Origin of the sequence: Micromonospora sp. NPDC049900 (assembly GCF_044461025.1) — a bacterium.
In the GTDB taxonomy this organism is placed as follows: domain Bacteria; phylum Actinomycetota; class Actinomycetes; order Mycobacteriales; family Micromonosporaceae; genus Micromonospora.
Genome location: NZ_JBITKM010000004.1, coordinates 463,223 through 510,994, shown reverse-complemented (window position 1 = coordinate 510,994; position 47,772 = coordinate 463,223). Strand labels below are relative to the sequence as shown.

36 protein-coding genes and 1 pseudogene are annotated in these 47,772 nt (G+C 72.3%); 27 read left to right on the top strand and 10 right to left on the bottom strand.

Going from position 1 to position 47,772, the window contains the following annotated elements; translation table 11 throughout:
- Together ACIBMZ_RS13935 and ACIBMZ_RS13930 are read right to left on the bottom strand one after the other, a co-directional pair.
- Nucleotides 1-218: pseudogene (locus ACIBMZ_RS13935) on the bottom strand (phytochelatin synthase); the annotation flags it as partial.
- Nucleotides 219-676: 458 nt separating this feature from the next.
- Nucleotides 677-2,551, bottom strand: a complete 1,875-nt coding sequence (locus tag ACIBMZ_RS13930) for a beta-N-acetylhexosaminidase (RefSeq protein WP_396693492.1) — start codon at nt 2,549-2,551, stop codon at nt 677-679.
- Between the two features lie 307 nt (nt 2,552-2,858).
- Here ACIBMZ_RS13930 and ppdK point away from each other — a divergent pair, with 307 nt between their 5' ends.
- A complete protein-coding gene (ppdK, locus tag ACIBMZ_RS13925) occupies nt 2,859-5,663 on the top strand; it encodes a pyruvate, phosphate dikinase (RefSeq protein ID WP_396693490.1) in 2,805 nt (934 codons plus the stop codon).
- Nucleotides 5,664-5,724: 61 nt separating this feature from the next.
- Here the strand turns inward: ppdK and ACIBMZ_RS13920 are convergent, their stop codons facing one another.
- The gene (locus tag ACIBMZ_RS13920) at nt 5,725-6,225 is read right to left on the bottom strand and encodes a roadblock/LC7 domain-containing protein (protein WP_396693489.1); all 501 of its coding nucleotides are present in this window, start codon (nt 6,223-6,225) and stop codon (nt 5,725-5,727) included.
- Between the two features lie 290 nt (nt 6,226-6,515).
- Between ACIBMZ_RS13920 and ACIBMZ_RS13915 the strand changes: the two genes are divergently transcribed.
- The 6 genes from ACIBMZ_RS13915 to ACIBMZ_RS13890 all read left to right on the top strand — a co-directional run bounded on the left by ACIBMZ_RS13915 (nt 6,516) and on the right by ACIBMZ_RS13890 (nt 13,466).
- On the top strand, nt 6,516-6,869 hold the full coding sequence (locus ACIBMZ_RS13915) for a VOC family protein (protein ID WP_396693487.1): 354 nt from the start codon (nt 6,516-6,518) through the stop codon (nt 6,867-6,869).
- Nucleotides 6,866-8,098, top strand: coding sequence for a deoxyguanosinetriphosphate triphosphohydrolase (locus ACIBMZ_RS13910; RefSeq protein ID WP_396693485.1), 1,233 nt, complete (start codon nt 6,866-6,868; stop codon nt 8,096-8,098). Before ACIBMZ_RS13915 ends, ACIBMZ_RS13910 begins: the two co-directional genes overlap by 4 nt.
- Nucleotides 8,099-8,273: 175 nt before the next feature.
- On the top strand, nt 8,274-9,119 hold the full coding sequence (locus tag ACIBMZ_RS13905; protein ID WP_396693483.1) for a siderophore-interacting protein: 846 nt from the start codon (nt 8,274-8,276) through the stop codon (nt 9,117-9,119).
- Nucleotides 9,120-9,320: 201 nt separating this feature from the next.
- Nucleotides 9,321-10,961, top strand: a complete 1,641-nt coding sequence (locus ACIBMZ_RS13900) for a BCCT family transporter (RefSeq protein ID WP_396693481.1) — start codon at nt 9,321-9,323, stop codon at nt 10,959-10,961.
- A gap of 106 nt (nt 10,962-11,067) precedes the next feature.
- Nucleotides 11,068-12,927, top strand: coding sequence for a DNA primase (dnaG, locus tag ACIBMZ_RS13895; RefSeq protein WP_396693479.1), 1,860 nt, complete (start codon nt 11,068-11,070; stop codon nt 12,925-12,927).
- A 2-nt stretch (nt 12,928-12,929) separates the two neighbouring features.
- Nucleotides 12,930-13,466 carry a hypothetical protein gene (locus tag ACIBMZ_RS13890; RefSeq protein ID WP_396693477.1) on the top strand — a complete coding sequence of 179 codons (537 nt, stop codon included), beginning with the start codon at nt 12,930-12,932 and terminating at the stop codon, nt 13,464-13,466.
- A 239-nt stretch (nt 13,467-13,705) separates the two neighbouring features.
- On the opposite strand, the gene ACIBMZ_RS13885 is transcribed toward ACIBMZ_RS13890, so the two are convergent.
- Nucleotides 13,706-13,993 carry a flavin reductase gene (locus tag ACIBMZ_RS13885; protein WP_396693476.1) on the bottom strand — a complete coding sequence of 96 codons (288 nt, stop codon included), beginning with the start codon at nt 13,991-13,993 and terminating at the stop codon, nt 13,706-13,708.
- Between the two features lie 229 nt (nt 13,994-14,222).
- Between ACIBMZ_RS13885 and ACIBMZ_RS13880 the strand changes: the two genes are divergently transcribed.
- The 3 genes from ACIBMZ_RS13880 to ACIBMZ_RS13870 all read left to right on the top strand — a co-directional run bounded on the left by ACIBMZ_RS13880 (nt 14,223) and on the right by ACIBMZ_RS13870 (nt 15,526).
- Complete coding sequence (locus tag ACIBMZ_RS13880; RefSeq protein WP_396693474.1) at nt 14,223-15,026, top strand: Scr1 family TA system antitoxin-like transcriptional regulator; 804 nt, start codon at nt 14,223-14,225, stop codon at nt 15,024-15,026.
- Entirely contained in the window at nt 15,017-15,208 is a 192-nt protein-coding gene (locus ACIBMZ_RS13875; RefSeq protein ID WP_396693472.1) for a DUF397 domain-containing protein, read from the top strand. Before ACIBMZ_RS13880 ends, ACIBMZ_RS13875 begins: the two co-directional genes overlap by 10 nt.
- A gap of 126 nt (nt 15,209-15,334) precedes the next feature.
- Entirely contained in the window at nt 15,335-15,526 is a 192-nt protein-coding gene (locus ACIBMZ_RS13870) for a DUF397 domain-containing protein (protein WP_396693470.1), read from the top strand.
- A gap of 52 nt (nt 15,527-15,578) precedes the next feature.
- Here ACIBMZ_RS13870 and ACIBMZ_RS13865 read toward each other — a convergent pair whose 3' ends face one another.
- The 5 genes from ACIBMZ_RS13865 to ACIBMZ_RS13845 all read right to left on the bottom strand — a co-directional run bounded on the left by ACIBMZ_RS13865 (nt 15,579) and on the right by ACIBMZ_RS13845 (nt 22,813).
- Entirely contained in the window at nt 15,579-16,529 is a 951-nt protein-coding gene (locus ACIBMZ_RS13865) for a TAXI family TRAP transporter solute-binding subunit (RefSeq protein WP_396693468.1), read from the bottom strand.
- A gap of 77 nt (nt 16,530-16,606) precedes the next feature.
- Complete coding sequence (locus ACIBMZ_RS13860; protein WP_396693466.1) at nt 16,607-17,026, bottom strand: roadblock/LC7 domain-containing protein; 420 nt, start codon at nt 17,024-17,026, stop codon at nt 16,607-16,609.
- Complete coding sequence (locus ACIBMZ_RS13855) at nt 17,023-19,416, bottom strand: nitrate- and nitrite sensing domain-containing protein (RefSeq protein ID WP_396693464.1); 2,394 nt, start codon at nt 19,414-19,416, stop codon at nt 17,023-17,025. The genes ACIBMZ_RS13860 and ACIBMZ_RS13855 overlap by 4 nt, the downstream gene beginning before the upstream one ends.
- A 140-nt stretch (nt 19,417-19,556) precedes the next feature.
- Complete coding sequence (locus ACIBMZ_RS13850) at nt 19,557-20,576, bottom strand: TAXI family TRAP transporter solute-binding subunit (protein ID WP_396693462.1); 1,020 nt, start codon at nt 20,574-20,576, stop codon at nt 19,557-19,559.
- Nucleotides 20,577-20,593: 17 nt separating this feature from the next.
- A complete protein-coding gene (locus tag ACIBMZ_RS13845; protein WP_396693460.1) occupies nt 20,594-22,813 on the bottom strand; it encodes a TRAP transporter permease in 2,220 nt (739 codons plus the stop codon).
- A 659-nt stretch (nt 22,814-23,472) separates the two neighbouring features.
- Here ACIBMZ_RS13845 and ACIBMZ_RS13840 point away from each other — a divergent pair.
- The 17 genes from ACIBMZ_RS13840 (at nt 23,473) to ACIBMZ_RS13760 (ending at nt 46,179) form a co-directional block, all read left to right on the top strand.
- On the top strand, nt 23,473-24,519 hold the full coding sequence (locus tag ACIBMZ_RS13840) for a YihY/virulence factor BrkB family protein (RefSeq protein WP_396693458.1): 1,047 nt from the start codon (nt 23,473-23,475) through the stop codon (nt 24,517-24,519).
- Between the two features lie 319 nt (nt 24,520-24,838).
- On the top strand, nt 24,839-26,017 hold the full coding sequence (locus ACIBMZ_RS13835; protein WP_396693456.1) for an ROK family protein: 1,179 nt from the start codon (nt 24,839-24,841) through the stop codon (nt 26,015-26,017).
- Nucleotides 26,014-27,576, top strand: coding sequence for a sugar ABC transporter ATP-binding protein (locus ACIBMZ_RS13830; RefSeq protein WP_396693454.1), 1,563 nt, complete (start codon nt 26,014-26,016; stop codon nt 27,574-27,576). Before ACIBMZ_RS13835 ends, ACIBMZ_RS13830 begins: the two co-directional genes overlap by 4 nt.
- Nucleotides 27,577-27,652: 76 nt before the next feature.
- Nucleotides 27,653-28,774, top strand: coding sequence for an ABC transporter permease (locus tag ACIBMZ_RS13825; protein WP_396693452.1), 1,122 nt, complete (start codon nt 27,653-27,655; stop codon nt 28,772-28,774).
- Between the two features lie 104 nt (nt 28,775-28,878).
- A complete protein-coding gene (locus tag ACIBMZ_RS13820) occupies nt 28,879-29,934 on the top strand; it encodes a substrate-binding domain-containing protein (protein ID WP_396693450.1) in 1,056 nt (351 codons plus the stop codon).
- A gap of 54 nt (nt 29,935-29,988) precedes the next feature.
- Complete coding sequence (locus tag ACIBMZ_RS13815; protein ID WP_396693547.1) at nt 29,989-31,161, top strand: Gfo/Idh/MocA family protein; 1,173 nt, start codon at nt 29,989-29,991, stop codon at nt 31,159-31,161.
- A 469-nt stretch (nt 31,162-31,630) separates the two neighbouring features.
- The gene (locus ACIBMZ_RS13810; RefSeq protein WP_396693449.1) at nt 31,631-32,791 is read left to right on the top strand and encodes an inositol-3-phosphate synthase; all 1,161 of its coding nucleotides are present in this window, start codon (nt 31,631-31,633) and stop codon (nt 32,789-32,791) included.
- Nucleotides 32,775-33,653: an SCO3242 family prenyltransferase gene (locus tag ACIBMZ_RS13805; RefSeq protein ID WP_396693448.1), complete on the top strand. Its 879-nt coding sequence runs from the start codon at nt 32,775-32,777 to the stop codon at nt 33,651-33,653. Before ACIBMZ_RS13810 ends, ACIBMZ_RS13805 begins: the two co-directional genes overlap by 17 nt.
- Complete coding sequence (locus ACIBMZ_RS13800) at nt 33,650-34,549, top strand: sugar phosphate isomerase/epimerase family protein (RefSeq protein ID WP_396693447.1); 900 nt, start codon at nt 33,650-33,652, stop codon at nt 34,547-34,549. The genes ACIBMZ_RS13805 and ACIBMZ_RS13800 overlap by 4 nt, the downstream gene beginning before the upstream one ends.
- 68 nt (nt 34,550-34,617) lie before the next feature.
- Nucleotides 34,618-35,223 (top strand): EboA domain-containing protein, encoded by a 606-nt coding sequence (locus ACIBMZ_RS13795; protein ID WP_396693445.1) that lies wholly within the window; start codon nt 34,618-34,620, stop codon nt 35,221-35,223.
- The gene (locus tag ACIBMZ_RS13790; protein ID WP_396693443.1) at nt 35,223-36,071 is read left to right on the top strand and encodes a TatD family hydrolase; all 849 of its coding nucleotides are present in this window, start codon (nt 35,223-35,225) and stop codon (nt 36,069-36,071) included. The genes ACIBMZ_RS13795 and ACIBMZ_RS13790 overlap by 1 nt, the downstream gene beginning before the upstream one ends.
- Entirely contained in the window at nt 36,071-37,291 is a 1,221-nt protein-coding gene (gene eboE, locus ACIBMZ_RS13785) for a metabolite traffic protein EboE (protein WP_396693441.1), read from the top strand. Before ACIBMZ_RS13790 ends, eboE begins: the two co-directional genes overlap by 1 nt.
- A 19-nt stretch (nt 37,292-37,310) precedes the next feature.
- Complete coding sequence (locus ACIBMZ_RS13780) at nt 37,311-38,699, top strand: alkaline phosphatase family protein (protein ID WP_396693439.1); 1,389 nt, start codon at nt 37,311-37,313, stop codon at nt 38,697-38,699.
- Nucleotides 38,696-39,763, top strand: a complete 1,068-nt coding sequence (locus tag ACIBMZ_RS13775) for a polyprenyl synthetase family protein (RefSeq protein ID WP_396693437.1) — start codon at nt 38,696-38,698, stop codon at nt 39,761-39,763. The genes ACIBMZ_RS13780 and ACIBMZ_RS13775 overlap by 4 nt, the downstream gene beginning before the upstream one ends.
- A 241-nt stretch (nt 39,764-40,004) precedes the next feature.
- The gene (locus ACIBMZ_RS13770) at nt 40,005-42,872 is read left to right on the top strand and encodes a PQQ-dependent sugar dehydrogenase (RefSeq protein ID WP_396693435.1); all 2,868 of its coding nucleotides are present in this window, start codon (nt 40,005-40,007) and stop codon (nt 42,870-42,872) included.
- 79 nt (nt 42,873-42,951) lie between these two features.
- On the top strand, nt 42,952-44,667 hold the full coding sequence (locus ACIBMZ_RS13765; protein ID WP_396693433.1) for a lectin: 1,716 nt from the start codon (nt 42,952-42,954) through the stop codon (nt 44,665-44,667).
- 504 nt (nt 44,668-45,171) lie between these two features.
- Nucleotides 45,172-46,179 (top strand): sugar phosphate isomerase/epimerase family protein, encoded by a 1,008-nt coding sequence (locus ACIBMZ_RS13760; RefSeq protein WP_396693431.1) that lies wholly within the window; start codon nt 45,172-45,174, stop codon nt 46,177-46,179.
- A gap of 72 nt (nt 46,180-46,251) precedes the next feature.
- Here the strand turns inward: ACIBMZ_RS13760 and ACIBMZ_RS13755 are convergent, their stop codons facing one another.
- Nucleotides 46,252-47,430, bottom strand: a complete 1,179-nt coding sequence (locus ACIBMZ_RS13755; RefSeq protein ID WP_396693429.1) for an ROK family transcriptional regulator — start codon at nt 47,428-47,430, stop codon at nt 46,252-46,254.
- Between the last annotated feature and the right edge of the window lie 342 nt (nt 47,431-47,772).

Sequence of the window (47,772 nt, the reverse complement as noted above, 5' to 3'; positions counted from 1 at the left end):
CGGGCGGCGGCGGGGCCGCAGTAGTAGAAGTTGGGCTGGGCTTCGTAGCGGACGTCGAGTTGACGCTCGCCGTGGCCCTTACGGTCGGCCTGCACCGTGGCGGCGGGCGGACCAGCCGGGGCGGCGTACGCGGTGGTGATCGGGCCGGCGATGGCGCCGCCGGTGAAGGCGAGGCCGGCAGCGGTCAGGGCAGCCTTGCGGAAGATTGCGGTACGCATGATGATCTGAACCTTTCGTCGGGGGTGCGCGCGGCCCACGTGGGGGTGTGCCGGGGCCGTGCGAAAGGGGGAAGGTGCGATCGGAACCGTCGGGGGCCGGGGGCCGCTCACGACGTCCGAGTCAGGTGTAACGCCGGGGGGTGCGGGGTCATTCCGACCCGGTCCCCGGGGTGCGGCGCCGGGGGAGGCGTCGCGGTCATGCCATGTACAACCCCCGGCCCCGGCCGGTGATTCCGCGATCGGGGCGGCCACGACGACCTCGCATTCCGGCGCGAAACCGGACGCCATGGCGCAGGTTTCACCAGCCAACCCGGATGCTGAGTGCCACAACGGGCATGCCGCGCGTCCCGGATGCCTGGTCGCGGAGGGCCCGATCCGGCCCCTCCCTCGCGCCACGAAGCGCCGTGGTCGCAGTGACGGCCGGTCGGTCGACCGGGGCGCGCGGGCTGCTCCGGTCGTCAGCCGGTGGGGCTGGTGGGGCGGTCTGGGGAGTTCGGGGATCGGGGAGCGGGCACGGCGCGCTCGCCCGGAGGCAAGGAAGGGTCCCCTACTAACGCCTCGTGTATAGAAAGGGTCCCTTCCTTACCTCCGGAGGTCGGGGTGGCGGGCCAGGGGATCTCGGGTGCGTGGTGGAAGGTGATACCGGCCCGGGTCCAGCGCGGGCCGTGCCCGGCCAGTCGTCGACGGAAGGCGTCCCAGTCGTGGGTGCGGCGGGGGGACCAGCCCAGTTCGGCGATGGCGGGCAGACGGGGCAGCAGCATGAACTCGATCTCGGCGAGGTTCGTCACCGATTCGGTCCAGAGCGGTGCCTCCACCCCCAGCACCGCCTCGGCCGGTACGCCGGTCAGGTGCGTGCCCGGGTCCCACTCGTACGCCCGGCGTACGTCGACGAGACCGGCCCAGTCGTGCCCGATCGGCGTGTCCGGGGCGTACTTCATGTCCAGGTATGCGTGGTTGCCGGGGGAGAGGACCAGGCGGGCGCCCCGACGGACCGCGTCGGCGGTCTGCGGGTCGTCGCCGTTCGTGCCCCACCACTGCAGGATCCGCCCGTCGACGTGCCCGGCCGGGGCGATCTGGTGCCAGCCGACGACCGTCTTGCCGAGCCCGGCGACGATCCGCTGCACCCGTTCGACGAACGCGGCGTAGACGTCGGCGGGCACCTTGAACGCCTCGTCGCCGCCGATGTGCAGCCACCGGCCGGGGGTGAGCGCGGCGAGTTCGCCGAGGACGTCGGCGACGAAGTCGTACGTCCGCTCGTGTGCCGGGTCGACGTAGCTGAACCCGACCTCGGTGCCGGTGTACGGCGGCGGCGCGGCCCGGTCCGGGGCGAGTTCCGGGTACGCGGCCAACGCGGCGTTGGTGTGCCCGGGCAGGTCGATCTCGGGGACGACGGTGATGTGCCGCGCCGCGGCGTACGTCACGATCCGGCGGTAGTCGGCCTGCGTGTAGTACCCGCCCGGCCCGCCGCCCACCTGGGTCGTCCCGCCGACGGTGCTCAGGTCGGGCCAGGAGTCGACGGCGATCCGCCAACCCTGGTCGTCGGTGAGGTGCAGGTGCAGCCGGTTGAGTTTGTACCGGGCCAGGTGGTCGATCACCCGCAGCACGTCGGGTACGCCGAAGAAGTGCCGGGCCACGTCGAGCATGGCGCCCCGGTGCGGGTAGCGGGGCCGGTCGAGGATCGACCCGCCGGGCAGCACCCAGCGCCCGGCGACCGGGGTGTGGCTCTCGATGTCGGCGGGCAGCAGTTGGCGCAGCGTCTGGACCCCGTGGTGCAGGCCGGCGGCGGTGTCGGCGGTGAGCCGTACTCCGTCGCGGGCGACGTCGAGCCGGTAGCCCTCGGGGCCGAGGTCGGGGCCGCCGGTCAGGTCGAGGGCGATGCCGCCGGCCGGGGCGGGCGCGATGGTGTCGGTCACCGGCAGCGGGTACCCGGTGGCGGGACGCAGCAGCGCGGCGAGCTGCTCGGCGACGGCCAGGGCGGCGGGTTCGGCGCTGACCCGGATCACCGCGTCGGCGGTGAGCAGGTGGTCGGCGGTGGCGTCCGGGGTGACCCGTTCCGGGGCCGGCACCACGTCGTCGAGCCGGACCGGCGCGGGCCGGGCGAGCTGTGCCGCCGCCTCCCGCGCGGCCGTCTGCGCCAGCTCACCGGTGCTGCGTACCGCCCCGCCGACCGCGCCGACGACGGCGGCCTCTCCAGCGGCGACCGCGCCGACGGCGGTGGCCTCCGGGGCGGCGGGTGGCGTGCGGTCCGCCGTGGTGCCGGTCCGCGCGGCGGGTACGCCGGCCGGGGCGGTGTTCTCGGGCGGTACGGGGGCGGCGGTGGAGGGCGTGGACACGACGACGGCTCCGAGGGGTGTAGTCGCGGAGGTTCTGGCAATGGTGCGAGGGTGACGCTGCGTGCCGTCAAGAGTACGGGGAGGTCGGCCATTGCGTATTCGTGCACGTGGAAACGTTCCCAGAGACCGTGACGAACGCACCCGGTCGTGATTGCTGTGCCCATTGTCACCGAATGGTCCCGGGGCTCGCGAAGTTCGCTTAGCCTTCGCCCACCGATCGGAATAGTCCCCGGATTACCAGTGGCCGACCCCGGGGCATTCGGAAACTGAACCTTCGTTAAGTGTCAATCCGGGCGCGTGGGAGGCTTTGGTGACGCAGGAAACGGTCGAACGCAAGTACGTCTACGATTTCGCCGAGGGCAACAAGGATCTCAAGGACCTGCTCGGCGGCAAGGGTGCCAATCTGGCCGAGATGACCAACCTCGGCCTGCCGGTTCCGCCCGGCTTCACCATCACCACCGAGGCATGCCAGGCGTACCTCGCCACCGGGGCGGAGCCCGACGGGTTGGCCGACCAGATCGCACGTCACCTGGACTCCCTGGAGCGGGGGATGGGTCGACGGCTCGGCGACCCGGACGACCCGCTGCTGGTCTCGGTGCGGTCCGGGGCGAAGTTCTCGATGCCCGGGATGATGGAGACCGTCCTCAACGTCGGGCTCAACGACCGCTCGGTGCGGGGCCTGGCCCGGCAGGCCGGCGTCTCCACCGATCCGGCCGGCCCCGACTCGACCGCCTCCGGCGGCAGCGCAGATCCGACCGCCTCCGGCGGCAGTCCCGCTCGGGCCGCCTCCGGCGGTAGCGACAGGTTCGCCTGGGACTCCTACCGGCGGCTGATCCAGATGTTCGGCAAGACCGTCTGCGAGGTGCCGGGAGAGGCGTTCGAACAGGCGCTCGACGAGGCCAAGCGGGCCCGGAACACCACCGACGACCTCGACCTGGACGCGGACGACCTGCGGGGACTTGTCGACACGTACAAGAAGATCTTCCGGGAGCACACCGGGCGGGACTTTCCGCAGGAGCCGCGCGAGCAGCTCGACCTGGCCATCCGGGCGGTCTTCGACTCGTGGAACGCGGAGCGGGCGGTGGTCTACCGGCGGCAGGAGCGCATCCCGGCCGACCTCGGCACCGCCGTCAACGTGGTGGCGATGGTCTTCGGCAACCTCGGGCCGGACTCCGGCACCGGGGTCGCCTTCACCCGTGACCCGGCCAGCGGCGCGCAGGGCATCTACGGCGACTACCTGGCCAACGCCCAGGGTGAGGACGTGGTCGCCGGCATCCGCAACACCGTGCCGTTGCAGGAGTTGGAGCGGATCGACCGCACCTCCTACGACGAGTTGCTCGACTACATGGCCCGGCTGGAACGGCACTACCGGGACCTGTGCGACATCGAGTTCACCATCGAGCACGGCAAGCTCTGGATGTTGCAGACCCGGGTCGGGAAGCGGACCGCCGCCGCCGCGTTCGTCATCGCCGGTCAGCTCGTCGACGAGGGCCTGATCGACCTCGACGAGGCACTGCACCGGGTCAACGGCGCCCAACTGGCCCAGCTCATGTTCCCCCGCTTCCAGCTCGACCACGAGTTCCAGCCGGTCGCCACCGGCATCGGCGCCTCGCCGGGTGCCGCCGTCGGCCGGGTCGTCTTCACCTCGGCCCGCGCGGTGGAACTGGCCGGTGAGGGCCAGGACGTGATCCTGGTCCGCCGGGAGACCAACCCGGACGACCTCAACGGCATGATCGCCGCACGCGGCATCCTCACCTCCCGCGGCGGCAAGACCAGCCACGCCGCCGTGGTGGCCCGGGGGATGGGCAAGACCTGCGTCTCCGGCGCCGACGAGCTGGACATCGACGTGCCCGGCCGGCGGTTCACCGTGGCCGGGCGGACGGTCACCGAGGGCGACGTGGTCTCCATCGACGGCACCACCGGCAAGGTGTATCTGGGCGAGGTGCCGGCCACGCCGTCCGAGGTGGTGCAGTACTTCGAGGGCGAACTCGACCCGGAGAGCACGGACGACGCGCTGGTCCGGGCCGTACACCGGATCATGTCGCACGCCGACGGCGCGCGGCGGCTGACGGTACGCACCAACGCCGACACCGCCGCCGACGCGGCGCGGGCCCGGCGCTTCGGCGCCGAGGGCATCGGGCTCTGCCGCACCGAGCACATGTTCCTCGGTGACCGGCGTGAGCTGGTCGAACGGCTCATCCTGGCGCGCGAGGCGGACGAACGGGAGCAGGCCCTGGCCGCGCTGCTGCCGTTGCAGCGGGCCGACTTCGTGGAGATCTTCCGGGAGATGGACGGGCAACCGGTCACCGTCCGGCTGATCGACCCGCCGCTGCACGAGTTCCTGCCTCCGTTGGAACAGCTCGCGGTCGACGTGGCGGTCGCCCAGGAGCGCGGCGAGGACGTCGCGAAGGAGGAGGCGCTGCTGGCCGCCGTCCGCCGGATGCACGAGGAGAACCCGATGCTGGGGCTGCGCGGCGTACGCCTCGGCCTGGTGATCCCCGGTCTGTTCGCGATGCAGGTGCGGGCGATCACCGAGGCGGCGGTGGAGTGCGCCCGGCAGGGCGTACGGTCCTGCCCCGAGATCATGGTCCCGCTGGTCGGCGCGGTGCAGGAACTGGAGACGGTACGCGCGGAGGCGGAGCGGATCATCGGCGAGGTGGTCGGTGGCAGCGACGTCGAGGTGCTGATCGGCACGATGATCGAGGTGCCCCGGGCGGCGCTGACCGCCGGGCAGATCGCCGAGGCGGCCGAGTTCTTCTCCTTCGGCACCAACGACCTGACCCAGATGGGCTGGGGATTCTCCCGGGACGACGTGGAGGGTGCCTTCTTCTGGCGCTACCTGGAACTGGGCATCTTCGGCATCTCGCCGTTCGAGTCGATCGACGCCGACGGGATCGGCCGGTTGGTGCGGATCGCCACCGAGGAGGGACGGGCCGCCCGCCCCGGCCTGAAGCTGGGGGTCTGCGGCGAGCACGGCGGCGACCCGGACTCGGTGCACTTCTTCCACTCGGTCGGGCTGGACTACGTCTCGTGCTCGCCGTTCCGGGTGCCGGTGGCCCGGCTGGAGGCGGGGCGGGCTGCGGTGGTCACGGCGGGCTCGGACAGCCGGTGACGCAGCCGGGTCGGTGGACATGCGTCCATCGGCCCGGTATCGGGGACCACTGGCCCGGGGTTCACATCGGAGGTCGACGCCAGGTGATGTAGGGGTCGCGGTGCGGACGTCGACTCGGCAGGGTCGCCATCGGGTTGCGTACCGCCAGCGGGGCGTGCGGATCGGAACGCTGTGTCGGCAACGTCGGGCGGTGCCGGGCGGCGAGCGCGGCACCGGCCCGGTCGACCACGCCCCGGGCCTCCTCGCGCAGCGCGACCAGATCCGCGCCCGGCTCGGCGACCAGGGTCAGCAGGGCGTCCCGGCCGGCGGGATAGGTGACCACGCAACCGGCGGCGGTGTGCACCACGGACTCGTGGAACTCTCCCCGTCGGACCGTGGTGGCCATCCGATGGCCGAGGCCGAAGCTGGCGGCGGCCAGGGCGGCGAGGTGGGTGGCGTCGGTCGTGGGCAGGTCGCTGGAGATCAGCAGGCCGTCCATGCCGGCGAGGACCACACCGGCGATCTCGGGGCGACGGCGACGCAGCCCACGCAACTCGGTGCCCATCATCGTTTCCGCGTTCACGAGCGTGTCTCTCCCACCGGTCGTGTCTCCGCCTCAACAAGTGACGTTCCGCAGTGGCGACGCTACCTGTCGGCGTCAAGTTAGGCGATCCCGTGACCGTCGGCAATCGGTCGGCAACTCTCGACTGATCGGGGGATGTGACCACGACGGGGGACGTCGTGACCGGGCCGTACCGGCCGAGCGGGCGTAACCTGGGCTCGCCCGTGGACCGTCGTCGCGAAGGGTGGCCGGATGGAATCGCGTACCGCACTGCTGGGAAGTCGTGCCGACGGCCGGCCGGTGGTGCCGGCATGACCAGCGTCTGGACGCATCTGACCGTGGACGCGCGCGACCCGGGACGGCTGGCCCGCTGGTGGGCCGAGGCGCTCGGCTACCAGGTGGTGCGCGAGCTGTCGTACGAGGTGGAGATCCGTCAGTCCCCCGACCGGCTGCCCGGTCTGCTCTTCGTGCGCGGAGGCGGGGTCAAGGAGGGCAAGAACCGGCTGCACCTCGACCTGCGCCCGGCCGACCGGGAGGCCGAGGTGGAGCGGCTGGTCGACATGGGCGCCCGGCACGTCGACGTCGGCCAGGACGGCGACGACTGGACGGTGCTCGCGGACCCGGAGGGCAACGAGTTCTGTGTCCTGCGGCAGGCGGGGGATTGAACGCTGACGGCGCCGAGGCGCGCTGGGTGGGCGAGCCGGCCAAGGACGCCGACCACGGCCGGTCGCCGTACGAGCGGGACCGGGCCCGGGTGCTGCACTCGGCGGCGTTCCGCCGACTCGCCACCAAGACCCAGGTGCACACGGCCGGCACCGACGACTTCCTGCGGACCCGGCTGACCCACTCGCTGGAGGTGGCGCAGATCGCCCGCGAGATGGGCGCGCGGCTGGGCTGCGACCCGGACGTGGTGGACACCGCCGGGCTCGCCCACGACCTGGGACACCCGCCGTTCGGACACAACGGCGAGGCCGCACTGGACGTGGTCGCCGCCGACTGCGGCGGCTTCGAGGGCAACGCCCAGACGTTGCGGGTGCTCACCCGCCTGGAGGCCAAGGTGTACGCCGCCGACGGCACCTCGGCCGGACTGAACCTGACCCGCGCCGCGCTGGACGCCGTCGGCAAGTACCCATGGACCCGCCGACCCGGCCGGCGCAAGTTCGGGGTGTACGCCGACGACCTGCCGGTCTTCCAGTGGCTGCGCGAGGGGAGCCCGGCCGGCGAGCGGCGCTGCCTGGAGGCGCAGGTGATGGACTGGGCCGACGACGTGGCGTACTCGGTGCACGACGTCGAGGACGGCATCCACGGCGGATACCTGACCCTGGAGCCGCTGCGGGTCGACGCCGACGAGCGGGCCGCGCTCTGCGCCGACGTGGCCGCCGTCTACTCGGCCGAGTCGCCCGACTACCTGGAGCAGACGCTGCTGGAGCTGCTGGCCGATCCGCTGTTCGCCCGGCTGGCCGGGTACGACGGCAGTCACCGGGCGCAGGCCGCGCTCAAGGCCACCACCAGCGTGCTGACCGGACGGTTCGTGGCGACCGCGGTGGCGGCCACCACCGACCGGTACGGGCCCGGGCCGCACCGCCGCTACGCGGCCGACCTCGTCGTACCCCGGCCGCTGCGGGCCCGGTGTGCGCTGCTCAAGGGCATCGCGCTGCGGTACGTGATGCGCCGTCCCGGCGCCTCGCAGCGCTACCAACGGCAGCGGGAGATCCTGACCGAGCTGGTGGCGGTGCTGACGCGGCGGGCGCCGGAGGCGCTCGACCCGGTGTTCGCGCCGTCGTGGCGTTCCGCGCCGGACGACGCCGCCCGGCTGCGGGTGGTGATCGACCAGGTGGCCTCGCTGACCGATCCGGCCGCACTCTCCTGGCACACCCGCCTGCTCGGCACCTGACCGTCCGCGCGCGGGGCTGGGTTGTGGGGTGTGGGCTTGGGTGTGTAAGGAAGGGTCCCCTGCTAACGCCTGGTGTATAGGAAGGGACCCTTCCTTACATCCACAGCGCGCCGGGCGGCGGGGGATCGGGTACCGGGGTGGACGACCACCGGGTTAGTTAGGTTAGCCTAACCAGATGACGGAGCGCCCGATCAAGGTCACCACCGCCCGCGTGCTGCGCACCGGGCGACCCACCGCGCACGTGATCCGGCTGGTGCTGGGTGGGGAGGAACTGGTCGGGCTGCCGCTCGGCGAGTACACCGACACCTACATCAAGATCGTGTTCCCGGTCGACGGGGTGGTCTACCCGCGTCCGATGGACCTCGCCGCGATCCGGCGCGAGATGCCCCGGGAGCACTATCCCCGGCTGCGGGCGTACACGGTCCGGAACTGGGACGCGGCGGCCGGGGAGATGACCGTGGACGTGGTGCACCACGGTGACGAGGGGCTGGGTGGGCCGTGGGCCGCCGCCCTGCGCCCCGGCGACGAGGTGCTGTTCGTGGGCCCGGGCGGGGCGTACGCGCCGAGTCCGGAGGCGGACTGGCACCTGATGGTCGGTGACGAGAGCGCGATGCCGGCGATCGCCGCGTCGCTGGCCCGGCTGCCGGCCGGCGCGCCGGCGTACGTCTTCGTCGAGGTCGACGGCCCGCTCGACGAGCAGCCGCTGCCCAGCCCCGGCGCGGTGGCGGTGACCTGGCTGCACCGGGGTGCCCGGCCGGTGGGTGAGGCGCTGGTCGACGCCGTACGCGGGCTGGACTTCCCGCCCGGTGCGGTGCAGGCGTTCGTGCACGGCGAGGCGGGTTTCGTCCGCCAGTTGCGCAAGCTGTTGCGGGTGGAGCGGGGGGTGCCGCGTGACGCGCTCTCCATCTCCGGCTACTGGCGGCGAGGCCTGGACGACGAGGGCTGGCGGGCCAGCAAGTCCGACTGGAACCGTCAGGTCGATCTCGACGAACAGGCGCCGGTCCCCGCTCCGGTCGGTTGATCAAGGGCTTGACGAGCCGATTCTCTCGAACCCTGTTAGCGTCATGATCGAATAGGGTTCGAGGTGCCCGAGCCCTCCGAATGCGTTCGCGTCCCGTCAGCGGCCACCTCCGGGTGCCCTGATCCCTGGTCCCGCCCGGGTGATTCGTGCTGAATGCGGCACGTGGCGGCGCGGGAACCGGAGGATTGGTTCGGGGTGACCATGAGCGAAGAGAGTCCGCAACGGCCCGACCGGACGGCCGGTGAAGTCGACCGGACAGTGCTCGGACTGGGCGTCGGCGGCGTGCTGGCCGTGGTGGTCTGGGGCGTACTCGCGCGCGACTCGCTGGCCAGCTTCGGTGAGTCCGGCCTGGCCTGGGTGACCAGTACGTTCGGCTGGTTCTTCGTGGTCGCCGCCAACGCCTTCCTGGTGTTGGCGGTGGTGCTGGCGGTGTCCCGGTTCGGTCGGTTGCGGCTCGGCAGCGACTCCGACGAACCCGAGTTCAGCACGCTCGCCTGGATCGCCATGATGTTCAGCGCGGGCATGGGCATCGGCCTGGTCTTCTTCGCCGTCGCCGAGCCCATCCAGCACTTCACCACCCCGCCGCCGGCCAGTGGCGTCGAGCCGCTGAGCGAGGCGGCTGCCGGGGCGGCCATGCAGTACACGCTGTTCCACTGGACGCTGCACCCGTGGGCGATCTACGCGGTGGTGGCGCTGGCACTGGCGTACTCGACGTTCCGCAAGGGCCGGCAGAACAGCATCTCGGCGGCGTTCCGGCCGCTGATCGGCGACCGGGCCGACGGTGTCCTGGGGCGCTCGATCGACCTGCTGGCCGTCTTCGCCACCGTCTTCGGTTCGGCCACCAGCCTCGGCCTCGGCGCTCTCCAGATCGCCGCCGGACTCGACCTGGTCGTCGGCATCCCGGACAGCACCGCCGTCGAACTGGTGGTGATCGGCGCACTCACCCTGGCCTTCGTGATCTCCGCCTTCACCGGCCTGCACAAGGGCATCAAGTGGCTCTCCACCACCAACGTGCTGCTGGCCCTGGCGCTGATGTTCTTCGTGTTCGTGGTCGGTCCGACCATCTACACGCTTGAGGTACTGCCCGCCTCGATCGGCAACTACCTGGACGACCTGGTCGTCATGTCCACCCGTACCGGCGCCTTCTCGGACCCGTCGTGGCTCGGTGGCTGGACCATCTTCTACTGGGCGTGGTGGATCTCCTGGGCGCCGTTCGTCGGTACCTTCATCGCCCGGATCTCCCGTGGCCGTACGGTCCGGCAGTTCCTGATCGGTGTGCTGCTGGTGCCCAGCGGCGCCAGCGCCGTCTGGTTCGCGATCATGGGCGGCAGCGCGCTGCGGATCCAGACCACCGGCACCCGTGACCTGGTCGCCGACGTCGCCGCCAGCACCGAGCAGGCACTGTTCGGCCTGCTCGACGCGCTGCCCCTGGCGGCGCTGACCAGCGTGCTGGCCGTGGTGCTGGTCGCGCTGTACTTCGTCACCAGCGCCGACTCGGCCTCGCTGGTGCTCGGCTCGCTGACCTCGCGGGGCGCGCTCCGGCCGCACCGGGTGCTGGTGGTCTCCTGGGGTGTGCTGATCGGCGCGGTCGCCGCGGTGCTGCTGCTCGCCGGTGGGCTGGACGCCCTCCAACAGGCCACCATCATGATCGCGTTGCCGTTCGTGCTGGTGATGCTCGGGCTGGCCGCCTCGCTGGTCAAGGACATGTCCGACGATCCGCTGCTCGCGCCGCCGACCCGACCCCGGCGGTCGGGCCTGGCCGCCGCCGTCCGCACCGCCCGCTCCTACGACGACGAGGGCCCACCGCCGGTACGCCGCTACCTGCGCCGTCCTCCCCGCTGACGACGGTGTGAGGAGGGGACCCCTGCTCTACCGCAGGCGTTAGCAGGGGGCCCTTCCTTACACCGTCGGTGGGGCAGGGCAGGATGTAGCCCGAGGGGGTGGCGACATGGCGGGGCGGATCCGGGACGAGGACATCGCGCTGGTCCGCGAGCGTACGTCGATCGCCGAGGTCATCTCCGACACGGTGACGCTCCGGTCGGCCGGCGGCGGCAACCTCAAAGGGCTCTGCCCGTTCCACGACGAGAAGTCCCCCTCGTTCAACGTCTCACCCGCCCGTAACGTCTGGTACTGCTTCGGCTGCGGCGCGGGCGGCGACGCGATCAAGTTCCTGATGGACGCGGAGCACCTCAGCTTCGTCGAGTCGGTGGAGCGGCTCGCCGAACGGGCCGGCGTGCAACTGCGGTACGTCGAGGACGACCGCTCCGCCCCGCGCACCCGCCCGCAGCAGGGCCAGCGGCAGCGGCTCGTCGCCGCACACGCCGCCGCCGTGGAGTTCTACACCGGGCAGCTCACCACCGCCGGGGCGCGTACCGCCCGGGAGTTCCTGGCCGAGCGGGGATTCGACCGCGCCGCCGCCGAACGGTACGGCTGCGGCTTCGCACCGGAGGGCTGGGACCCGCTCACCAAGCACCTGCGCCAGCGCGGGTTCACCCACGACGAGCTGGTCACCGCCGGGCTGTCCCGACCGGCCCGTTCGGGCAGCCTGATCGACCGCTTCCGGCGTCGGCTGCTCTGGCCGATCCGCGACCTGACCGGCGACGTGATCGGCTTCGGTGCCCGCAAGCTCTTCGAGGACGACGACGGCCCGAAGTACCTCAACACCCCCGAGACGCCGATCTACAAGAAGTCGCACGTGCTCTACGGCATCGACCAGGCCAAGCGGGAGATCGCCAAGCAGGGCCGGGTGGTGGTGGTCGAGGGGTACACCGACGTGATGGCCTGCCACCTGGCCGACGTGCCGACCGCCGTGGCGACCTGCGGCACCGCCTTCGGCGCGGACCACATCGGCGTACTGCGCCGGCTGCTGTTGGACACCGACGCGGTGGCCGGGGAGATCATCTTCACCTTCGACGGGGATGCCGCCGGGCAGAAGGCCGCGCTGCGGGCCTTCGAGGACGACCAGCGGTTCGTCGGGCGTACCTTCATCGCGGTCAGCCCGGACAACATGGACCCGTGCGAGCTGCGCCTGGCAAAGGGCGACCTGGCGGTACGCGATCTGGTGGCCCGTCGCGAGCCGCTCGTCGACTTCGCGCTGCGGCACATGCTCAACCGCTTCGACCTGGACACCGTGGACGGCCGGGTGGAGGCGATGCGCCGGGCGGCCCCGCTGGTGGCCAAGCTCAAGGACCAGGAGAAGCGTCCCGAGTACGTGCGCAAGCTCGCCGGTGACCTCGGCATGGAGATCGAGCCGGTGCAGCGGGCGGTGCTGGCCGCCGCTTCGGGGCGCCCGGCCGAGGCGTCGACGCGTACCGCCCGCGCCGAGCCGACGGTGGACAGTCCGCAGTCGATGGTCGAGCGGGAAGCCCTCAAGCTCGCCATTCAGGAGCCGGCGCTGGCCGGGCCGATGTTCGACGCGGTCGAGGCGAGCGACTACCGGCACCCGGTGCACGTGGTGGTCCGGGAGGCGGTCACGGCGGCCGGTGGTGCCGCGTCGGCGGCCGGTGGCGCGGTGTGGATCGAGTCGGTCCGGGACGCCTGCACCGACCTGGCGGCCCAGGCCCTCGTCGGTGAGCTGGCCGTGGAGCCGCTGCGGATCGACGGTGAGCCCGACCCCAGGTACGTCTCGATCACCATGGCCCGCCTCCAGTGGGGCTCGGTCACCGCCCGCATCCGGGACCTCAAGTCACGGATCCAGCGGATCAACCCGGTCAACAACAAGGACGAGTACTTCGCCACCTTCGGCGAGTTGTTGTCGCTGGAGCAGCACGCCCGCGCGCTGCGCGAGCAGGCGGCAGGAGGGCTGTAGAGATGGGACTGTTCCGCCGCCGACCGAAGCTGCCACCGGCCGACCGGCCACCGCTGGAGCGCGACGAGCGGGTGCTGGCCTGGTCCGCCGCCGGCAACGGCGAGGGGGACGGCGTGGTGGTGGCCACCAACCTGGGGCTCTGGCTGCCCGGACGCGGCCATCGGATCGGTTGGCACGACATCGTCAAGGCGGTCTGGTCCGGCCGGGAGCTGACCGTCACCCCCGGCGAGCAGGTCGCCGAACGGGACGGGTACGTGGTGGTCGCCGACTGTCCGGCCGAGCGCTACCTGCTGCTCGATCCCGGTGAGCTGCCGCACCAGATCCGGGCTCGGGTCACCAAGTCGGTCGCGTACACCCAGCACCACGCTGTTCCCGGTGGCGCCGGTCGGATCGTCGGTCGGCGGGTGTCCGGCGTCGACGGCCTGACCTGGATGGTCCGCTACGACCCCGGCACTCCCACCGACGACCCGACCGTACTCGCCGAGACCGACCACCTCGTCGCCGCCGCCCGCGCCGCCACCACCCCCACCGACCTCTGACCCACCCGGCCGCCCTGCTCCGTCACGCCGTCCGCGCCGTCCGCCGAGGCCGCCGCTCGCGCCGATCAGGCGGCTGCTCGCCGATCGGGCCGCCGCTCGCCGATCGGGTGGCCACTCACGCCGATCATGGACTTGTGGCACCCGGAAGGATGTGCTTTGCCCCCTTTTATCCTCGCCACAACTCCATGATCGGCGCGGGTCGGGTGGTGTGGGGGTGGGTGGGGTGGGTGGGTGGGGGGCTAGCGGGGGCGGGCCCAGGTGAGGAAGCGGGCGGCCAGGGCTTCCGGTGGGCAGGTGCCGGCCAGGTCGTCGGCGGCGTCGTACATCATCGAGCCGAGATAGACGAGCAGGCCGGTGCGGTTCTCCCGGTATTCGCCCAGCAACGCCAGCCGGGCCGGTGAGCACGGCCAGCGGGCACCGCACACCCGGCACCGCCAGGACGGTCGGGCCGCGACGTGGGGGCGGTAACGGGCCGTCACCAGTCCCGGTCCCCGGGGAGCGGGATGGGGGTGGCCGGGGGCGGACATCGCCGGAACCGGAATCGCATGGGTGGGCCTCCGTCGAGGTGAATGGGGCGCCGGCCGAGTCGGGTACGCCGACGCCCCGGCCTGGTTCCGCCCGCCGTCCGATCCCGTGAGCGGTCCCGCTGCGTGACAGTCTGGTGAGGACGCGACTACGGTGGGAGGCTTGGCGCGGTGACGCCACGTGCGTCCGGAGCCGTTTCCCAGGCGGTACGACGATGTACGGAGGGTGTCCGTGGACCGCTCGTCCATGCTGGAGCACTTCGCGGAGGAACTGCGGTTGGTCCGGGCCGCTGCCGACATGTCGCAGTCCGCGCTGGCCGAGGCGCTCAGCTACTCGGCCGCGCTGGTGGCGAAGGTGGAGACCTGCGAGCGGAAGCCGAGCCTGGACTTCGCCCGCCGCTGCGACACGGTGTTCGCCGCCGACGGCCGTTTCGAGCGCATCCAACGCCGACTCAGCCGGGAGATCCTGGTGCCGTGGTTCCGGGACTGGCCCGGTATCGAGGCGGAGGCCACTGCGCTGCGCTGGTTCGAGCCGCTGTGTGTGCCGGGGCTGTTGCAGACCGAGGCGTATGCCCGGACATTGCTTGCGGGCGGTGGGCTGTTCGCGCCGCACGAGGTCGAGCAGCAGGTGACGACGCGGTTGGACCGGCAGACCGTGCTGACCCGCGAGCGTCCGCCGATGTTCACCGCCGTCGTCGACGAGTACGTGCTGCGTCGACGGATCGGCGGGCCGGAGGTGATGCGGGAGCAACTGCGCCACCTGGTGAAGCTCGGCTCCACGGTGCCCCGGCTCCGGATCCAGGTCGTTCCGCTCTCGGTCGGCGCCTATCCCGGGATCAACGGCCCGTTCGTGATCGCCAGTCCGCCGCACGGGGAGGACGTCGTCTATCAGGAAGGCCAACTCCACGGGCAGGTGGTGGACCGTGCCGACTATCTGCGGCAGATGGTCGAGGTTTGGGAGTCGATCCGGGGTGAGGCACTATCGCAGCAGCAGTCCCTCGATCTGATCGCGGAAGTGGCGGAGACATGGAATTGACTGACGCCCGGTGGCGCAAGAGCACTCGCAGTAACGGGCAGGGCGGTGCCTGCGTGGAGGTGGCCGACAACCTGTCGGGTGTGGTGGCGGTACGTGATTCCAAGGATCCGGCTGGGCCGGTGTTGGTCTTCGGTCCCGGCTCCTGGCGTGCGTTCGTCACCCAGTTCTCCGAGCGTCCGTAGCGGCCCTCGGCACGTGGAGTCCGCGTGAATCTTGGACAGTTGCCGTCAGCTCCTGACGGCAACTGTCCAAGATTCAGGTGCGGGACGGTGGGCGGATGGCGTCCCGATGACGGAGGTGGCGGAGACATGGAGCTGACCGGCGCCCGATGGCGCAAGAGCACCCGCAGCGGCCCCGATGGCGGCAACTGCGTGGAGGTGGCCGACAACCTGTCGGGTGTGGTGGGTGTACGTGATTCCAAGGATCCGGCCGGGCCGGTGTTGGTCTTCGGTCCCGGCTCCTGGCGTGCGTTCGTCACCCAGTTCTCCGAGCGCCCGTAGCGGACGCCGGAGAGGCCCGGTGCCGCCCCACGTCGAGGCAGAGCAGCGGTTGTCAGCCGCCCCGGTAGTAGCGGGCGGCGCCGGGGTGCAGGGAGATCGGATCGGTGGAGGCGGCGCTCTGGCGATCGAAGTTGCGGGCCTCGGGGTGTGCCACGGCCAGGTCGGTCTGGTACGTGAAGAGGAGCCGGGTCAGGTCGTACGCCAGTTGTTCGGGCATGTCGGCGCTGACCAGGATCACGTTGGCCACTGTGACGGTGGGGGTGCCACTCGGCGTGTCGTAGGCGTCCTTGGGCAGCTCGGCGGTGGTGTACACCGAGCCGTGTTCGGCGTTGAGCGGCTCGACCAGCTCGGCGATCGGTAGCAGGGCGAACCGACCCGGTGCGCCGCTGAGCAGGTCGGCGATGCCGGGAGTGGGTAGGCCGCCGGAGAAGAACATCGCGTCCAGGCTTCCGGCCCGCATCCGGGTGACCGTCTCCGGCAGCGACAGCCGGGCCCGGCGTACGTCCCGTTCGGGGTCCAACCCGGCGGCGGTGAGCAGCCGGGCGGCGATGACGTCGGTGCCGGACTTGGGTGAGCCGGTGGAGACCCGCTTGCCGCGCAGGGCCGCGAGGCCGGTGATCTGAGCGTCGGCGCGGACGATGACGTGGGTGTAGTTGCTGTAGACCCGGGCCAGGGCCCGGACCGGTTGGGGCTGGCCGGAGAACGCGCCACGTCCGGCGCTGGCGTCGGCGGCGGTGTCGGCGAGGCTGAAGGCGATCTCCATGTCACCCTCGACCAGGCGGGTGATGTTCTCGCCGGAGGCTCCGGTCGGTTCGGCGCGGGCCTCGTAGCCGGGCAGGTGTCGGCTGATGATGTCGGCGTACCCGCCACCGAGCTGGTAGTAGACGCCGGTGGTGTTGCCGGTGGCCAGGAAGATCCGGCCGTCGTGCCACGGGCGCGGCTCCGGATCGGTCTCGGTGCCGCAACCCGTGGCGACCAGCGCGACCGCCAGCACCGCCGCCACCAGACGCCGTCCGCGACCCCCGGCATCGGGCCGGCGACCTGTGGCGGCAGGCACGGAAGCGTGGACATCCGGCCCGGTCACGCCGGCACTCCGCCGTGTTCCGCCCAGGCCCGCATCGCCGGTTCCAGGGCTTCGGCGACCCGCTGGACCAGGGTGGCCGTCTCGTAGCCGATCTGGCCCAGGTCGCATCCGGCGGAGGCGAGCACCCCGATCAGGGCGCGGTCGCCGACCGCCATCACCAGCAGCACTCCGCCGTCCATGTCGACGATCTGCTGGCGTACCCGGCCGGCGGACATCAGCCGTGCGGCGCCGACGGTCAGGCTGGCCAGGCCGCTGATCACGGCGGCGAGCTGGTCCGCCTGGTCGGTGGAGAGGTGGGGTGAGGCGGCCAGTCGCAGCCCGTCGCCGGAGACGGCGAGGGCGTGCGACACGTCCGGGACCTGCTCGGCGAAGTTCGCCAGGAGCCAGTCCAGGCCGGCGCTGACGTTGGGCATCATTCGGGTCTCCCGGTGTGTCTGGTCTGCTGGTTGCGTCGCATCGCCTGGGCCACCCCGGCCGACAGGGCGGTGAGTCGGGCTCGGACCACCTCGGGGTCGAGCAGGTCGGTGCCGGCCGGTGGGGGAGGTGTGTCGTGCAGTTCGGACTGCAGGCCGCCGCCACGGGTACGCCGGGGTAGCCCGCTCGCGGTCGCCGCGCCGGTTGCCGACCAGGTGGGTCGACCGTCCGAGGGGGCGTGCGCCGACCAGTCCGGCGGCGGGTGCCCCGCCCCGGCACCGGACCAGCTCGGCGGTGCCGTGCCGGGCCCGACGCCCGCCCCGGCCCCGGACCAGCCGGACGAGCCGTTGGCGGCGCGGACCACCGGAAGCGTCATCGTCGGGGCCCGGTGCACGTTGAACTGCTCCTGCGCGGTGCCCACGTCCACCCGGGGCCGCGGAACGCCGATGCCGCCGGGCGTACCGTCGGGCGACCGGAACCAGCCGGCACCGCCGGGCGTGGCCCGGGGCGCGGCGGACGGCCGCCCCTTGACCTCCTCGACCCGGGTGAGGAGCGCCTCGGGGACCTCCACCTGGGCGACCGTGCCCGCACCGGCGCTGTGCAGCCGCACCTGCACCCCGTGTCGCGCGGCCAGGTGGGCCACCACGTGCAGACCCATGCTGCCGGCCGCCGCGCTGGACAGCACGGCGGGTGCCCGCAGCCGTTCGTTGATCTCGGCGAGCCGGCCTTCGCCGATGCCGATGCCCTGGTCGTGTACGCGCAACGTGAGCCCGTCGACGGTCCGTCGACCGTCCACGTGCACGGGTGCGTGCGGCGGTGAGTAGGCGGTGGCGTTCTCCAGCAGCTCGGCGAGGAGGTGGACGATGTTGCCCACCGCCGAGCCGTGCACCGCGGCGGCCGGTACGTCGATCTCGACCCGGGCGTACTCCTCGATCTCCGACGCGGCGCCCCGGACCACGTCGGCCAGCAGGTGCGGGCCCTCGTGCGAGCGGCCCGGTTCGCCACCGGCGAGGACCAGCAGGTTCTCGCCGTTCCGCCGCATCCGGGCGGCGAGGTGGTCGAGCGCGAACAGTCGGGCCAGCGCGTCGGGATCGGTCTCCTCCTGCTCGAACTCGTCGAGCAGGCGCAACTGGCGGGTGATCAGCGTCCGGATCCGGCGGGCCAGCGCCTCGACCATCCGGGTCACGTCCATGCGCAACTCGGCCTGCTCACCGGCGAGCCGCAGGGCGGCCCGGTTGACCGTGTCGAACGCCTCCGCCACCTGGGCGATCTCGTCGCGCCCGCGACTGATCCCGGCGGTGGCCTGGGAGGCCGGACCGGCACCGGAAGCGCTGTCGCCGGCCGATATCGCGGTGATCCGTTCGGGCAGTTCCCGGTGCGCCATGGTCAACGCCGCGACCCGTAGTCGCCGCAACCGGCGGCTGGTGCGTACCGCGAGCATCGCGGCGGCGACCAGCGAGGCCAGCGCCAGCGCGCCGGTGGAGCCGCCGGTGACCAGCGCCCGCTGGCGGGCGTCGGCGGCCAGCGCGGCGGCCCGACGGTCGAGTTCGTCGGAGAGTTCGCGGCCCAGCAGGTTGTACCGGCGGATGGTGCCGCTCTGCGCCACGAACCAGGCGTCGCCGTCGGTGCCGAGTGCGGCCGGCTCGCGGTCCGCGTTCAGCGCGCTGTCGCGCATCCGCCGGGCGGTGGAGACGTCACTGCTCTCCATCAACCGGGTGTACGCGGCGGTGGCGTCCGCCCCGGCGATGCGGGAGAACTCGGCCTGCCGCTGCTCCGCCGCGCCCCGCAGCCGGCCGAGTCGGACCAGTTCGCCCTCGGCCAGCTCGCCCCGCACGAAGACGGTCCGCAGCAGGTCACGTTCCAGCGACGCCAGGTGCTCCTGGGCGGCGACCGCGGCCACCTCCCGGGCCCGGTTGGCCAGCTCCGGGTCGCGTACCTGGGCGGGCAGCGCGTCGGCCACCGTGAGCAGCGAATCCACCAGCGCCACGTAGGTCGGGTCGGCGGTCGCGGAGCCCAGTGCGGCCACCCGGGCCTCGTCGAGCTGGACGAGGTACTCGTCCACGCCGTCCAGGGAACGACCCAGGTCGGGAGCGGTCCGCCGGGCGTCCTCGCTGGCCGACCGGTAGCGTGCCACGGCCTCGTCGACCCGCTGGCGCTGTGCGTCGACGAGTTGCCGGCCGGAGGTCCCGCCGCGCTGGCGCAGGGCGGCCGTCTCGCCGAGTTCCCGTTCCACCTCGTGCACCAGCGACACGGTGGCGGTGGCGGTGCCGGCCAGCACCCGGGCGCGTTCGGCGTCGCGGGTGGTCGACAGCGCGCTGTCGGTCTGGATCGCGCCCAGGGCGAGCAGTCCGGCGGTGGCGACGAGGATGGGCGCGAGGAGCTGCGTACGCACCGACCACAGTCGACCGGTGTGATCGGACGGACGGTTGTGCCGGCGTACGCGCGCCAGTGAGGGCAGCGGCACGGGGGTCTCCCGAGGTAGTGGTGGCCGGGCCGGGCCTCTGCGGGAGGCACCGGCCCGGCCGGGGTGGGTCAGCTCGCGCCGAGGTCCTGCAACGCCTTGTCCGCCCCCCGGTGCAGGCCGACCGGGTCGGTCCTGCGGGCGGTGTCCAGAGCGATGCCCTTGGCGGCGGGGTTGGCCTGGGCCAACGCGTCCTTCTTCTCGAACACCGTACGGGTGATCGCGCAGGCCACGTTGGCGTCCAGGTCCTTGCGGACGAGCAGCACGTTGGGGACCACGATGGTCGGGGTGTCCGCCACAGTGGAGTACACGTCCTTGCCGATCGTGCCGGCCTGGTACGCGGGGTTCAGTTCGCTCATCTTAGGCAACAACGGCGTGATGTCGATGAACTTGACCTTGTCCCCCGCCGTGGTGAAGAGGTCCGTCACCCCACCGGTGGGTACGCCGCCGGACCAGAAGAACCCGTCCAGGCTGCCGTCCTTGACGCCCTCGACGGTCTTGGTCAGGTCCAGACGCTGGGCCTGGATGTCGGCGGCCGGGTCGAGTCCGGCGGCCTCCAGCAGGCGGTGCGCGATGACCTCGGTGCCGGACTTGGGGGAGCCGGTGGAGATCTTCCTGCCCTTCATGTCGGCCACGGAGTTGATTCCCGCGTCGGCCCGGACGACCACCTGGGTGTAGTTGTCGTAGATCCGGGCCAGCGCCTCGACCGGCTGCGGAGCGGTGAAGGTGCCCTTGCCCTGCACCGCGTTGACGGCGGTGTCGAAGAGCGAGAACGCCACGTCGTACTGGCCGCCGACGAGCTGTTCGATGTTCTGCACCGACGCGCCGGTCTCGGCCGCCGTGCCGGTGAGCCGACCGCCGGTGCTGCCGGCGAGCTGCCCGGCCAGGGCGTTGCCGACCACGTAGTAGACGCCGGTGGCGTTACCGGTGGCGATGCCCACCCGGGTGTTCTCGGCCACCTCGCAGGTGACGGCGTTCGCGGTGTCGTCCGTGGCGGCGGCACCCTGACGGCCGCCGCAACCTGCGGTGCCGGCCGCGACGAGGGCGAGTGCTCCCACTCCCGCCACGAGCCGCACGTTGATCCGTCCCACTCTTGCTCCTTCCTCGGTCATGCCGGTGATCCGGCTCGCGTCCCGCCGGAGGAGCCGGCGGATCCGCGTCGTACGAGAACGCCCACCGCCATGGCACCGGCCAGCACGGCACCGATCGCGACGGGTACGGGTTGCAGCCAGAGCAGCGTGAGCCCGGCGATCGCGCCGAGCACGCGTTCCGGTACGCCCGCCGGGCCGACCCCGGGCAGCCAGCCGCCCGCCGCGACGGCGAGCACCGCGACGCTGAGCGCGGTGACCGTGGCGGCGACGAGGATCCGTCGTGGACCACCGATGCCGAGCAGTCCGAGACCGGTCGGGGTGACCACGAAGGCGAGCGGGATGAGGTAGGCCGGCAGCGCGTACCGCAGGGTGTGCCACATGGTCGGCACCACCCGGCCGCCGGTGATGGCTGCGGCGGCGACCGCGGCGAGCGCGGTCGGCGGCGACACCTCGGACAGCACCGCGAAGTAGAAGACGAACATCGCCGCGGCGGGGGCGCTGACGCCGAGGTCGAGCAGGGCCGGACCGATGATCACCCAGCCGATCACGAAGGAGGCGGTGACCGGGATCGCCAGGCCGAGCAGGCTCAACGCGACGGCGGCGAGCAACGCGGTGAGCGCCAGCACCACGGCCGGGTCGGAGCTGACCGCACCGGCGGCGTCGACCAGCAGCGCGGCGGCCTGTGGCCCGAGCCCGGTCTTCGTGGTGGTGGCGGTGATGATGCCGGCCGCCGCGCAGACCACGGTCACCGCGAGCACCCCGCGCGCACCGCCGGAGAGCGCGTCGAGCAGCCGGGGCGGGGTCAGCCGGTGCTCCCGGTCCAGGTAGGACAGCACGATCGCGAGCAGGGTCGCCAGCACCACCGCGCGGGTGGCCGACACGCCGACGGCGAGCAGGCCGACGATGGCGAACAGCGAGGCGAAGTGGTAGCCGGAGCGGGCCAGCAACCGCCAGGCGGAGGTGGCCGGCAGGGCCGCCGCGCGTACCCCGGAGCGCCGCGCGTCGATCTCCACCGAGAGCACGATGCCGAGGTAGTAGAGCACCGTCGGCACCATCGCCCAGCCCAGCACCTGGAGGTAGGAGACGCCCAGGTACTCGGCGATGATGAACGCCGCCGCGCCGAGCGTGGGCGGGGAGAGGATGGCCCCGACGCCGGCCGCCGCGAGCATGCCGCCGGCCCGTTCCGCCGGGTAGCCGGCGCGGCGCAGGATCGGCCAGGTGACCGCGCCGATGCTGACGGTGGTGGCGGCACCCGACCCGGAGACGGTGCCGAGCAGGAAGCCGGAGGCGACCGCGGTACGGCCGGCGGCGGTGCGGGAGCGACGGAACGCCGCCGCGGAGAGGTCGACGAAGAACCGGCCCGCGCCGGAGCGGTCGAGTACCGCCCCGTAGACGGTGAACAGCACGATGTAGGTGGCGGCCACGTCCAACGGGGTGCCGTAGAACCCGCTGTCGGAGTTGTAGAAGGCGTCCACGAGTTGCCCGAAGTCGAGCCCGGCGTGGGCCACCGCCCAGGTCTGCGGCAGCAGCCCGCCGTAGTAGCCGTAGCCGAGGAAGAGCAGGCACACCACGGGCAGGATCCAGCCGGTGGTGCGCCGGCACGCCTCCAGCAGCAGGAGCAGCAGGACGGTGCCCATCGCCACGTCGGTGCCGACGAGCAGGCCCTGCCGGTCGAGGAAGGCGTCGTAGCCGCCGCCACCGCCGGCCAACGCGACCGGCAGCACCGGATAGAGGCAGGCGGCCAGCGCGGCGACGGCCAGCACCCAGTCGACTCCGCTCGGCCCGGTGCGTGGCGGCCGGGCCTGCGCCGGGGACGTGACGTCCCGGTCGGTGCCCGCGTCCCGGCTGCGGCGCAGCCGGTGCAGCCGCAGGTCGGCCGGGTACGCGAGGAAGACCAGCGGGAGCACACCGGCGAGGAAGAAGATCAAATAGTATTTGCTGCCCTGTGCCAGCGGGCGGAACACCTGCCAGAGCGCGAGTAGCGCGATGGCCAGGGTGGCGCCGGTCAGCAGGACGGCGACCGGCCCGGTCAGCGTACGGCCGGGTTTCTCGTCCTCGAACCGTCCGGCCAGTTCGCGCGCGTCCACCTGCGGCGGCGCGTCGGTGCCGGGGGTGGGTCGGTCGCCGGTCGGGGCACCCGGGTCCGGGGCGAGATCGGGGCCGGACCGTTGCCGGGGCACGGTGCCCGGAACGGTTCCGACGGCGCGCGGATCGGCCTCGGGGTCGGCCTCCGCCACGCGGGCACGGGCGCGATTGCCCTCGGGTCCAGAATCATCGGTGAATCGGATAGCCGACACGAGGGGGGACGATACGCGAATTGACACTTCGATGGGAACATTGTCGATCATCGTTTCCCTGAGTGACTTTCATTTTGTTTCAGTCACTCCCCGCTGTGAATGTTTCAGAATAGGTTTCGCGATTGGCGCGGGACGTGCGCGTCAGTCTGTCGGAGGGCTCCGGTGGCCCCGCGTGGTGACGCCGGTTTTGGTCCCTTCGCGGCATTCTGCTGTCACATGTTCGCGTCGAAATGCCAGCGAAACGATTACTCTCCGTGCATATGGTGGCGGGCGGTGGCGGCGCGATCCGGATGGGGTGCCCGGTGCGCGGGGGTGATCTGACGGGCGGGCGCGGGGTGTCCGGGGCAAAAGCGTCGGCGCGTCGTGGTTGACAGTGGGCCATCGACGATTCGGGCCCGTCCCGGTGCTGCGCGAGCGATTCTCCGCTCGCATTTCCCGGGCCCGGACCCGGGCTCCGCGATGCCGACGGCGGCACGGTGCCGACGGTGTCGTCGGCGACACACGTGCGCGGCGCTCGGCGCGTATGTCGCTCGGTGGGTTACCCGAGCGGGCTGGCGGGGCATGTCTCGGGCGAGAACATCGAGGTGAGGGGAGGGGCGATGGCCTCCGAGAAGTCTTCCCGTCCGGACCGGGCCGACGCGGTGCGGCGGCCCACCGACGATCCCCACGACGGTCCGGAGCGCCTGCCGGCCGACCGGGACACCCCCGACGGGCCGACCCGGCTGTCCCGCGACGAGTGGGTGGCGGCGGCGCGGCGGACCGTACGCGAGTTCAGCTCCGACGGCCTGACCGACTGGGCCGCCGCCCTCACCTACTACGGGGTGCTCTCCATCTTCCCCGGCCTGCTGGTGCTGGTGTCCCTGCTCGGCCTGCTCGGCCCGAGCGCCACCCAGGGCGTCCGGGACACCGTCGACCAGGCGGTGCCGGAGCAGAACATCCGCCAGATCATCGACGCCGCCATCGACCAGGCGCAGCAGAACGGCGGCCTCGCCGGTCTCGCCGCCGTGGTCGGTCTGCTGGCCGCCTTCTGGTCGGCCTCCGGCTACGTCGCCGCCTTCATGCGCGCCTCCAACGTCATCTACGACGTGCCGGAGGGGCGACCGATCTGGAAGACCCTGCCGATCCGGGTCGGGGTCACCGCCGTGATCGGGGTGCTGCTGCTGGCCAGCGCGGTGATCGTGGTGTTCACGGGACGGTTCGCCGAGCAGGTCGGTGGCGCGATCGGGGTCGGGCGTACGGCGGTGACGGTGTGGGACTACGCCAAGTGGCCGGTGCTGTTGATCCTGGTCAGCCTGATGTTCGCCATCCTCTACTGGGCGTCGCCGAACGCCCGGCAGGGCGGCTTCCGCTGGGTCAGTCCGGGCGGGGTCCTGGCGGTGGTGATGTGGCTGGTGATCTCCGGCGTCTTCGCGCTCTACGTGGCCAACTTCGGCTCGTACAACAAGACCTACGGCGCGCTCGCCGGTGTGATCATATTCCTGGTCTGGCTCTGGCTCAGCAACGTGGCGATCCTGTTCGGCGCCGAGTTCGACGCCGAGCTGGCGCGCGGCCGGGCGATCGCGGGTGGCCTGCGGCCGGTCGACCACGAGCCGTACGTCGAGCTGCGCGACGACCGCAAGCTGAAGGGCGACGACGAGACGCAGTGAGTTCGGGCTCGACGGGAACCCCGAACGCCGGGTCCCGTTCCTCCCGCCGGTCGGTGGCCGCCGACCGCCGGGGAGGAACGGGACCCGGCCTCGTCTGCGGCCACAGTGCGATGCGGCGGCGGAGTGATCACTGTCGGCCACCGCATCACGCACCTGGGCAACCCTTTCCTTGATCCACCTTTAGCTTTTGTCTCTCCGGACAAAAGTTGGTGGAATGTCGGCCGAAGATCTGGACAGGCAGCTCGGAAGGCGCCTACTGTGTCGGACACGACACATCGGCGTTGCGTCGATGTGAACGGCATCGATGAAAGGGGTCCCGATGCGGACCGTCGAACCCCTGCATGTGCGCCTGTTGCGGTTGCTCCGCGACCAGGGGGCCGTCTCCCGGGCGGAGCTGGCGGACCGCCTGGAGATCCCCCGCCCCCGGCTGCTGGCCGAGCTGGAGCGGCTGGTGGGACACGGCTACGTCGCCGAGGCCGGGATGGCCGCCTCGCGGGGCGGCCGGCGCTCCACCCTCGTCGAACTGAGCCCGGACCTGCGGTTCGCGGCCGTCGACCTCGGAGCCAGCTCCATCGACGTCGAAGTGGTCAACGGCCGCCTCGAACCCGTGGCCGCGTACGCGGAGACGGCCGACATCCGCTCCGGCCCCAAGGCGATCCTGCACCGGGTCAACGAACTGCTCGCCAAGGCCCGGGTGGACGGCGTCTACGACCGGCTGAACGCGGTCGGCATCGGGGTGCCGGGTCCGGTCAGTTTCCGTGACGGCGTGCCGGTGTCCCCGCCGATCATGCCGGGCTGGGACCGTTTTCCCGTCCGAGAGCTGCTGACCCGCGAGCACGGCTGCCCGGCGGTGGTGGACAACGACGTGAACATCATGGCGATCGGGGAGCGACACGGCGGCGTGGCGCACTCGGTCGACGACTTCCTCTTCGTCAAGATCGGCACCGGCATCGGGTGCGGGATCTATCTGAGCGGCGAGGTCTACCGGGGCACCGACGGCTGCGCCGGGGACATCGGCCACATCCAGGTGGACGGACACGGGCCGGTCTGCTCGTGCGGCAACGCCGGCTGCCTGGAGGCGCTGTTCAGCGGGGCCGCGCTGGCCAAGGACGCCACCGCCGCAGCGCGCACCGGCGCCTCGCCCGCGCTGGCCGAACGGCTGCGCGTGCAGGGGACGGTCACCGCCCAGGACGTCGCCGCCGGAGCCGTCGAAGGAGACGTGGCCTGCATCCAGCTCATCCGCGAGGGCGGTCGACGCGTCGGCAGCGTCCTCGCCGGACTGGTGAGCTTCACCAACCCGTCGATGATCGTCATCGGCGGTGGACTCGCCCAACTCGGGCACGTACTCCTCGCCGAGATCCGCAGCGTCGTCTACCGGCGCTCCCTGCCGCTGGCCACCGGCAACCTGCCGGTCGTCCTCTCCGAGCTGGGACCGCGTGCCGGTGTGGCCGGAGCCGCGGTGCTCGCCAGCGACCTGGCTTTCCTGGAGGCAGCATGAGCGACGCGCCGCTGGTCGAAGCTCCGGACGACACCGTCGCCGGAGAGGTGGTCCTGCGCCTGTCCGACGTGGTCAAGACCTTCCCGGGCGTACGCGCGCTGGGCGGTGTGCAACTGGAGGTCCGGGCCGGCGAGGTGCACTGCCTGCTCGGGCAGAACGGCGCCGGCAAGTCGACGCTGATCAAGGTGCTCGCCGGAGTGCATCGACCGGACTCGGGGCTGGTCGAATGGCGCGGGGAGCCGGTCAGCTTCGCCAATCCGCAGGCCGCCATGCGGGCCGGGATCGCCACCATCTATCAGGAACTCGACCTGGTCGATGACCTGTCGGTGGCGGAGAACGCCTTCCTCGGGCACGAGCCGCGTCGCCTCGGCTTCGTCCGCCGGGGGCAGATGGCCCGGCGTACCCGACAGATCCTCGGTCGGCTCGGGCACGCGGAGATCCCGCCGGGCCGGATGGTGCGGGCGTTGCCGGCGGCCGGCAAGCAGGTGGTCAGCATGGCCCGCGCGCTCTCCCACGAGGCCCGGCTGATCATCATGGACGAACCGAGCGCGGTGCTGGCCCACGACGAGGTGGAGAACCTCTTCCGGATCATCCGCGAGCTGACCGCGCAGGGGATCGCGGTCATCTACATCTCGCACCGGTTGGAGGAGATCCGCGAGATCGGTGACCGGGTGACGGTGCTCAAGGACGGACGGACCACGGCCGAGAACCTGGCGGCCCGGGACACCCCGACGCGTGACCTGGTCTCCCGGATGACCGGCCGGACCATCGAGTACGTCTTCCCGGATCGCCCCGACAGCACGGGCATCGGCGACGAGCTGCTCCAGGTCGACGGGTTGACCCGGGCCGGGGAGTTCGCCGACGTCTCGCTCTCCGTCCGGGCCGGGGAGATCGTCGGCATCGCCGGGCTGGTCGGGTCCGGCCGGTCCGAGCTGCTGGAGACCATCTTCGGCGCCCGCCGGGCCGAGTCCGGCTCGGTGCGGATGTCCGGCCGGGCGCTGCGGGCGGGCAGCGTCGGCGCGGCGGTCCGGGCCGGCATGGGCATGGCCCCCGAGGAACGCAAGAGCCAGGCCCTGCTGCTCGGCGAGCCGATCTACCGCAACGTCACGCTGGCCACCTTCAGCAGGTACGCCCGACTCGGGTTCACCGACGTCGGGAAGGAACGCGCCGAGGCGGACCGGATCGCGGAGAAGCTGGAGATGCGCCCGCGCGACGTACGCCGGGCGGTGCGCACGCTCTCCGGCGGCAACCAGCAGAAGGTGGTGGTCGGGCGCTGGCTGCTCGGCGAGACCAGACTGCTGCTGCTCGACGAACCGACCCGAGGCGTGGACGTGGGCGCCCGCGCCGAGCTGTACCAGGTGATCCGGCAGCTCGCCGCCGAGGGTGTCGGGGTGCTGCTGGTCTCCAGCGAGGTGCCCGAGGTGCTCGGTCTGGCCGATCGGGTGCTGGTCATGCGGGAGGGTCGGGTCGTGCGTACCGCCCCGGCGGGCGAACTCGACGAGAACACCGTGCTCGACCTCGTGATGGCGGGGTCTCTGATGGAAGGCGCACCGGCATGAGCGAGCGTCAGCGAGCGAATCATCGATACAGCGTGAAGGTGTCCCAGGTCGGCGCGGAGCGAAGCGGAGCGCCGGCATGAGCGAGCGAGCGCCCTCGACGACACAGTTGCCGGCACAGTCGCCGCCGGTGGAGCCGAGCGGGACCGGGGTGACCAAGCACGGGGTGTCCGACGCCCCGACGCGCAGCGGCCGGCTCTCCTTCTGGAGCGGCGAGGGCGGTGAGGGCGCCAAGCGGAACCTGGCTCTGATCGGGGTGCTGCTGGTGCTCTTCGTGATCGGCGCGGCCACCCGCTCCGACCTGTACTCCAACCCCGACTGGGTCTGGGCCAACATGCTCAGCATCCTCAAGCTCGCCTCGGTGGTCGGCGTGGTCACCGTCGGGATGACCTTCGTGATCATCGGAGGCGGCATCGACCTCTCCGTCGGCGCGATCGTCGCGCTGGCCGGGGTCTGGTGCACCACGGTCGCCACCCAGAGCTTCGGTGCCGGCGGCATGATCTTCACCGCGATCGTGGTCGGGACCGCGGTCGGCCTGGTCAACGGGACGCTCATCGCGTACGGGCGGCTGGTGCCGTTCATCGCCACCCTGGCCATGCTGGTGGCCGCCCGGGGACTGGCCGCCGAGATCTCCGACAAGCAGACGCAGATCTCGCAGAACGGCGTGATCAACGGCATCGCCAGCAACGACCTGCTCGGCATCCCGCTGCTGGTCTACATCCTCGCCGCGGTGGTCGCCGCCGGGTGGGTGTTGCTCAACCGCACCACCTTCGGTCGGCGTACGGTCGCCGTCGGCGGCAACCCGGAGGCGGCCCGGCTGGCCGGCATCAACGTCCGGCTGCACACCCTGCTGCTCTATGCGCTCTCCGGCCTCTGCTGCGGCATCGCCGCGATCATGCTCACCGCCCAGGCCACCTCGGCCCAGGCGGCAATGGCCAACCTCTACGAGCTGGACGCGATCGCTGCCGTGATCATCGGTGGCACGCTGCTCAGCGGCGGGCGGGGCACCATCGTCGGCTCCCTGCTCGGTGTGATCATCTTCGCCACCATCACCAACCTGTTCGCGATCAACGGCCTCTCCACCGAGGCGCAGAACATGGTCAAGGGCGGCATCATCGTCGCCGCCGTCCTGATCCAGCAGGTGCAGTTCGGCACCCTCACCCAGTTCTTCCGCCGCAACAACCGGCTCACCACCGGCTGACCTCTCTCGCACCTTCCGCACCACACCGGGCCACCCGAGCGAACGACGGTGGCCGGGTAGCGCACACCCAATTTCCCTCCACCACCTGACATCAGGAGGTCGTCATGACCCAGCACAGTCGCGACATGTCGCGGCGCCGGATGCTCTTCGGCGGGGCGGCCGTCGGTGCCGGCGTCCTGCTCTCCGCCTGCACCAGCAACGAGCAGGGGACGCCCACCGAGGCACAGACCAAGGCGGCCGAGGGCGGCGGTAACGCCGAGCCCGGTGAGCGGGTCACGATCGGTTTCTCCGCGCCGGCCGCCGACCACGGCTGGATCGCCGCGATCACCAACAACGCTAAGGCACAGGCCGGCGCATACTCCGACGTGGAGTTCAACATCGTCGAGGCGGGCGCGGACGCGGCGGCCCAGCGGGCGGCCCTGTCCACCCTGATCTCGCAGAAGCCTGACGTGATCGTGCTGCTGCCGCACGACGGCAAGGAGCTGAACTCGTTCGGCCTGGAGTCGATGGCGGCCGGCATCCCGGTGGTCAACCTGGACCGGGCCTTCCCGGACGCCAAGGCGTACCGGTTGCAGATCAAGGGCGACAACTACGGCATGGGCGTCTCCGCCGCGACCTTCATCTACGAGCAGCTCAAGGCCAAAGGCGTGAGCAACCCGGTGATCGCCGAGATCGCCGGCATCGACTCGCTGGAGCTGACCCAGGAGCGGACGAAGGGCTTCAACGACACCCTGGCCCAGCACGGCCTGCGGGTGGCCAACCGGCGGGCGGCCGAGTTCACCGTGGATACCGGGCAGCGGGAGGCGGCCCAACTGCTCCAGGCGCTGCCGAGGATCGACGCGGTCTGGAACCACGACGACGACCAGGGTATCGGCGTGCTGGCTGCGATCAGCCAGGCCAACCGCAACGAGTTCTTCATGGTCGGCGGTGCCGGCTCGAAGAAGGCGATGGAGGACATCCAGGCCGACAACACGGTGCTCAAGGCCACCGTGACCTACAGCCCGTCGATGGCCTCGTCGGCCATCTCGCTGGCTCGGCTGATCGGCCAGAACCGGGGCATGTCGGATCTGGTCGAGCTCCAGGTGCCCAAGGAGATCGTCCTCGCCTCCGAGACGATCACGAAGGAGAACGCGAGCGACTACCTCAAGCTCGGGTTCTGACACCACGGGGGGAGACCCACCTTGTCCACGACTGACAACCAACTGCGGGTCGGCATGGTCGGCTACGCGTTCATGGGCGCCGCGCACTCGCAGGCCTGGCGGACCGTGAATCGAGTGTTCGACCTGCCGGCGCGGGCCCGGATGGTGGCCGTCTGCGGGCGTGATCCGGGAAAGGTGGCCGACGCCGCCGACCGGCTCGGCTGGGAGGAGCACACCACGGACTGGCGGGAGCTGGTGACCCGCCCGGACATCGACGTGGTCGACATCTGCACACCGGGGGACAGTCACGCCGAGATCGCCCTCGCGGCGTTGGCCGCCGGCAAGCACGTGCTGTGCGAGAAGCCGCTGGCCAACACCGTCGCCGAGGCACGGGAGATGGCCGCTGCGGCGGCCACCGCCCGTGCCGGCGGGACCCGCTCGATGTGCGGGTTCAACTACCGGCGGGTGCCCGCGGTGGCGCTGATGCGTCAACTCGTCGCCGACGGGCGGCTGGGGGAGATCCGGCACGTCCGGGCCAGCTACCTACAGGACTGGATCGTGGACCCGCAGTTCCCGCTGGTCTGGCGGTTGCAGAAGGACCAGGCGGGCTCCGGCGCGCTGGGTGACATCGGTGCGCACATCATCGACCTGACCCAGCACGTCACCGGCCAGCGGATCGCCGGGGTCAGCGCGGTCACCGAGACGTTCGTCAAGGAGCGGCCGTTGCCGAGCGGTTCGAGTGGACTGGCAGCGCAGGCCGACGGTGCCGCCGCCACCGGACCGGTGACCGTCGACGACGCCGCGATCTTCGTGGCCCGACTCGACGGCGGCGCGCTGGCCACGTACGAGGCGACCCGGTTCGCCACCGGTCGCAAGAACGCCCTCCGGGTGGAGATCAACGGGTCGCTCGGCTCGGTGGTCTTCGACCTGGAACGCCTCAACGAGCTGGAGTTCTACGACGCCACGCGGCCCACGGCCGAGCAGGGCTTCAGCCGGATCCTGGTGACCGAGAGCGAACACCCGTACCTGTCGGCCTGGTGGCCGCCGGGCCACCTCATCGGGTACGAGCACTCCTTCACGCACCAGATGCGCGACTTCATCGAGGCGGTGGCGACCGGCGTCGACCCGTCGCCCTCGTTCGTCGAGGCGTTGCAGGTGCAACTGGTGTTGGACGCGGTGGTCCGCTCGGCCGAGCTGGGGTCCGCCTGGACCGAGGTGGAGCCGACGTTGGCGACGGTCGCCGCCTGAACCGCCTCCGGTACCGACCGGCGAGGGCCGGCCGCGGTTGCGCCCCGCGGCCGGAACGGGGTCGGTACCGGAGGTCGTGCCACCGGCCACCCGGCCCGGTGACACGAGCAATGCGGTACCTCCGGTGCGGCCGGACCGGGATTCCCCGGTCGCACCGGAGGACCGCCACCGGCGGCAACGTCGCCGCCGGTGGGCAGAGCACGCCGGGTACGCACCACCCGATCCTCCCCGCCTCTGGGCGGACCTGTTCGCCACGAGTCCTCCGGCCCGGTCACCGACGCCGGTGGCCGACCGGTTGCGGGGGAGGCAGGGGCGCGACGCCGACCGCCCCTGCCTGCTAGCCCCGTCCGTCCGCTCCGCCCGAACACCGGTCGGCGTCGTCGCCGCCGACCTCGACGCCAGCCGGTGAGCTTCATCGGGCGGCGCGGCGGACGGGGCGCATCCGCCCGAAGTGATCCGAAGGAGCGCCATGCGTACGGGTGTCTGGCTGGTGGGGGCGCGCGGCTCGGTCGCGACCACCAGCATCGTCGGGGCGCTCGCCCTGCGGGCCGGTCTGACCGGGCCCACCGGGTGCGTCACCGAGCTGCCCGAGCTGCGCGGCCCGGCCCTGCCGACCTTCGCCGAGCTGGTGTTCGGCGGGCACGACGTGGTCACCACGCCGCTGGCCAAGCGCGCCGAGGCGCTCGCCACCGCCGGGGTGCTACCGGCCCGCCTGGTCGCCGCGTCGACCGAGGAACTGGCCGCCGTGGAACGCGACCTGCGCCCCGCGCCGATCGGTGGCAGTCAGGCCGACCGGGCCGCCGCGACCGTCCGTGACCTCGTCGACTTCCGCGAGTGGCACGGGCTGGACCGGGTGGTGGTGGTCAACGTCGCGGCCACCGAGCCGACGCCCCGACCGCACCCCGGCCACGCCGACCCGGACGCGCTGCGGGCCGCCCTCGCCGGTCCCGACGAGGTACTGCCACCCAGTTCCCTGTACGCGTACGCGGCGGTGACGGCGGGCTGCCCGTACGTGGACTTCACCCCGTCGACCGGGCTCCGGCTGCCGGCGTTGACCACGCTGGCCGACACGCAGCGCGTGCCGTACGCGGGACACGACGGCAAGACCGGGGAGACGCTGCTCAAGTCGGTGCTCGCCCCGATGTTCGCGATGCGCCACCTCACCGTCCGGTCCTGGTCCGGACTCAACCTGCTCGGCGGCGGCGACGGCGCGACCCTCTCCGAACCGGCCGCCAACGCCGCCAAGGTCCGCAGCAAGCAACGGGTGCTGGGCGAGACGCTCGGCTATCTGCCGCAGGGCGACACCCGCATCGAGTACGTCGAGGAACTGGGCGACTTCAAGACCGCCTGGGACCTGATCACCTTCGCCGGCTTCCTGGGTACCGGCATGCGCCTGGAGTTCACCTGGCAGGGCTGCGACTCGGCGCTGGCCGCCCCGCTCGTGCTCGACCTGGCCCGGCTCACCGCCGCCGCGCACGCCGCCGGGATCACCGGGCCCCTGACCGATCTCGCCTTCTTCTTCAAGGACCCGCTCGGCACCGCCACCCATTCCCTCGGCGACCAGTGGGCCCGGCTCGCCGCGTTCACCCGTCGCCTGCACGCCGGAGGTCGCGATGCCACGCGTGGCTGACCTCGCCGAACTGGTCCGGGCCCCGGCCGCGCTCTCGGTGCCCGGGGACGTGGTGGCCGGTGCCGCGGCGGCCGGTGCGCTCGGCCCGGCTACGCCCGTGCTGGCCACCGCGTCGGTGCTGCTCTACTGGGCCGGGATGGCCGCCAACGACTGGGCGGACCGGCGGCTGGACGCGGTCGAGCGCCCCGAGCGGCCGATCCCCAGCGGCCGGGTCCACCCCGGTCTCGCGGTCGGCCTGGCCGCCGGGCTGACCGTGGCCGGGGTGGGGCTCGCCGCGCTGGGCGGCGGCCGTCGCGCCACCGCCGTCGCGGTGCCGCTGGCCGCCGCCGTCTGGGCGTACGACCTGGCCGCGAAGAACACCGCCGCCGGACCGGCGGTGATGGCCACCTGCCGGGGGCTGGACGTCCTGCTCGGTGCCACCGGTGGTCGACCGTCCCGGGCGGTGCCGGCGGCGCTGACCGTCGCCGCGCACACCTGGACCGTCACCGCCCTGTCCCGCCGCGAGGTCACCGGTGCCGACCGGGCGCTGCCGAGACGTACCCTGGCCGGCACCGCGCTGGTCGCGGCGAGCGCCGCGCTGCCGTCCCACCGGAGTGGGCTGACGGCCCCCGGCCGGGTGGCGGCGGCACTGCCCGGAGTCCTCGCCGGTTGGTACGCCGCTCGCTACGGCACCGCCCAGGCCCGGGTGGCCGCCGATCCGAGCGCCGGCCGGGTCCGCGCGGCGGTCGGTGCCGGCATCACCGGGCTGCCCGCGTTGCAGGGCGCGTTGACCGCGCGGGCCGGTGCCGGTCTGCTCGGGCTGGCGGTCGCCGCCGCCGCGCCGTTGGGGCGGCGGCTGGCCCGGCGGGTCTCACCGACATGACCGCCGCCGACTCCGCGAACCCGGGCGGTCTGCGTTTCGGGTACGGCACCAACGGCTTCGCCAACCACCGGCTGAACGACGCGCTGGCGGTCATCGCCGACCTCGGCTACACCGGTGTGGCGCTCACCCTCGACCACGACCACCTCGACCCGTTCGCGCCGGGGCTGGCCCGCCGGGTCGACGCCGTCGGCCGCCGACTGGCCGACCTGGGTCTGGGTCTGGTGATCGAGACCGGGGCGCGGTACCTGCTCGACCCCTGGCACAAGCACGCGCCGACGCTGCTGCACGACGACCCCGCGCTGCGGATCGAGTTCCTGCGTCGCGCGGTGGCGATCGGCGCCGACCTCGACGCCGAGGCGGTCTCGTTCTGGGCCGGTGTCCGACCCGAGTCGGTCCCACCGGCCCTCGCCTGGGACCGCCTGGTCGCCGGCTGCGCGCCGGTGGTCGCGGCGGCCGACGCCGCCGGGGTGACCCTCGGCTTCGAGCCCGAGCCGGGCATGCTGGTCGAGGACATCGCCGACTGGCGTCGCCTGTACGCGGCCCTCGGCGCCCCGCCCCGGCTCGGCATCACCCTCGACATCGGACACTGCCGCTGCCTGGAGCCGATACCGGTGCCCGACTGCGTCCGCGCGGTCGCCACCCACCTGGTCAACGTGCAGATCGACGACATGCGGCGCGGCGTGCACGAGCACCTGGAGTTCGGCACCGGCGAGATCGACTTCCCGCCGGTGCTGGCCGCCCTGCGCGAGGTCGGCTACCGGGGCCTGGTCGCGGTCGAGCTGCCCCGGCACTCGCATGCCGCCCCCGGCGTCGCCGCCCGGTCCCTGGACTTCCTGCACACCGCCGCGTCGACCGCCGGTGCGGGCGAGGCGACAGCGGTCCCGGGGGCCGCGTGACAGTGCGGCGGACGGCGGAGCACGGAGAGCGCTGACTGGCGAAGCGGAGAGAAGGGGTGCGGACGGCGATGACACCGGACGAGCTGCGGGCGGCCCTGCGGGGCGTACCCGACCCGGAATGGCTGGCGACGGCGCTGGACCGCGTCGCGGCCGAGCCGGCCACGATCGCGCGACTGTTCCCCGCCGCCGGACGGCACTGCGGCCGGGCCGACCTGCCCGACCTGCCCGGCTGGACCGCCGACGAGGCGGCGCGGGCCCTGCTGCTGACCGCCCTGCCGGCCGGACACGCCACCCAGGCCGAGACGGTGTACCGGACCGGGGACGCGGCCGAGAAGCGGGCGGTGCTCAAGGCGTTGCCGCTGCTGCCGATCGGCGTGGCCGGGGTGCCGCTGCTGCACGACGCGATCCGCACCAACGACACCCGGCTGGTCGCCGCCGCCCTCGGTCCGTACGCCCGGCACCTCGACCCACCGGCCTGGCGGCAGGCGGTGCTCAAGTGCGTCTTCACCGGCGTGCCGCTGGCCGTGGTGGCCGACCTCGACGACCGCGCCGACGGGGAACTGGCGCAGATGCTCGGCGCGCTGGCCGACGAGCGGCGGGCCGCCGGGCGGGACATGCCCGCCGACGCCGTCGCGCTGCTGGACCGGCTGACCACCCACCACAGGGAGGTGTGATGCGGATCTTCGACCCGCACATCCACATGACGTCCCGGACCACCGACGACTACGAGCGGATGGCCGCCGCGGGGGTCCGGGCGGTGGTCGAGCCGGCGTTCTGGCTCGGCCAGCCACGGACCAGCGTCGGCTCGTTCACCGACTACTTCGACTCGCTGGTCGGCTGGGAGCCGTTCCGGGCCGGGCAGTTCGGTGTACGCCACCACGCCACCATCGCGCTGAACCCGAAGGAGGCCAACGACCCGCGCTGCCGGGCGGTCCTCGACGTGCTGCCCCGCTACCTGGAGAAGGACGGCGTGGTGGCGGTCGGCGAGATCGGGTACGACTCGATGACGCCGGAGGAGGACGAGGTCTTCGCCGCCCAGCTCGCGCTGGCGGTGGAGCACGGGCTGCCGGCGCTGGTGCACACCCCGCACCGCGACAAGGCCCGGGGCGTCGAGCGCACCCTCGCCGTGGTCGCCGAGTCGGGGATCGGGGCCGGGCGGGTGGTGGTCGACCACCTCAACGAGGTGACCGTCCGTGCCGTCCGGGACAGCGACTGCTGGCTCGGGTTCTCCATCTATCCCGACACCAAGATGTCGCCGCCCCGGATGGTCGAGCTGCTCAAGGCGTACGGGACGGAGCGGGTGCTGGTCAACTCGGCCGCCGACTGGGGGCGCTCGGACCCGCTGCTGACCCGGGCCACCGGGGAGGCGATGCGGGCGGCCGGGTTCACCGACGACGACGTGGACCGGGTGTTGTGGCGCAACCCGGTGGAGTTCTACGGCCAGTCCGGACGGCTCGACCTGAGCGACGTCGACGCCGAGCCCACCTTCGCCGGTAACTCGATCCTGCGCGGCGGTGGCTGATGCGACTACGCCATCCCGGCGGGCGCACCGTGCACCTCGGGTACTGCACCAACGTGCACGCCGCCGAGGACCTCGCCGGCATCGTCGCCCAACTCGACCGCTACGCGGTGCCGGTCCGGGAGACGCTCGGCGGTGACCTGCTCGGCCTCGGCCTGTGGCTGGCCGCCCCGGTCGCCGCCGAACTGGCCGCCGACCCGGACGCCCGCCGCCGGTTGCGCACCGAGCTGACCGTACGGGGACTGGAGGTGGTCACCCTCAACGGTTTCCCGTACGCGGCCTTTCAGGCGCCCGTGGTCAAGGGGGCGGTGTACCTGCCGGACTGGACCGACGCGCGGCGGCTCCGGTACACCCTGGACCTGGCCCGGGTGCTGGCCGACCTGCTGCCCGACGACGCCGTACGGGGCTCCGTCTCGACCCTGCCGCTGGCCTGGCGTACCCCCTGGGACGTGGCCCGCGCGGACGCGGCCCGGCAGCGGCTGGACCAGCTCGCCGTCGGGCTCGCCACGGTGCAGCGGGAGACCGGGCGGACGGTGCGGGTCGGCTTCGAGCCGGAGCCGGGCTGTGTCGTGGAGAGCAGCGCCCAGGCGGTCGCCGCGCTGTCCGGGACGGACACCGAGCGGCTCGGCGTCTGCCTGGACCTCGCCCACCTCGCCTGCGCCTGGGAGGACCCGGCCGCCGCCCTCGACCGGCTGGCCGCCGCCGGGTTGCCGGTGGTGAAGGTGCAGGTCTCCGCCGCGCTGGAGGCGGCCGACCCGGTCGGCGACGCCGAGGCGCTGCGCCGCTGGGTCGAACCACGCTTCCTGCACCAGACCCGCGCCGGGAGCTGCGCCACCGCCACCACCGGCCCGGCGGCCTCGTCGGGGGCGGGTGACCCCGCCGACCCGGCGTGGGCGGCCGACGACCTGGACGCGGCGCTCGACGCCGGACTGCCCGGTCCGTGGCGGGTGCACTACCACGTGCCGCTGCACGCCCCGCCCGAGCCGCCGCTGGGCTCGACGCTGCCGGTGCTGCGTGACGCGCTGGCCGTCCTGCTCGGCGGCGACGACGCGGGCTGCGACCACCTGGACGTCGAGACGTACACCTGGGGGGTGCTGCCGGTCCGGCGGCGCCCGCGCACCGACGCGGAGCTGGCCGCCGGGATCGCCGCCGAACTGGCCTTCACCCGCGACGAACTGGTCGCCCTCGGGCTGACCCCGACCGAAGCGGTGGTGACGCCGTGACCGAGGCTGGAGGACCGTCGTGAGCCGACCCCTGGTGGTGCTGGACGTGGTGGGGCTGACCCCCCGACTGCTGGCGCACATGCCCCGGCTGCGGGCCGTCGCCGACGCCGGTTTCCAGGCCGAGCTGGGTACGGTGCTGCCGGCGGTGACCTGCTCGGCGCAGTCGACGTTCCTGACCGGGGCGCTCCCCGCCGAGCACGGGATCGTCGGCAACGGGTGGTACTTCCGGGACCTCGGTGAGGTGCTGCTGTGGCGGCAGCACCACGCGCTGGTCGGTGGGGAGAAGCTGTGGCAGGCGGCCCGGCGGGCCGAGCCCGGCTACACCGTGGCGAACGTCTGCTGGTGGTACGCGATGGGCGCGGACGTGAACTGGACGGTCACGCCCCGGCCGGTCTACCACGCCGACGGCCGCAAGGAACCGGACTGCTACACCGACCCGCCCGAGCTGCACGACACGCTCACCGACCGGCTGGGCACGTTCCCGCTGTTCACCTACTGGGGGCCGGGCGCCGGGCTGCCCTCGTCGCGGTGGATCTGCCGCGCCGCCCAGCAGATCATCGAGGAAGAGGCACCGGACCTGACCCTGGTCTACGTTCCGCACCTCGACTACGACCTGCAACGCTTCGGCCCCTCATCGCCCCGGGCCGCCGCGGCGGCGGCCGAGCTGGACGGCGTACTCGGGCCCCTGCTGGACGCCGCACGGGACCGGGAGGCGACCGTGGTGGTGCTCTCGGAGTACGGCATCACCGACGTCTCCCGCCCGGTCGACGTCAACCGGCTGCTGCGGGCCGAGGGGCTGTTGCGGGTCTACACGCAGGCCGGGATGGAATACCTGGACCCGTGGACGTCGCGCGCCTTCGCGGTCGCCGACCACCAGGTGGCCCATGTGTACGTGCGGGACCCGGCGGACGTACCGGCGGTGGCGAGGCTCTGCGCCGCGCTGCCGGGGGTGGCCGAGGTGCTCGACGCCGACGGCAAGGCGGCGTACGGGCTGGACCATCCGCGCGCCGGTGAACTGGTGCTGGTCGCCGAGCCGGACGCCTGGTTCACCTACTACTACTGGCACGACGACGCCCGCGCGCCGGACTTCGCCCGACTGGTCGAGATCCACCGCAAACCCGGGTACGACCCGGCGGAGCTGTTCTTCGACCCGGCCGCCCCCGGTGCGGCGAAGCGACGGGCCGGGGTGGCGCTGGCCCGCAAGAAGCTCGGCATGCGGTACCTGATGAGCGTGGTCGGTCTGGACGCCGGGGCCGCCGCGGTGCGTGGCTCGCACGGCCGGCTGCCCGCCGACCCCGCCGACGGGCCGGTGCTGCTCTGCTCGGACGGGTCGGCGGCGCGGGACCGGATCGCGGCCACGGAGGTGAAGGGGCTGCTGCTGCACCTGGCCGGGCTCCCGGTGCGGTGACCGTCACGGTGCCGTCCGCCGACGCGGGCGCGTTACGGGCCCGGTTCGACGCCGAGCTGACCGCGTTCCTCGACCGGCAGGACCCGGACTGGCCGGACGGCGCGCCCCGGGGCGTCTTCACCACGCTGCACCGGTTCGTGCTGGCCGGTGGCAAACGGCTGCGTCCGCTGTTCTGCTACTGGGGCTGGCGGGGTGCCGGAGGTCCGGACGGCACCCCGATCGTGACCGCCGCCGCGGCGCTGGAGCTGTTCCACGCGTTCGCGCTGATCCACGACGACATCCTGGACGGCAGCGACCGTCGCCGGGGCGAGCCCTCGGTGCACCGGATCTTCGCCGACCTGCACGCCCGCTCGTCGTGGCGGGGCGACCCCGAGGCGTACGGGCGCAACACCGCCCTGCTCTGCGGCGATCTCTGCGCGGCCTGGTCGGACCAGATGTTCCACGAGTGCGGGCTGGCCGCCGACGCGGTGCACCGGGGGTACGGCGTCTTCGCGTTGATGCGGACCGAGGTGATCGCGGGGGAGTACCTCGACCTGGTGTCCGGGGTCGGCGACGGATCGGTGGCCAGCGCGCTCACGGTGATCCGGATGAAGGCGGCCCGCTACACGGTCACCCGGCCGTTGCAGATCGGTGCCACCCTGGCCGGCGCACCGTCCGAGCTGGTCAGCGCGTTGGCTGAGTTCGGTGACCCGCTGGGCGACGCCTTTCAGCTCCGCGACGACGTGCTCGGGGTGTTCGGCGATCCGGCGGTCACCGGCAAGTCCGTGTTGGACGACCTGCGCGAGGGCAAGCCGACGGTGATGATGGCGCTCGCCCGCGCCGCCGCCGACCGGTCGCAGAGCGCCCGGTTGCGCGAGCTGTTCGGCAACCCGGACCTGGACGCGGACGGCGCCGCCGAGCTGCGCGAGATCATCGAGAGCACCGGTGCCCGGGACGAGATCGAGCGGATGATCCGGCGCTGTGCCGGGGCCGCGCTGACCGCGCTGGCGGACGTGCCGGTGACCCCGGAGAGCCGTGCGGCGCTGACCATGCTGGCCACCCAGGCGATCGACCGTCGGCGCTGACCCTGCCGCACCGGTGCGACTTTTGATCGAACTGACGAAAGTCGGTGCCGAGCGGGCGGAAGATATAGACACATTGACTAATGTCGTTTAGTGTCATCGCCAGCACCGGATTGTTTCGTCGAGGTGAACCGGCGGCGCGGGAACCCACGACAGCACCACCGCACCCCTCCCGCTACGGCATCCGGCGCGACGGCGCGCGCCCCGCCCTGGCAGTCACTCGTCAGGAAGGGACAGGACACGCATGTCCACCCACCACCACCGCCACCCCGCACGGTGGCTCACCGGCGCCTCGGCGCTGCTGCTGGCCGTCACCGCCGGCACAGTGGCCCTCGGTGCCGGACCGGCCGCCCTCGGCGGCCCCACCCCGGCCCAGGCCCACCCCATCGTCGCCACCGACTTCCAGCAGGTCACCCTCGCCAAGGGCGTGGCCGAGGTCGGCGAGCCGATGACCCTCGCGGTGCTGCCCGACCGCTCGGTCCTGCACACCGCCCGCAACGGCACGCTGCGCCGCACCGACGCGGCCGGCACCACCACCGTGATCGGCACCATCCCCGTCTACACCCACGACGAGGAAGGCTTGCAGGGCGTCGGCGTCGACCCCAACTTCGCCACCAACCGGCACGTCTTCCTCTACTACGCCCCGCCGCTGTCCACCCCGTCCGGTGACGCGCCGGCGACCGCCACCGACTTCTCCGCCTGGCGCGGCGTCAACCGGCTCTCCCGGTTCACCCTCAACGCCGACTTCACGCTCAACCAGTCCAGCAAGGTCGACGTGCTGGACGTCCCCGCCGACCGGGGCATCTGCTGCCACGTCGGCGGTGACATCGACTTCGACGCCGCCGGCAACCTGTACCTCTCCACCGGCGACGACACCAACCCGTTCGACTCCGCCGGATACTCCCCGATCGACGAACGGACCAACCGCAACCCGGCCTACGACGCGCAGCGCAGCGCCGCCAACACCAACGACCTGCGCGGCAAGATCCTGCGCATCAAGGTCAACGCCGACGGGACGTACGCCATCCCGGCCGGCAACATGTTCGCACCCGGCACGGCCCGCACCCGCCCCGAGATCTACGCGATGGGCCTGCGCAACCCGTTCCGGATGAGCGTCGACAAGGCCACCGGCATCGTCTACGTCGGCGACTACGGGCCGGACTCCGGCTCCACCACCGCCCGGGGCCCCAGCGGGCAGGTCGAGTTCAACCGGATCACCGCGCCCGGCTTCTACGGCTGGCCGTACTGCACCGGCACGAACACCACGAACGAGACGTACGCCGAATGGGACTTCGCCACCGGCACCGCCGGCCCGAAGTACAACTGCACCGGCGGGGCGACCAACAACTCGTTCCGCAACACCGGCCTGACCACCCTGCCGGCCGCCAAACCCGCCTGGATCCGGTACGCCGGAGACGCCGGCAGCCCGCCGGAGTTCGGCGGCGGCTCGGAATCTCCGATGGGCGGCCCGGTCTACCGCTACAACGCCGCGTCCACGTCGACCACCAAGTGGCCGCAGAGCTTCGACGGCCAGTTCTTCGCCGGCGAGTTCGGGCGTGGCTGGATCAAGCCGATCCACGTCAACAGCGACGGCTCGGTGGGCGCCATCGACGCCTCCTTCCCGTGGAACGGCAAGCAGGTCATGGACATGGCCTTCGGGCCGGACGGCGCGCTCTACGTGCTGGACTACGGCACCGGGTACTTCAACGGAGACGCCAACTCGGCGCTCTACCGCTACGACTACGTCGGCGGTGGCAACCGGGCCCCGACGGCGGTGGCGTCGGCGAACCGGACCTCCGGGGTCGCCCCGTTGACTGTGAGCTTCTCCTCGGCCGGGTCGTCGGACCCGGAGGGCGGGGCGTTGACCTACTCGTGGGCGTTCGGCGACGGCACCACCTCGACGGCCGCCAACCCGAGCAAGACGTACACCGCCAACGGCACGTACAACGCCACGCTGACCGTACGCGACCCGCAGGGCGCCACCGGCAACGCCAGCGTGCAGATCCGGGTCGGCAACACCGCGCCCACCGTCACCATCAACGGCCCGGTCAACGGCTCACTCTTCTCCTTCGGCGACACCGTGCCGTTCAGCATCACCGTCACCGACCCGGAGGACGGCACGATCGACTGCACAAAGGTCCGGATGACCTACGTGCTGGGCCACGACAGCCACGGCCACCAGATCACCTCGCAGACCGGCTGCTCCGGCTCCATCACCATCCCGGTCGACGGTGAACACGACTACGCGGCGAACATCTTCGCGATCTTCGATGCCGAGTACACCGACACCGGCGGGCTCACCACCCACACCCAGCACACCCTCCAGCCGCGCAGCCGGCAGGCCGAGCACTACAAGACCTCCTCCGGCATCGCGGTCTTCGACAAGACCCCCGCCGAGGGCGGCAAGACGGTCGGCAACATCAACAACGGCGACTGGATCGCGTTCGAGCCGTACCGGATCAACAACGTGACGTCGTTCAGCGCCCGGGTCTCCTCGGCCGGCTCCGGCGGCACCCTCCAGGTCCGCGCCGGCTCGGCCACCGGCACCGTGCTCGGCTCGGCCACCGTCCCGGTGACCGGCGGTTGGGAGACGTTCACGACGGTGAGCGGCGCGATCACCAACCCGCCGAGCGGCACCACCACGCTCTATCTCACGTTCGCCGGCACCGGCACCGGATCGCTGTACGACCTGGACTCGTTCACCTTCACCACCGGCAGCGGGAACACCAGCGGCACCGGCCCGATCACCGGTCTGGCGGGCAAGTGCCTGGACGTGCGGAACGCGGCCACCGCCGACGGTACGCAGATCCAGATCTACACCTGCAACGGCAGTGCGGCGCAGACCTGGACGGTGACGCCGAACTCGACGATCCGGGCGTTGGGCAAGTGCCTGGACGTCGACGGTGGTGGATCGGCGGACGGCACGAAGATCCAGCTCTGGACGTGCAACGGCTCCGGTGCCCAGAACTGGTCCGCGCAGTCGAACGGGACGCTGCGGAACCCGCAGTCCGGTAAGTGCCTGGACGTGTCGAGCAACAGCTCGGCCGACGGTCAGGTGGTCCACCTCTGGACCTGTCACACCAACGCCAACCAGCGCTGGGTCCTGCCCTGACGCAAGGAGGGGTCCCCGGCTAACGCCTCGTGTATAGCAGGGGACCCCTCCTCACACCACGAACCGTAGGGAGAGCGACATGCGCCGACTCCTCAGAAGACCCGCCGCCGGCCTGGCCACCGCCGTCCTCGCCGTCCTCGCCTGCACCGCACCCGCCACCCCGGCCAGCGCCGCCGACACCCCGTACGACGTGCTGGTCTTCTCCAAGACCGCCGGCTTCCGGCACGACTCCATCGCGGTCGGCACCCAGGCCATCCGCGACCTGGGCGCGGCGAACAGCTTCACCGTCACCGCCACCGAGGACGCCGCGGCGTTCACCACCGGCAACCTCGCCCAGTACGAGGCGGTCGTCTTCCTCAACACCACCGGTGACGTGCTCAACGCCACCCAGCAGACCGCCTTCGAGTCGTACATCAACGCCGGCGGCGGATTCGTCGGCGTGCACGCCGCCGCCGACACCGAGTACGGCTGGTCCTACTACGGCAACCTGGTCGGCGCGTACTTCCGCTCGCACCCGGCGATCCAGCAGGCCACGGTACGCGTCGAGAACCGCGGCCACGCCGCCACCGCCCACCTGCCACAGAACTGGGTACGCACCGACGAGTGGTACGACTTCCAGACCAACGCCCGCTCCGGCGCACGCGTGCTGGCCACCCTGGACGAGTCGACGTACTCGGGTGGCGTGATGGGTGCCGACCACCCGATCGCCTGGTGCAAGACGGTCAACTCCGGGCGGTCCTTCTACACCGGCGGCGGCCACACCCAGGCCACGTACGCCGAGCCGGCGTTCCGGGCGCACCTGCTCGGCGGCATCCGGTACGCGGCCGGCCGCACCAAGGCCGACTGCCGTGCGGAGACCGGCTACACCACCCTCTACAACGGCTCGACCACCGGCTGGTCCCAGGCCGGGCCGGGCAGCTTCACCAACTCGGACGCCACGCTGACCTCGGTCGGCGGGATGGGCCTGTACTGGTACAGCGCGAAACAGTTCACGAACTACTCGCTCAAGCTGGACTGGCGGCTCGCCGGGGACGACAACTCGGGTGTCTTCATCGGCTTCCCACCGTCGAGCGACCCGAACTCGGCCATCAACAACGGCTACGAGGTGCAGATCGACCCCACCGACGCCGCCGACCGGACCACCGGCGCGGTCTACGGCTTCAAGTCCGCCGACCTCGCCGCCCGCGACGCCGCGCTGAACCCGGCGGGGGAGTGGAACACCTACGAACTGCTGGTGGAGGGGGAGCGCCTCCAGGTCTTCCTGAACGGGTCGAAGATCAACGACTTCACCAACACCGACCCGGTACGGTCGCTCGCCGGCCACATCGGCATCCAGAACCACGGTACGGGTGACGACGTGTCCTTCCGCAACATCCGGATCAAGGAACTGGGCGGGACGAACCCGCCGCCCACCGGCACCGGCCGGATCACCGGTCTGGCGGGCAAGTGCCTGGACGTGCGGAACGCGGCCACCGCCGACGGTACGCAGATCCAGATCTACACCTGCAACGGCAGTGCGGCGCAGACCTGGACGGTGACGCCGAACTCGACGATCCGGGCGCTGGGCAAGTGCCTGGACGTCAACGGCGGCGCCTCCGCCGACGGCACGAAGATCCAGCTCTGGACGTGCAACGGCTCCGGTGCTCAGAACTGGTCCGCGCAGTCGAACGGCACGTTGCGGAACCCGCAGTCCGGTAAGTGCCTGGACGTGTCGAGCAACAGCTCGGCCGACGGTCAGGCGGTCCACCTCTGGACCTGTCACACCAACGCCAACCAGCGCTGGGTCCTGCCCTGACGCAAGGAGGGGTCCCCGGCTAACGCCTGGTGCATAGCAGGGGACCCCTCCTTGCACCCTGCGCCGTCGCGCACCACCTTGCGCCGTCGCGCACCACCTTGCGCCGTCGCGCACCACCTTGCGCCGTCGCGCACCACCCTTGCGCCGTCGCGCACCACCCTTGCGCCGTCGCGCACCACCCTTGCGCCGCCGCGCACCACCCTTGCGCCGCCGCGCACCACCCTTGCGCCGCCGCGCACCACCCTTGCGCCGTCGCGCACCACCCTTGCGCCGTCGCGCACCACGCTTGCGCGGACGCGCGACACCTTTCGCAACCGCGCGCCGCGCGCCTAGAGTGAAGGCGGCGACCGCGAGGTGGCCGGTGCACCGACGGGAGGCGCAACCCGTCGGTCCCAGGTGCCACCGCGCCCACCGGTCCACACCCTCAAGGCCGCCGCATCCGGCCGCCCTCGCCCCGGTCACGCAGGTACGGAATCCCCACCACACGTACAGGGGAGAAGAACGATGGCGCGACCGATCACGCTGTTCACCGGCCAGTGGGCCGACCTTCCGTTCGACGAGGTGTGCCGGCTCGCCGCCGAATGGGGCTACGACGGGCTGGAGATCGCCTGTTGGGGCGACCACTTCGAGGTCGACAAGGCCCTGGCCGACGACTCGTACGTCGACCGCAAACGGGAGACGCTCGCCAAGCACAACCTCCAGGTCTTCACGATCTCCAACCACCTGGTCGGCCAGGCGGTCTGCGACCACCCGATCGACGAGCGGCACCAGGGCATCCTGCCGGCCAGGATCTGGGGCGACGGCGAACCCGAAGGCGTACGCCAGCGGGCCGCCGAGGAGATCAAGGACACCGCCCGCGCGGCGGCGAAGCTCGGCGTGAACACCGTCGTCGGCTTCACCGGCTCGTCGATCTGGCACACCCTGGCGATGTTCCCACCCGTGCCGCCGTCGATGATCGAGCGCGGTTACCAGGACTTCGCCGACCGGTGGAACCCGATCCTGGACGTCTTCGACTCCGTCGGGGTCCGGTTCGCCCACGAGGTGCACCCGAGCGAGATCGCGTACGACTACTACACCACCAAGCGCACCCTGGAGGCGATCGGGCACCGGGAGGCGTTCGGGCTGAACTGGGACCCGTCGCACTTCGTCTGGCAGGAGCTCGACCCGGTCAACTTCATCTTCGACTTCGCCGACCGGATCTACCACGTCGACTGCAAGGACGCCAAGGTACGCACCGGCGACGGTCGCCGGGGTCGCCTGGCCTCGCACCTGCCCTGGGCCGACCTGCGGCGCGGCTGGGACTTCGTCTCCACCGGTCACGGCGACGTGCCGTGGGAGGACTGCTTCCGCGCCCTCAACGCGATCGGCTACGACGGGCCGATCTCGATCGAGTGGGAGGACGCCGGCATGGACCGACTGGTCGGAGCCCCCGAGGCGCTCCAGTTCGTCCGACGCCTCGCCTTCGACGCCCCGTCCGCCGCCTTCGACGCCGCGTTCAGCAGCAAGGACTGACCCTCGCCGACCGGGGGCCGGACAGCCCGGCTCCCGGTCCGCGTGCCCGGCTCCCGGTCCGCGCAGGTGCGGTCAGCCGACGGTGAAGACGTGTTCGCTGGCCAGTCGGGCTGCGCCCACCAGGCCGGCCCGATCGGCCAGGTCGGACAGGACGACCGGCATCGTGCCGGTGGCCGTCGGCGCCGACCGGCGGTAGACCACGCCCCGTACCTCGGCGAGCAGGATGTGTCCGAGCCCGGCCGGCGCGCCGCCGATCACCACGATGCCCGGGTTGAAGAAGCTGACCAGACCGACGAGCACCTGGCCGAGGCGGCGCGCGGCGTCGCGTACCAGTGACTGGGCCGTCGGGTCCCCGGCGAGCGCGGCGGCGGCGACGTCCGACACGGTCAGCGTGCCGGCCTCGGCCAGCCGCGTGGCCAGCGGCGCGCAGCGGCCCGTCCGCGCCGCGGCGGTCGCGGCCCGGGTCAGTCCGGCGTCGCCGCAGTACGCCTCCAGACAGCCCACCTCCCCACACGCGCAGGTCGGCCCGTCCTCGGACAGCGGTAGGTGCGCGATGTCGCCGGCGCTGCTGGTCGACCCGCGGTACAGGGTGCCGCCGAGCACCAGCCCGCAGCCGATCGCCGTGCCCAGCTTGAGGTAGAGAAAATCGTCGAAGGTACGGCCGATGCCGGCGTGCTGCTCGCCCAACGCCAGCACGTTCGCGTCGTTGTCGACCAGCGCCGGGCAGCCCAGCTCGGCGGCGAAGGCGTCCCGGACCGGGAACCGTTGCCAGCCGGGCAGCGCCGTCGGCGCGATGGAGGCGCCGTCGTCGACCGGCCCGGGCAGCGCGACTCCGACGCCGGTGGGTTCGGCGCCCCCCGACTCGGCGCGGAGCTTGCCGACGAGTTCGACACACCGCCCGATCACCGGCTCCGGCCCGCGACGGAGGTCAGCCGGCTCGCTGGACTCGGCCAGCACGTTCAACTCGCCGTCGGTGACCGCCACACTGATCCGGTCGGCTCCGACCAGGACGCCGACGAACCGAACCCCGGCGGCGAGTCGCAGCAGGGACGAACGCCGCCCACCCCGGGAGGCCGCCGGACCGGCGGTCTCCACCAGGCCGCGGGCGACGAGACGATCCAGTTCGGTGGTGAGACTGGTACGCGACATGCCGAGCAGATCACCCAGCTCGACCCGGGAACGCGGCCCCTCGTCGCGCAGCAGCCGGACCAGTCGCGCCTGCTGCGGGTTCTCCGGCCGGAGAAGGGCCATCCCCACCACCTCCGGTGCGGAGTCTTCCACGACGGTGTTTCGGCACTGTGGCCGGAACCGTCCCCGACCCGCCTGCGCCGCCCGGTCCCGCTGCGCCGACCGGTCCCGCTGCGCCGACCGGTCCCGCCCTGCCCCGGTTCTCGCCCTTGGCCGCCACTTCCTGCCCTGGCTCGGGTGCCCCGATCCTGCGCGACCGGGGCGTGGTGAGGGTGCGTGGCGAGGGGCGGATCGTGTGGTGGGGTGTTTTTTTTTGGGGGCCCCCCCAAAAAAAAAAAACACCCCCCCCCCCGGGGCCCCCCCGGGGGGGGGGGGGGTGGGGCCGCCGCCACCCGCGGCCCCCCC

Coding starts and splice junctions, on each gene's coding strand:
- ACIBMZ_RS13915 (WP_396693487.1), top strand. CDS start 6,516: ATGACCAGCGTCTGGACGCATCTGACCGTGGACGCGCGCGACCCGGGA.
- ACIBMZ_RS13905 (WP_396693483.1), top strand. CDS start 8,274: ATGACGGAGCGCCCGATCAAGGTCACCACCGCCCGCGTGCTGCGCACC.
- ACIBMZ_RS13900 (WP_396693481.1), top strand. CDS start 9,321: ATGAGCGAAGAGAGTCCGCAACGGCCCGACCGGACGGCCGGTGAAGTC.
- dnaG (WP_396693479.1), top strand. CDS start 11,068: ATGGCGGGGCGGATCCGGGACGAGGACATCGCGCTGGTCCGCGAGCGT.
- ACIBMZ_RS13890 (WP_396693477.1), top strand. CDS start 12,930: ATGGGACTGTTCCGCCGCCGACCGAAGCTGCCACCGGCCGACCGGCCA.
- ACIBMZ_RS13885 (WP_396693476.1), bottom strand. CDS start 13,993: ATGTCCGCCCCCGGCCACCCCCATCCCGCTCCCCGGGGACCGGGACTG.
- ACIBMZ_RS13875 (WP_396693472.1), top strand. CDS start 15,017: ATGGAATTGACTGACGCCCGGTGGCGCAAGAGCACTCGCAGTAACGGG.
- ACIBMZ_RS13870 (WP_396693470.1), top strand. CDS start 15,335: ATGGAGCTGACCGGCGCCCGATGGCGCAAGAGCACCCGCAGCGGCCCC.
- ACIBMZ_RS13860 (WP_396693466.1), bottom strand. CDS start 17,026: ATGATGCCCAACGTCAGCGCCGGCCTGGACTGGCTCCTGGCGAACTTC.
- ACIBMZ_RS13840 (WP_396693458.1), top strand. CDS start 23,473: ATGGCCTCCGAGAAGTCTTCCCGTCCGGACCGGGCCGACGCGGTGCGG.
- ACIBMZ_RS13835 (WP_396693456.1), top strand. CDS start 24,839: ATGCGGACCGTCGAACCCCTGCATGTGCGCCTGTTGCGGTTGCTCCGC.
- ACIBMZ_RS13830 (WP_396693454.1), top strand. CDS start 26,014: ATGAGCGACGCGCCGCTGGTCGAAGCTCCGGACGACACCGTCGCCGGA.
- ACIBMZ_RS13825 (WP_396693452.1), top strand. CDS start 27,653: ATGAGCGAGCGAGCGCCCTCGACGACACAGTTGCCGGCACAGTCGCCG.
- ACIBMZ_RS13820 (WP_396693450.1), top strand. CDS start 28,879: ATGACCCAGCACAGTCGCGACATGTCGCGGCGCCGGATGCTCTTCGGC.
- ACIBMZ_RS13815 (WP_396693547.1), top strand. CDS start 29,989: ATGGTCGGCTACGCGTTCATGGGCGCCGCGCACTCGCAGGCCTGGCGG.
- ACIBMZ_RS13810 (WP_396693449.1), top strand. CDS start 31,631: ATGCGTACGGGTGTCTGGCTGGTGGGGGCGCGCGGCTCGGTCGCGACC.
- ACIBMZ_RS13805 (WP_396693448.1), top strand. CDS start 32,775: ATGCCACGCGTGGCTGACCTCGCCGAACTGGTCCGGGCCCCGGCCGCG.
- ACIBMZ_RS13800 (WP_396693447.1), top strand. CDS start 33,650: ATGACCGCCGCCGACTCCGCGAACCCGGGCGGTCTGCGTTTCGGGTAC.
- ACIBMZ_RS13795 (WP_396693445.1), top strand. CDS start 34,618: ATGACACCGGACGAGCTGCGGGCGGCCCTGCGGGGCGTACCCGACCCG.
- ACIBMZ_RS13790 (WP_396693443.1), top strand. CDS start 35,223: ATGCGGATCTTCGACCCGCACATCCACATGACGTCCCGGACCACCGAC.
- eboE (WP_396693441.1), top strand. CDS start 36,071: ATGCGACTACGCCATCCCGGCGGGCGCACCGTGCACCTCGGGTACTGC.
- ACIBMZ_RS13770 (WP_396693435.1), top strand. CDS start 40,005: ATGTCCACCCACCACCACCGCCACCCCGCACGGTGGCTCACCGGCGCC.
- ACIBMZ_RS13765 (WP_396693433.1), top strand. CDS start 42,952: ATGCGCCGACTCCTCAGAAGACCCGCCGCCGGCCTGGCCACCGCCGTC.
- ACIBMZ_RS13760 (WP_396693431.1), top strand. CDS start 45,172: ATGGCGCGACCGATCACGCTGTTCACCGGCCAGTGGGCCGACCTTCCG.
- ACIBMZ_RS13755 (WP_396693429.1), bottom strand. CDS start 47,430: ATGGCCCTTCTCCGGCCGGAGAACCCGCAGCAGGCGCGACTGGTCCGG.